General features: G+C 69.2%; 53 protein-coding genes and 2 pseudogenes (2 of these 55 only partly in view). 27 read left to right on the top strand and 28 right to left on the bottom strand.

Features of this window, described 5'->3' with window-relative positions; all coding sequences use genetic code 11:
• The 4 genes in view from FOH10_RS04020 to FOH10_RS04005 are tightly spaced (at most 10 nt apart) and all read right to left on the bottom strand, a layout consistent with a single transcriptional unit that may run on beyond the window.
• On the bottom strand, positions 1-1,667 hold the 5' portion of the coding sequence (locus FOH10_RS04020; RefSeq protein ID WP_143979667.1) for an N-acyl-D-amino-acid deacylase family protein. It extends 91 nt beyond the left edge of the window; the window shows 1,667 of its 1,758 coding nt (coding positions 1-1,667); it begins with the start codon at positions 1,665-1,667; its stop codon lies off the left edge, out of view.
• Positions 1,668-1,672: 5 nt separating this feature from the next.
• A complete protein-coding gene (gene casG / locus FOH10_RS04015) occupies positions 1,673-3,328 on the bottom strand; it encodes a steroid-24-oyl-CoA synthetase (RefSeq protein WP_143979666.1) in 1,656 nt (551 codons plus the stop codon).
• Positions 3,325-4,485 (bottom strand): serine hydrolase domain-containing protein, encoded by a 1,161-nt coding sequence (locus FOH10_RS04010; RefSeq protein ID WP_143979665.1) that lies wholly within the window; start codon positions 4,483-4,485, stop codon positions 3,325-3,327. The genes casG and FOH10_RS04010 overlap by 4 nt, the downstream gene beginning before the upstream one ends.
• A gap of 10 nt (positions 4,486-4,495) precedes the next feature.
• Positions 4,496-5,863 (bottom strand): flavin-containing monooxygenase, encoded by a 1,368-nt coding sequence (locus tag FOH10_RS04005; protein WP_143979664.1) that lies wholly within the window; start codon positions 5,861-5,863, stop codon positions 4,496-4,498.
• 116 nt (positions 5,864-5,979) lie between these two features.
• On the opposite strand from FOH10_RS04005, the gene FOH10_RS04000 reads away from it, so the two are divergent.
• Complete coding sequence (locus tag FOH10_RS04000) at positions 5,980-6,618, top strand: TetR/AcrR family transcriptional regulator (RefSeq protein ID WP_143979663.1); 639 nt, start codon at positions 5,980-5,982, stop codon at positions 6,616-6,618.
• Between the two features lie 20 nt (positions 6,619-6,638).
• Here FOH10_RS04000 and FOH10_RS03995 read toward each other — a convergent pair whose 3' ends face one another.
• From FOH10_RS03995 to FOH10_RS03955, 8 genes and pseudogenes are all read right to left on the bottom strand, one after another.
• Positions 6,639-7,037, bottom strand: a complete 399-nt coding sequence (locus tag FOH10_RS03995; RefSeq protein ID WP_143979662.1) for a nuclear transport factor 2 family protein — start codon at positions 7,035-7,037, stop codon at positions 6,639-6,641.
• A 339-nt stretch (positions 7,038-7,376) separates the two neighbouring features.
• Positions 7,377-7,589: a hypothetical protein gene (locus tag FOH10_RS03990; RefSeq protein ID WP_039816576.1), complete on the bottom strand. Its 213-nt coding sequence runs from the start codon at positions 7,587-7,589 to the stop codon at positions 7,377-7,379.
• 82 nt (positions 7,590-7,671) lie between these two features.
• Positions 7,672-8,319 carry a sirohydrochlorin chelatase gene (locus FOH10_RS03985; RefSeq protein ID WP_143983847.1) on the bottom strand — a complete coding sequence of 216 codons (648 nt, stop codon included), beginning with the start codon at positions 8,317-8,319 and terminating at the stop codon, positions 7,672-7,674.
• A gap of 770 nt (positions 8,320-9,089) precedes the next feature.
• Positions 9,090-10,235: pseudogene (locus FOH10_RS03975) on the bottom strand (uroporphyrinogen-III synthase); the annotation flags it as partial.
• On the bottom strand, positions 10,232-10,630 hold the full coding sequence (gene nirD / locus FOH10_RS03970; RefSeq protein WP_143979661.1) for a nitrite reductase small subunit NirD: 399 nt from the start codon (positions 10,628-10,630) through the stop codon (positions 10,232-10,234). The gene nirD and the pseudogene FOH10_RS03975, both read right to left, overlap by 4 nt.
• A 65-nt stretch (positions 10,631-10,695) precedes the next feature.
• The gene (gene nirB / locus FOH10_RS03965; protein WP_143979660.1) at positions 10,696-13,239 is read right to left on the bottom strand and encodes a nitrite reductase large subunit NirB; all 2,544 of its coding nucleotides are present in this window, start codon (positions 13,237-13,239) and stop codon (positions 10,696-10,698) included.
• 32 nt (positions 13,240-13,271) lie between these two features.
• Positions 13,272-14,741: a nitrate/nitrite transporter gene (locus FOH10_RS03960; RefSeq protein ID WP_143979659.1), complete on the bottom strand. Its 1,470-nt coding sequence runs from the start codon at positions 14,739-14,741 to the stop codon at positions 13,272-13,274.
• A gap of 256 nt (positions 14,742-14,997) precedes the next feature.
• Positions 14,998-16,260 carry a CynX/NimT family MFS transporter gene (locus tag FOH10_RS03955; RefSeq protein WP_411157763.1) on the bottom strand — a complete coding sequence of 421 codons (1,263 nt, stop codon included), beginning with the start codon at positions 16,258-16,260 and terminating at the stop codon, positions 14,998-15,000.
• Between the two features lie 65 nt (positions 16,261-16,325).
• On the opposite strand from FOH10_RS03955, the gene FOH10_RS03950 reads away from it, so the two are divergent.
• Together FOH10_RS03950 and FOH10_RS03945 are read left to right on the top strand one after the other, a co-directional pair.
• Positions 16,326-16,997 carry a FadR/GntR family transcriptional regulator gene (locus FOH10_RS03950; protein WP_143979657.1) on the top strand — a complete coding sequence of 224 codons (672 nt, stop codon included), beginning with the start codon at positions 16,326-16,328 and terminating at the stop codon, positions 16,995-16,997.
• Positions 16,998-17,184: 187 nt separating this feature from the next.
• The gene (locus FOH10_RS03945; protein ID WP_143979656.1) at positions 17,185-18,666 is read left to right on the top strand and encodes an MFS transporter; all 1,482 of its coding nucleotides are present in this window, start codon (positions 17,185-17,187) and stop codon (positions 18,664-18,666) included.
• Positions 18,667-18,893: 227 nt separating this feature from the next.
• Here the strand turns inward: FOH10_RS03945 and FOH10_RS03940 are convergent, their stop codons facing one another.
• Positions 18,894-19,745 carry a TIGR02569 family protein gene (locus FOH10_RS03940; RefSeq protein WP_039816634.1) on the bottom strand — a complete coding sequence of 284 codons (852 nt, stop codon included), beginning with the start codon at positions 19,743-19,745 and terminating at the stop codon, positions 18,894-18,896.
• Positions 19,746-19,981: 236 nt separating this feature from the next.
• Between FOH10_RS03940 and FOH10_RS03935 the strand changes: the two genes are divergently transcribed.
• Both FOH10_RS03935 and FOH10_RS03930 read left to right on the top strand, forming a co-directional pair.
• Complete coding sequence (locus FOH10_RS03935) at positions 19,982-20,233, top strand: hypothetical protein (RefSeq protein WP_244961588.1); 252 nt, start codon at positions 19,982-19,984, stop codon at positions 20,231-20,233.
• Positions 20,234-20,370: 137 nt separating this feature from the next.
• On the top strand, positions 20,371-20,922 hold the full coding sequence (locus tag FOH10_RS03930) for a histone deacetylase (RefSeq protein ID WP_186000707.1): 552 nt from the start codon (positions 20,371-20,373) through the stop codon (positions 20,920-20,922).
• A 43-nt stretch (positions 20,923-20,965) separates the two neighbouring features.
• On the opposite strand, the gene moeZ is transcribed toward FOH10_RS03930, so the two are convergent.
• On the bottom strand, positions 20,966-22,150 hold the full coding sequence (gene moeZ / locus FOH10_RS03925) for an adenylyltransferase/sulfurtransferase MoeZ (RefSeq protein WP_039816586.1): 1,185 nt from the start codon (positions 22,148-22,150) through the stop codon (positions 20,966-20,968).
• 107 nt (positions 22,151-22,257) lie between these two features.
• Positions 22,258-23,403 (bottom strand): DUF3152 domain-containing protein, encoded by a 1,146-nt coding sequence (locus tag FOH10_RS03920; protein WP_411157764.1) that lies wholly within the window; start codon positions 23,401-23,403, stop codon positions 22,258-22,260.
• A 255-nt stretch (positions 23,404-23,658) separates the two neighbouring features.
• On the opposite strand from FOH10_RS03920, the gene fasR reads away from it, so the two are divergent.
• Positions 23,659-24,324 carry an HTH-type transcriptional activator FasR gene (gene fasR, locus FOH10_RS03915; RefSeq protein WP_029931623.1) on the top strand — a complete coding sequence of 222 codons (666 nt, stop codon included), beginning with the start codon at positions 23,659-23,661 and terminating at the stop codon, positions 24,322-24,324.
• A 69-nt stretch (positions 24,325-24,393) separates the two neighbouring features.
• Here fasR and FOH10_RS03910 read toward each other — a convergent pair whose 3' ends face one another.
• Both FOH10_RS03910 and FOH10_RS03905 read right to left on the bottom strand, forming a co-directional pair.
• Positions 24,394-24,621: a DUF3107 domain-containing protein gene (locus FOH10_RS03910; RefSeq protein WP_029931622.1), complete on the bottom strand. Its 228-nt coding sequence runs from the start codon at positions 24,619-24,621 to the stop codon at positions 24,394-24,396.
• Between the two features lie 141 nt (positions 24,622-24,762).
• Positions 24,763-25,665 carry a glycosyltransferase family 2 protein gene (locus tag FOH10_RS03905; protein ID WP_186000706.1) on the bottom strand — a complete coding sequence of 301 codons (903 nt, stop codon included), beginning with the start codon at positions 25,663-25,665 and terminating at the stop codon, positions 24,763-24,765.
• 166 nt (positions 25,666-25,831) lie between these two features.
• Here FOH10_RS03905 and FOH10_RS03900 point away from each other — a divergent pair, with 166 nt between their 5' ends.
• Positions 25,832-26,698, top strand: coding sequence for a glycosyltransferase family 2 protein (locus tag FOH10_RS03900; RefSeq protein ID WP_244961586.1), 867 nt, complete (start codon positions 25,832-25,834; stop codon positions 26,696-26,698).
• Between the two features lie 13 nt (positions 26,699-26,711).
• Here the strand turns inward: FOH10_RS03900 and FOH10_RS03895 are convergent, their stop codons facing one another.
• Both FOH10_RS03895 and FOH10_RS03890 read right to left on the bottom strand, forming a co-directional pair.
• Positions 26,712-27,407, bottom strand: a complete 696-nt coding sequence (locus FOH10_RS03895; protein ID WP_143979653.1) for a ferritin-like fold-containing protein — start codon at positions 27,405-27,407, stop codon at positions 26,712-26,714.
• A 25-nt stretch (positions 27,408-27,432) separates the two neighbouring features.
• Positions 27,433-28,467: an alpha/beta fold hydrolase gene (locus FOH10_RS03890; protein ID WP_244961584.1), complete on the bottom strand. Its 1,035-nt coding sequence runs from the start codon at positions 28,465-28,467 to the stop codon at positions 27,433-27,435.
• Positions 28,468-28,897: 430 nt separating this feature from the next.
• Between FOH10_RS03890 and FOH10_RS03885 the strand changes: the two are divergent.
• The 6 genes and pseudogenes from FOH10_RS03885 to FOH10_RS35415 all read left to right on the top strand — a co-directional run.
• Positions 28,898-30,520: pseudogene (locus FOH10_RS03885) on the top strand (DEAD/DEAH box helicase); the annotation flags it as partial.
• Between the two features lie 1,740 nt (positions 30,521-32,260).
• A complete protein-coding gene (locus FOH10_RS03880; protein ID WP_143979651.1) occupies positions 32,261-33,490 on the top strand; it encodes an Rv3212 family protein in 1,230 nt (409 codons plus the stop codon).
• Between the two features lie 60 nt (positions 33,491-33,550).
• A complete protein-coding gene (locus FOH10_RS03875) occupies positions 33,551-34,153 on the top strand; it encodes an acid phosphatase (protein WP_143979650.1) in 603 nt (200 codons plus the stop codon).
• Between the two features lie 10 nt (positions 34,154-34,163).
• Positions 34,164-34,637 carry a GNAT family N-acetyltransferase gene (locus tag FOH10_RS03870; RefSeq protein WP_039816648.1) on the top strand — a complete coding sequence of 158 codons (474 nt, stop codon included), beginning with the start codon at positions 34,164-34,166 and terminating at the stop codon, positions 34,635-34,637.
• Between the two features lie 93 nt (positions 34,638-34,730).
• Positions 34,731-35,075: a YciI family protein gene (locus tag FOH10_RS03865; RefSeq protein ID WP_143979649.1), complete on the top strand. Its 345-nt coding sequence runs from the start codon at positions 34,731-34,733 to the stop codon at positions 35,073-35,075.
• A 206-nt stretch (positions 35,076-35,281) separates the two neighbouring features.
• The gene (locus FOH10_RS35415; RefSeq protein WP_244961582.1) at positions 35,282-36,850 is read left to right on the top strand and encodes a sigma-70 family RNA polymerase sigma factor; all 1,569 of its coding nucleotides are present in this window, start codon (positions 35,282-35,284) and stop codon (positions 36,848-36,850) included.
• Here FOH10_RS35415 and FOH10_RS03850 read toward each other — a convergent pair.
• Both FOH10_RS03850 and FOH10_RS03845 read right to left on the bottom strand, forming a co-directional pair.
• Positions 36,847-37,371 (bottom strand): DinB family protein, encoded by a 525-nt coding sequence (locus FOH10_RS03850; protein WP_143979648.1) that lies wholly within the window; start codon positions 37,369-37,371, stop codon positions 36,847-36,849. The genes FOH10_RS35415 and FOH10_RS03850 overlap by 4 nt on opposite strands.
• A gap of 128 nt (positions 37,372-37,499) precedes the next feature.
• The gene (locus FOH10_RS03845) at positions 37,500-37,931 is read right to left on the bottom strand and encodes a hypothetical protein (protein WP_244961580.1); all 432 of its coding nucleotides are present in this window, start codon (positions 37,929-37,931) and stop codon (positions 37,500-37,502) included.
• 83 nt (positions 37,932-38,014) lie between these two features.
• Between FOH10_RS03845 and FOH10_RS03840 the strand changes: the two genes are divergently transcribed.
• The gene (locus FOH10_RS03840; RefSeq protein ID WP_143979647.1) at positions 38,015-38,956 is read left to right on the top strand and encodes a diacylglycerol/lipid kinase family protein; all 942 of its coding nucleotides are present in this window, start codon (positions 38,015-38,017) and stop codon (positions 38,954-38,956) included.
• A gap of 258 nt (positions 38,957-39,214) precedes the next feature.
• Positions 39,215-39,469, top strand: a complete 255-nt coding sequence (locus tag FOH10_RS03835) for a WhiB family transcriptional regulator (RefSeq protein ID WP_011211115.1) — start codon at positions 39,215-39,217, stop codon at positions 39,467-39,469.
• A 180-nt stretch (positions 39,470-39,649) separates the two neighbouring features.
• Here FOH10_RS03835 and FOH10_RS03830 read toward each other — a convergent pair whose 3' ends face one another.
• The gene (locus FOH10_RS03830) at positions 39,650-41,164 is read right to left on the bottom strand and encodes a sensor histidine kinase (protein WP_143979646.1); all 1,515 of its coding nucleotides are present in this window, start codon (positions 41,162-41,164) and stop codon (positions 39,650-39,652) included.
• Between the two features lie 81 nt (positions 41,165-41,245).
• Complete coding sequence (locus FOH10_RS03825) at positions 41,246-41,461, bottom strand: biotin/lipoyl-binding carrier protein (protein ID WP_029931608.1); 216 nt, start codon at positions 41,459-41,461, stop codon at positions 41,246-41,248.
• Positions 41,462-41,563: 102 nt separating this feature from the next.
• Between FOH10_RS03825 and FOH10_RS36210 the strand changes: the two genes are divergently transcribed.
• Positions 41,564-41,638, top strand: a complete 75-nt coding sequence (locus tag FOH10_RS36210; protein ID WP_115061593.1) for a 50S ribosomal protein bL37 — start codon at positions 41,564-41,566, stop codon at positions 41,636-41,638.
• 92 nt (positions 41,639-41,730) lie between these two features.
• Here FOH10_RS36210 and rsrA read toward each other — a convergent pair whose 3' ends face one another.
• A complete protein-coding gene (gene rsrA / locus FOH10_RS03815) occupies positions 41,731-42,000 on the bottom strand; it encodes a mycothiol system anti-sigma-R factor (protein WP_039816717.1) in 270 nt (89 codons plus the stop codon).
• 8 nt (positions 42,001-42,008) lie between these two features.
• On the bottom strand, positions 42,009-42,734 hold the full coding sequence (locus FOH10_RS03810) for a sigma-70 family RNA polymerase sigma factor (protein ID WP_043601801.1): 726 nt from the start codon (positions 42,732-42,734) through the stop codon (positions 42,009-42,011).
• 292 nt (positions 42,735-43,026) lie between these two features.
• Between FOH10_RS03810 and ybaK the strand changes: the two genes are divergently transcribed.
• The 4 genes from ybaK (at position 43,027) to FOH10_RS03790 (ending at position 46,326) form a co-directional block, all read left to right on the top strand.
• A complete protein-coding gene (ybaK, locus tag FOH10_RS03805) occupies positions 43,027-43,518 on the top strand; it encodes a Cys-tRNA(Pro) deacylase (protein WP_143979645.1) in 492 nt (163 codons plus the stop codon).
• 120 nt (positions 43,519-43,638) lie between these two features.
• Entirely contained in the window at positions 43,639-44,178 is a 540-nt protein-coding gene (locus tag FOH10_RS03800; protein WP_143979644.1) for a MarR family winged helix-turn-helix transcriptional regulator, read from the top strand.
• Positions 44,175-45,896: an MDR family MFS transporter gene (locus FOH10_RS03795; protein WP_143979643.1), complete on the top strand. Its 1,722-nt coding sequence runs from the start codon at positions 44,175-44,177 to the stop codon at positions 45,894-45,896. The genes FOH10_RS03800 and FOH10_RS03795 overlap by 4 nt, the downstream gene beginning before the upstream one ends.
• A 118-nt stretch (positions 45,897-46,014) precedes the next feature.
• Positions 46,015-46,326, top strand: coding sequence for a hypothetical protein (locus FOH10_RS03790; protein ID WP_143979642.1), 312 nt, complete (start codon positions 46,015-46,017; stop codon positions 46,324-46,326).
• Between the two features lie 89 nt (positions 46,327-46,415).
• Here the strand turns inward: FOH10_RS03790 and FOH10_RS03785 are convergent, their stop codons facing one another.
• Positions 46,416-47,177: an SOS response-associated peptidase gene (locus FOH10_RS03785; protein WP_143979641.1), complete on the bottom strand. Its 762-nt coding sequence runs from the start codon at positions 47,175-47,177 to the stop codon at positions 46,416-46,418.
• Between the two features lie 146 nt (positions 47,178-47,323).
• On the opposite strand from FOH10_RS03785, the gene FOH10_RS03780 reads away from it, so the two are divergent.
• The 3 genes from FOH10_RS03780 (at position 47,324) to rsgA (ending at position 51,215) form a co-directional block, all read left to right on the top strand.
• Positions 47,324-48,832: an aldehyde dehydrogenase family protein gene (locus FOH10_RS03780; protein ID WP_143979640.1), complete on the top strand. Its 1,509-nt coding sequence runs from the start codon at positions 47,324-47,326 to the stop codon at positions 48,830-48,832.
• Between the two features lie 98 nt (positions 48,833-48,930).
• Positions 48,931-50,214, top strand: coding sequence for a 3-phosphoshikimate 1-carboxyvinyltransferase (aroA, locus tag FOH10_RS03775; protein ID WP_143979639.1), 1,284 nt, complete (start codon positions 48,931-48,933; stop codon positions 50,212-50,214).
• Positions 50,211-51,215 (top strand): ribosome small subunit-dependent GTPase A, encoded by a 1,005-nt coding sequence (rsgA, locus tag FOH10_RS03770; protein ID WP_029931598.1) that lies wholly within the window; start codon positions 50,211-50,213, stop codon positions 51,213-51,215. The genes aroA and rsgA overlap by 4 nt, the downstream gene beginning before the upstream one ends.
• Position 51,216: 1 nt before the next feature.
• On the opposite strand, the gene FOH10_RS03765 is transcribed toward rsgA, so the two are convergent.
• Positions 51,217-51,849, bottom strand: coding sequence for a TetR/AcrR family transcriptional regulator (locus tag FOH10_RS03765; protein ID WP_039816667.1), 633 nt, complete (start codon positions 51,847-51,849; stop codon positions 51,217-51,219).
• 63 nt (positions 51,850-51,912) lie between these two features.
• Between FOH10_RS03765 and FOH10_RS03760 the strand changes: the two genes are divergently transcribed.
• From FOH10_RS03760 to helR, 4 genes are all read left to right on the top strand, one after another.
• Positions 51,913-53,454, top strand: a complete 1,542-nt coding sequence (locus FOH10_RS03760) for a sulfatase family protein (protein ID WP_143979638.1) — start codon at positions 51,913-51,915, stop codon at positions 53,452-53,454.
• Positions 53,455-53,487: 33 nt separating this feature from the next.
• Positions 53,488-54,306 (top strand): metalloregulator ArsR/SmtB family transcription factor, encoded by an 819-nt coding sequence (locus FOH10_RS03755; RefSeq protein WP_143979637.1) that lies wholly within the window; start codon positions 53,488-53,490, stop codon positions 54,304-54,306.
• Complete coding sequence (locus FOH10_RS03750) at positions 54,303-54,899, top strand: dihydrofolate reductase family protein (RefSeq protein WP_143979636.1); 597 nt, start codon at positions 54,303-54,305, stop codon at positions 54,897-54,899. Before FOH10_RS03755 ends, FOH10_RS03750 begins: the two co-directional genes overlap by 4 nt.
• Positions 54,900-55,041: 142 nt before the next feature.
• A complete protein-coding gene (gene helR / locus FOH10_RS03745) occupies positions 55,042-57,240 on the top strand; it encodes an RNA polymerase recycling motor ATPase HelR (protein ID WP_186000705.1) in 2,199 nt (732 codons plus the stop codon).
• 133 nt (positions 57,241-57,373) lie between these two features.
• Here helR and FOH10_RS03740 read toward each other — a convergent pair whose 3' ends face one another.
• Positions 57,374-57,671: the end of a LysR family transcriptional regulator gene (locus FOH10_RS03740; protein ID WP_143979635.1), read on the bottom strand. Its footprint extends 632 nt past the window's final position; the window shows 298 of its 930 coding nt (coding positions 633-930); its start codon lies beyond the right edge, outside the window; the stop codon is at positions 57,374-57,376.

Genomic DNA, 57,671 nt, shown 5'->3' with positions numbered 1-57,671 from the left:
TACCGTCCGTTCACCAGGACCGCCGCGACGGTGTCGTCATTGCGGTTCACCATGCGCGACAGGCCGTCGTACTCCGGGACCGCCTGCTCGGCGTACTCCTCGAGACCGGCGTCCAGCCGTTCGGGATCGACGACGAGGACATCGGCGCGGTCACCCACCCGCAGATGACCGGCGTCCAGGTCGTACCAGTCCGCGAGTTCGCCGGTCACCCGGTGCACCGCCTGCTCGACGGTCATGAACGGCCGCCCGGCCCGCTCGTGGTCGCGCACCCGCCGCAACAGCCGCAGCCCGAAGTTGTAGAAGGCCATATTCCGCAGGTGCGCGCCCGCGTCCGAGAATCCCAGCTGCACACCGGGATCGGCGGCCAGCCGGTTCAGCACCTCGGGTCGATGATTGGAGATGGTGGTGCGCCAGCGCACCTTGGAGCCGTACTCCACCAGCAGATCCAGGAAGGCGTCCACCGGGTGCACGCCACCGCGCTCGACGCCCACCTGGCCGAAGGTCTTCCCGATCACACTGTCGTCGGGGCATTCGGTGATCTCGGCGTCGAAGAAGTCGCGGTGCCACACCCGCGGCCCCCACTTCTTCTCGTAGTCCGCGCGGAACCAGCGCCGATACTCCTCCTGCGCGAACAACTCCTGCCGCCGCTCCAGCTGATCGGACAGGTGCAGCGCCGCGGCACCGGAACCGAACTCCTCGAACACCGGCAGATCGATGCCGTCGGAGTACACCTCGAACGGCACCGGCAGATGCTGCCAGCGGAAGTCGCCGCCGAGTGCGTTGAGCACCCGCGCGATCCACGGGAAGATGTGCACCACACCGGGAATGGCCTTGATATCGGCCGCCGACAGCAGACTGACCTTGAGGCGGGGCCGGAGAATACCGAGGGTGCTCACCGCCATGGCCACCAGGCTCCGGGGCCGCGCCACATCCGGTCCGCCCTGCAGCGCCCGCCCGCGGCGGCGCAGAATCGCGTTGAGCCGCCGCCGTTCCCGGGTGGTGGCGTAGGTGGAGGGCAGTGTGCGGGAGCGGCAGACCTCGCCGTCGAGTTTGTCGAACAGCAGCTGCTGCGAGGACATTCCGATGAAGCCCGCGTCCAGGGCCTCGGTGAGTCGATGCTCCATGGCGCGCAGTTCCGCCTCGGTGGGCCGCACATCGGGCCGGGTGGCCCGGTCCAGCCCCATGAGCGCGACCCGGATGTCGGAATGTCCGATGAAGGCCGCGAGATTCGGGCCCAGCGGCAGCGCTTCGAGGGCCGCCACATAGCCGTGCGCGCTGTTCCAGGTCTTGGCCCCGTCGACGGCGGCGACCACGTGCCGCCGCGGAATGGCCTCCACTCGGCCGAACAGATCACCGGCCTGCGAGCCGTTCACGTGAATGGTGGACAGCGAGCAGGAGCCGAGCAGAATCGTGGTCACCCCGTGCCGCACCGATTCCGACAGCGACGGATCGAGCAGCACCTCCACGTCGTAGTGGGTGTGGATGTCGATCATGCCGGGCATGACCCAGTGGCCGGTGGCGTCGATGACGGCACCGCAACCGGTTTCGTCGAGCGGTTCGGCGCTGACGGCGGCGACGCGGCCGTCCCGGATGCCCAGATGCCGGATGGCCGAGGGCGCGCCGGTGCCGTCGAACCAGCGCCCGCCCTTGATGACGGTGTCGAACACGGAACTCACCCCACTGTCACATCGCGACGCAGCACCTTGCCGGTCACATTGCGCGGCAACGGATCCGAGCTGATCCGCCACACCGCCGGAACTTTGAAGTAGGCGAGGCGCCGCGCTACGAACTCGCGCAGCTCCTCCTCGGTGACGGCGACCGGATCGGCGACCACCACCACGGCGGCGACCTGCTCACCCAGATCGTCGTGCGGCAGTCCGACCACCACGGATTCCAGCACCGCCGGATGTTCGTCGATGACATTCTCGATCTCGGTCGGGTAGACGTTCTCCCCGCCGCGCAGAATGAGATCCGAACGCCGACCGGCCATCTGGAGTCTGCCCTCGCTGAGGAATCCGAAGTCGCCGGTGCGCAGCCAGCGGTGTTCGTCGATGGCAGCGGCGGTGGCGGCCTCGTCGTTCCAGTAGCCGAGCATGACGTAGGGGCTGCGCACGCAGATCTCGCCCGACTCCCCGTCCGGCAGCACCGTGCCGTCGGGGTCGCGGATCTCCACCGAGACGCCCACGATGGGGCGGCCCACCGTCTCCGGATGCGCGGCCAGTTCCACCGGATTGGCCACGGTGGCGGCGGTGCCGCTCTCGGTACAGCCGTAGCTGGTGGTCAGCGCGACCTGCGCGACCGGCAGCCGCTCCCGCAGCCGCGCCTGCAGGGCCGGTGAGGAGGGGGCCGTATTGAGCGAGAAGGCCGTGAGCGAGGACAAGTCGTAGCGCGACAGATCGTGGTGCAGCATGCGGCTGGCCATGGTGGGCACCGCCGCCCAGTGCGTGACGCGCTGGGACTCGATCAGCTGGCACAGCCGGTCGACGTCGTACGCGCCCTGGTAGATGACCACGGTGTCACCGGTGACGATGCGCGGCACCGCGAGGTTGTGCAGGCAGGCGATGTGGAACAGCGGCGAGGTCATGAGGTAGCGGCGACCGCGCGGCGCGGGGTCGTAGTCGCGGCCCAGGAAGCCGTCCAGCATGCCGTCGGTGAAGCGGTGATAGTTGCTGATGGCCACCAGGTTCCGGTGCGTGTGCACCACGCCCTTGGGGCGGCCGGTGGTGCCGCTGGTGTAGAGGATGACCGCCGGATCGTCTTCCGCCACGGCGGTTCTCGGGAACTCGCCGCGGTATTCGTCCACCAGCCCGGGCAGATCGCGCTCCATGGTGAGCACCGGAATGCGGGTTCCGGTCTCGGCCAGCAGTTCCGCGCGTTTGGCGTCGGCGATCACCACCACCGGCTGTGTGTGCTCGAGCCCGTAGGCGATCTCGCGCGGGGCCCACCACGCGTTGTAGCCGACCGGGATCGCACCCAGGCACTGGGCGGCCCAGAAGGTGAGCACCCAGTCCGGATCGTTGGCGGCGAGAATGCCGATGCGGTCGCCCTTGCCGATGCCGTACCGCTGTGCCAGGGCGGCGGCCAGCGCACCGGCCGCCTCGGCGTGCTCGGCGAAGGTCACGGTGCGTTCGGCGGTGACCAGATAGTCGCGATCGCCGTGGGCGCGTGAGCCTTCCAGCAGTTCCAGCAACGACCGAGCCCGGTCCGCGAGCAGCGGGACGGGTGCGCCCAGCACCTCTTCGACGGTCAGCTCGAACGGTCCGCCCGGCCCGGTCAGCTTGGCGGCCACCTGGGCGGCGAGTGCCTGGAGATCGACGGCATTCGTCATGAGTCACGTCCTCGACTGTCGTTCACGGCCGCGTACACGGCTCTCAGATAGGCGTCGCAGCGCTCCGACCCGATCAGGCCGGTCGCCATGCGGTTCATGGCGTAGGCGACGGTGATGCGGTGGTCGAGGTCGTTGACGACCATGGCCCCGCCCAGACCTCCCCACCAGCACACCCGGCCCTCCGGAACGAAGGGCGCGGTCTGCGGTTGCGGCAGACCGTAGCCGATGCCGAAGCGCAGCGGCAGCAGAATCGCCTGATCCACGCCGTCGGACTGCTGCCGGAAGATGAGGTCGATAGTGCTGGGCGACAGGAACTTCCGGCCGCCGAGTACGCCGCCGGTGCTCACGATGGACTGCACGCGGGCGATGGAACGGGCATTGCCGTGCCCGCCCACGCCGCCGATCTCGGCCTGCCGCCAGGCCGGGGTGGCGACCGCGTCGAAATCCAGCAGCGGTTGGAACAGTGTCTTGTAGAGCACGCTGTCCCGTGGCAGCTGGGACTGGTCGAACTGCATCCAGTCCGGCGGTATCAGGGTGGCGATTCGGTCGAAATGCTCCGGGGCCGTGCCGATGTGGAAGTCGGCCCCGAGCGGTCCGGCGAGCTCCTCCGCGAAGAAGCGGCCCAGGGTGCGGCCGTCGATACGGCGGATGAGCGCGTCCACCAGGTGCCCGTAGTTGAGGGCGTGATAGCCGGAGGCGGTGCCCGGTTCCCACCACGGCGGCTGTGCGGCCAGCCGCTGCTGCGACGCCGCCACATCGTAGATATCGGTGAGTTCGATGGGCGCTTCCCAGCCGGACACCCCGGAGGTGTGCGACAGCAGGTGGCGCACCTCGATATCCGCCTTGCCCGCGGCGGCGAACTCCGGCCAGTAGTGCGCCACCTTCCGGTCCACGTCCAGCTCACCGCGATCGACCAGGAGCAGGGCGCACAGCGCGGTCATGGTCTTGGTTATGGAGAAGGTGTTGACCAGGGTGTCCGCACCCCAGCGGCGGGTTCGCCCGGGGTCTGCCCAGCCGCCCCACAGGTCCACCACCGGCGCACCGTCCACCGTGACGCACAGGGAGGCGCCCAATTCCGCGCCGGATTCCACCTGTTCGGTGAAAGCCGCTCGCACACTCTCGAATTCGTCCACACAGAAACCGGCGACAGTGCCCATTTCCGTCCTCCTAGACCCGGATCGCGGCGCGCGCCGGTACCGGCAGCGCGTATCCCGAGGCGGCGGCGCGCCTGGCCCCCCGCTCCATTTCCTTCATCAGATCGCGCACGTACGGCTCGAATTCGATCTGGATCGTGTGCCGTGGTGAGTCGTAGTAGCGCCCGGTGCGGCGGGCCTCGGCCGCCTCGATATCGGCCCGCATCTCGGCTTGCGAGGGCAGGTGGTAGTTGCCGGTGAGATAGGCGGCCACCAGCTTGGACTGCTGTTCGGCGAAATTCACCAGGGTGGGCAGCGGCTGCGCCAGGCCGAGGTAGAAGAGATTGTCGACGCCGGGCTTGATCATCTGCCGGAACAGCGGGAAGACGTTGCGTGCGTCGGGTTTCAGCGCCGGATCGGCGAAGAACGGGAAGGAGATGTGATACCCGGTGGCGCATACGATCACATCCACCTCCGCCACGCTGCCGTCGGCGAAGTGCACGCGCGGGCCGTCCAGACGGGTGATGGCCGGTTTGAAGACGATGTCGCCGCAACCCGCCCGGTGCAGGAATTCCTCACTGGCCGACGGATGCGCCTCGAACGGCAGGTGATCCGGCTCGGGCAGCCCGTAGTTCCGCATATGGCCGCGGTTCTTGACGACGAAGCGCTGCTTGAGCTTCAGGCCCAGCTTGGGCGGCATCCACGCCGGCATAGACGACTTGTCACCGACCTTGCCGTTCACGTACTTCGGCAGCACCCAGACGCCGCGGCGGGCGGAGAGGTAGAACTCCGAGGCGATGAAGCGCTGCGACAGTTCGGTGGCGATGTCCAGGCCGGAATTGCCCATGCCCACCACCACGATGCGCTTGCCGCGCATGTCGATGGGGTCGAACGGGTCGTTGTAGGCGTGCGAATGCATGAGGACGCCGTCGAATTCGCCCGGGTAGTCGGGCATGCGGGGATCCCAGTGGTGGCCGTTGCAGACCACCACCGCGTCGTAGACCTCGGTGCGGCCGGTGTCGGTGGTGACGGTCCACAGTCCGTCCGCGTCGCGGCGCGCGTCGATCACCTTGGTGTTGAAGATGATTCGGTCGCGCAGCCCGAAATGGTCCACGTAGTCCCGGAAATACCGGTGCAGCTGCGAATGGTGCGGGAAATCCGGCCATTCCGCCGGGGCCGGGTAGTCCTCGAAGGCCAGCCGGAACTTCGAGGTGTCGATGTGCAGGCTCTGATAGCACGCCGACATGCCGTTGGGGTTCTTGAAGTACCAGTTGCCGCCCACCTCGTCGGAGGCTTCGTAGCAGTCGAAGGGGATGCCGTACTCCGCGAGCCGCTTGGCGGCGGTGATTCCGGACGGGCCCGCGCCGATCACACAGACCCGGGGCAATGCGCGTGTATCCAATTCACTCTCCCTGTTCGGCCGCGGATCACACCGTCGGGCCGGACGTGATGTGCCACACACGCTAACACTCGCTTGACAGAGTGTCTAGTGAGTGAACGTACGTCTATCATGGGGGCGTGACCCGGACCGATGAGCACACCCCCGCACCCGCGCGGCGCACCTCGCTGCGCGACGAACAGAAGCGACTCACCCGCAACCGACTGATCGAGGCGGCCACCCAGCTCTTCGTCACCCAGGGCTACGCCCAGGTCCGGGTGGACGACATCGCCGCCGCCGTCGGCTGTAGCCGCGCCACCTTCTACCTGCACTTCACCGGCAAACCCGACGTGCTGCGCGCCATCGCCGAACAGGGCACGCTGCCCAGCGTCCAGCACTTCTACGAGGACCTGGACCATGTGCTCGACAGCGGTTCGCGCGCCGAATTCGCGGCCTGGATGCGACGGGCCATCGCCTGGTTCCAGGAATACAAGGACCTACTGCCCGCCTGGGACGAGGCGACCGCACTGGAACCCGAATTCCGGGAGATCGCCCGCGCGGGCATCCTCGCCCTGCCGAATGTGATGACGTCGTATCTGTCCCGCTGGCCCGAGGCGCAGCAGGACGAGGCGCGGCTGCGCATCGAACTGCTGGTGGCGCAGTTGGAGCGGTTCTTCACCCGCTGGGCCATGCAGGGCACCATCGACGTCACCGCCGAACAGGCGGCCGAGGTGCTGACCGATATCTGGTTCCCGGCACTGCGCACGCCGGAGGCGTGAACCGCGCCGCGTCGTATGCGCTATACCGCGCCGGTGCGCGCCCGCTCCAGTTCCCAGAACGCCCGCAGCGCAGTGATTTTCCCATCCGCGTCGACCCGGTAGGTGACGACGGCGTCCACCTCCACGACGATGTCGGCGCGAGTGCTGCGAATGGTGGTCACGAATGCCGCCTCGTCGCCGCACGCGAAGGAGTCGGTATGCCGGAACTCGATCGCACTGCGCGCGATGGCTTTGTCCCAGAACGCCGCGATGGCGTCCCGGCCGCGATGCCCCTCCCCCACCGGATCGTACGGCGACACCCCGATCGGATCCTCCACCCGGGCATCGGCCGCGAACAGCGCGAGCCACTCGTCCCGGCGATGCCCGCACACCGCGGACTGGGAGGCGAGACCGGCACGGCGGGCGGGATGTTCGGCCATACCGTCATCCTCGCCGCTCCCGGCGAGCACTCAACGCCGCGACTCCGGCTGCCGGACAATCGCGTCCATTCAGTGGGGACGCCCCTCGACACGGCGGCGACACCGGACGCGACCGCGAGCGTGCGGCGGCGACACCGAACGCGACCACGAGCGTGCGGCGGCGGGCGACAGTGCAGACAGTGCGCGAGCACCGTTGTTCCGGACGAGAGTCGGGAGCGGACCAGCACGTGCACCGATGTGGATCCCGCGCGTGTGGCTGGGTCGCGCGCTCCGCGTCGACAGCATCGCCGCGGTGTTCGCGGCCGATCGCTACTTCGGGTAAGCGCCCGGTCCGTCCGCTCAGCGCGGGGTGGGCCGGGTGGCCGGGCCGTCGAGGATCTCGCGGCATTCGGCGGCGGTGTGGCCGGATTGCAGGCAGTTGGCCCAGTCGATCTGGTCCTGTACCCAGGGGTTGGGTTGCGGGGCGGGGCCGGGCTGCTGCGCGGCGGTGGTGGGTGTCAGGGCGGCGGCGGTGGCCACGAGGAGAACTGCGGTGGCCGCGAACCTCTTCATGGCTGTCCCCTCCCGGTGCGCACGATCGTGTTCGCACTCCAGGATGCCAGGAATATGCCGGATTTGCTGGTGGATCGCCGGATCAGGCCACGCGGGCGGCGGTGAGGGTGCGGGCCGCGGTGCGGTAGCGGTCGGCGATGAGGCGGACCACGGCCGGGTGGACGCCGATCGGGTCGGCCACGCCGTCCGCGCCGCACTCGTGCAGGCGCTGGTGGAACAGGCCGTGGGCCAGCAGGTAGGAGGCGATGAAGACGCGGCGCGCACCGGACTCGCGGACCTGTGCGACCACCTCCGGCACCCGCGGCGCGCCCGTGGCGATGTAGGCCGTGCGGACCGGGCTGCCGATCTGCTCCGCGAGCAGCCCCGCGGCGCGCCGCACATCCTGGCGGGCGCGGGCGTCCGACGAACCGGCGGCCGCGAAGACCACCGCGTCACCCGGCCGCCACCCCGCCGCCCGCAGCCGCATGCGCATGATCGCCGCCAGCGCCGGATCCGGACCCATCGCGTGGGTGACCGCGACCGCGTCATGCGCACTCGCGGCCACCTCTCGCGGCACATCCTGATACACGTGGTATCCCGACGCCAGGAACGCCGGAACCACCACGGCGGGAACCGAATCCAGATCCCGCAACACCTCGGCCGGAGACGGCCCGAGCACATCCACGAACGCCGTCCGCACCCGCGGCACCTTGCCGCCGAGACGAGCCCACAGCGCTCGCTGCGACGGCATCCCACTCAGCGCGTGCTGAGCACGGGAATCGACGCCGACGGGAGCCGCGGCATCGTGCAGCGCACCGCTCCCGCACTCCGCGCTCCACTCGGGAAGCACTGAGCCAGCATCGGAAGCCAGTGCGGCGGTCGGTGTTTCGGTCAGCGGTGCCGGTGCTGCCCCGAAAACGGCACCGGCACCGGTCTCGGGGGTCGCGCCGAGTTCGCGCGCCACGGCCTCCGCCAGGGAGGCGATCATCTGGACGCCCTTGGTGCTGCGGGTGCCGTGGGCCACCAGCACCAGGGCCGGGGTGGTCACCACGCCCCCAGACTGGGTGCGGGGCGGGTGGGTCGGACCGGCACACCGGAACCCGTGACCGGCGGATTCCCTTGGGTCGGTGCGGCACTCGCCGAGCGCGCGGGCAAGCCGGGTCGCGTCGCCGCGGCCGAGACGTCCGCCGAGCGCGAGGAAGCCGGGGGGACTGGCGAATCCGCGGCCCGCACCGGGCGGGCCGCCGCCTGGGCGTCCACCGGACGAGCCTGGGGCTCCGCGCCGCGAGCCGAGCGGGACGGAGCGGGTGCGACAGCAGAATCCGCGACACGGACGGGGCGGGCCGAGGCCGGGGCGGCGGGGAATTCCGTGCGGGCGGTGACGGAGTGGGCCTGGCGGAAGGTGGCCGATGCGGAGGATTGGTCCGGCCCCGGGGCACGGGGCGGGAAGACCGGGCGCGCACCGGGGTTCGTGCCGCGGCCCGGGTAGGGCTGGCGGGGGGCCGGGGTGGCCGGGCGCGGGTTGTCGTAGCTCTCGGTGGGGTCCAAGGCCAGGCGGTAGCCGCGTTTCACCACGGTCTGAATGGCTTTCGGGGTGCCCAGGCCCGCGCGCAGGCGGGCGATGGCGGTCTCCACGGCGTGGGTGTCCTCACCGCCGCCGGGCAGGGCCGCGAGCAGGTCCTCGCGGGAGACGACGCGTCCGGGCTGGCGGGCCAGCGCGCGCATGAGCGCCATCGGGGCGGGGGCGAGCTGGCGCACCTGGCCGTCCACCACCACGCAGCCGCCGCGCACGCTCAGATTGTGGCCACCGGCCTGAATTCGATTGGCGCGCCGGGGAAGTTCCTCGGCCACATGCCGGGCCAGCGCACCCAGGCGGGCTCGACCGGGCATGGAGGTGGGCACGCCCAGCTCCTCCAGCGGCGCGGCCGTGATCGGTCCGACACAGGCGGCCAGCACCCGCCCGCGCAGGGCGTGCAGCACCGCCTCGAGCAGTCCGGTCTCCTTGGCGCGCATCAGTAGCGACGCCACGGCGGGCGCACTGGTGAAGGTCACGCAGTCCAGGCCGGAGGTGACGATGGCCTCGATGAGCCGGTCCATCGGGGTGCGGTCCTCCGGCGGAATCCACCGGTAGACGGGCACCGGCACCACATCGGCCCCGGCCATGCGCAGCACCTCGCAGAAGTCCGGCACCGGCTCCCATTCGGTGGTCGCACCGTGCAACTGCACCGCGATGCGCACCCCCTCGACGCCCTGGGCGAGCAGGTGATCCAGCACCTCGGCCGAGGACTCCGACGCCGGCGACCACTCCTCCCGCAGCTCCGCGGCGCGAATCGCGCCCTTGGCCTTGGGTCCGCGCGCCAGCATGCGGGTGGCCGAGAGCGTCTCGCGCAGTTCCTCGGCCAGACCCCAGCCCTCGGCGGCCTCCATCCAGCCCCGGAAGCCGATGCCGGTGGTCGCCACCGCGATCTGCGGCGGCTCCGCCACCAGCTGGCGCGTCACCCGCTCCAGTTCGGTGTCGTCCGACAGCGGAATGATTCGAATCGCCGGTGCGGTAACGATATTCGCGCCCCGGCGCTGGAGCAGGGTGGCGAGTTCCTCGGACCGTCGCGCGGCGGTGATGCCGATGGTGAACCCGGCCAGCGGGGTAGGTGAATCGAGCTCGGTCATGCGGTACCACCGGGAATGTCCAGCGGCTCGTTCGACACCGCGACCACACCGTCGGCCACCCGCACCGCGTACACCGGCAGCGAGACCGACTCGTCGTCCAGGCAGCGCCCGTCGATCAGCGAGAACGCCTGCTTGAGCAGCGGCGACGCCACCACCGGCACGCCACCGCGGTCACCGACGATGCCGCGGGACATGACGGCCGCGCGGCCGAAGGGGTCGATATTGCCCACCGCGTACAGCGAGCCGTCGGGCAGTAGGAACAGGGCCGCCTGTCGGCCACCCTTCAACAGAACCGCCACGCCGCGGCCGGGGATGAGGTAGTCCAGTCGGCACGCCTGCGTCCAACCGGCAATGGTGGTGGTGACTGCTGAGCTGGGTGTGTCGATCACGGTCATCGGTAACTCTCCTCCGAACGCCTTACCCATTGGTACCGGCGTCCTGTTTCCATGCGGTTAAGCAGTCATTTCCCCGACGTGGCGGTCGAAGATTCCGGCGAGATCTCCGGCATACCCAGCAGGACGGGCACCTTCCGCTCGCCGCTGTCGTCGAAGGAGATGGTCGGATCGGCCTGGTCCGGGGCGTTGACGAAGGACACGAAGCGCGACAGCTTCTCCTCGTCGTCGAGCACCGCGGCCCACTCGTCGCGGTATCCGGCGACGTGGGAGGTCATGGCGGCCTCCAGGTCGTCGGCGATGCCCAGGCTGTCCTCGCAGATGACCTGCTTCAGGTAGTCGATGCCACCCTCCAGGGCCTCCTGCCACGGCGCGGTGCGCTGCAACCGGTCCGCGGTGCGGATGTAGAACATGAGGTAGCGGTCGATGTACTTGATCAGGGTCTCGTCGTCGAGATCGCCCGCCAGCAGCACCGCGTGCTTGGGCGTGAGACCGCCGTTGCCGCCCACGTACAGGTTCCAGCCGTGCTCGGTGGCGATGACGCCGACATCCTTGCCGCGCGCCTCCGCGCACTCGCGGGCGCAGCCGGAGACGGCCAGCTTCAGCTTGTGCGGGGAGCGCAGGCCGCGATACCGCTTCTCCAGCAGCACCGCCATGCCCACCGAATCCTGCTGACCGTAGCGGCACCAGGTGGAACCGACACAGGACTTCACGGTGCGCAGCGACTTGCCGTAGGCGTGGCCGGACTCCATACCCGCGTCGACCAGCCGCTTCCAGATCAGCGGCAGCTGCTCCACGCGCGCGCCGAACAGGTCGATGCGCTGGCCGCCGGTGACCTTGACATACAGGCCGAATTCCTTGGCCACCTCGCCGATCGTGATGAGCTGCTCGGCGGTCACCTCACCGCCGGGCATGCGCGGCACCACCGAGTAGGTGCCGTTCTTCTGGAGATTGGCCAGGAAGTGGTCGTTGGTGTCCTGCAGCGCGGCCTGCTCGCCGTCGAGAATGTGATCGCTCGAGGTGGACGCCAGGATGGAGGCGACGGTCGGCTTGCAGATATCGCAGCCGGTGCCGGTGCCGTGCTTGGCGATCAGCTCCGAGAACTTGCGGATACCGGTGGACTGCACGATGTGGAACAGCTCCGCGCGCGACTGCGTGAAGTGCTCGCACAGCGACTTCGACACCTCCACGCCCGACTGCTCCAGCAGCTTCTTGAGCATGGGAACGCAACCGCCGCACGAGGTTCCGGCATTGGTGCAGCTCTTGATGGCGGGCACGTCGCAGGCGCCCTCGGCGATCGCGCCGCAGATCGAGCCCTTGGACACGTTGTTGCAGGAGCAGATCTGGGCGTCGTCGGGCAGCGCGTCCGCGCCCAATTCGGCACCGGCCGGGGAGATCAGCGCGGCCGGATCGGCGGGCAGCGGGCTGCCGACCAGCGGGCGCAGCGCCGCGTACGCCGACGCGTCACCGACCAGGATGCCGCCGAGCAGGGTCTTGGCGTCGTCGGAGACGACGAGCTTGGCGTAGGTGCCCTTGGCCGCGTCGTGCAGCACCACCGACAGCGCGCCCTCGGTGGTGCCGAAGGCGTCACCGAAGCTGGCCACGTCCACGCCGAGCAGCTTCAACTTGGTGGACAGGTCGGCGCCCGGGAACTCGCCCGCACCGCCGAGCAGCCGGTCCGCCACGATCTCGGCGGTGGTGTAGCCGGGAGCCACCAGGCCGTAGCAGACACCCTCCACGGCGGCGACCTCGCCGACGGCGTAGATGTGCGGATCGGAGGTGCGCAGACCCAGGTCGGTGATCACGCCACCGCGCGGGCCGACCTCCAGCCCGGCGTCGCGGGCGATCTGATCGCGGGGCCGGATACCGGCGGAGAACACCACCAGGGAGGCGTCGATGACGGACTCGTCCGACAGCGTGACCTTCAGACCCGCACCGTCTTCCGCCTCCGCGATGGAGGCGGTGCCGACACCGGTGTGCACGTGCAGGCCGAGATCGGTGACCAGGCGCTCCAGGATCGCGCCGCCGCCCTCGTCCACCTGCACCGGCATCAGCCGGGGGGCGAACTCGACCACGTGCGGGGTCATGCCCATCAGCCGCAACGCGTTCGCGGCCTCCAGACCGAGCAGACCGCCGCCGACCACCACGCCGACCGCACCCGGACCGGCGGCCTCGGCCGCGGCGCGGATGCCGTCCAGATCCTCGATGGTGCGGTAGACGAAGCACTCCGGACGATCGTGGCCCGGCACCGGCGGCACGAAGGCGTAGGAACCGGTCGCGAGCACCAGCGCGTCGTAGGCGATCACGTCGCCGGTGGAGGTGACCACCTTGCGGGCATCGCGGTCGATGGTGTCGGCGCGCACCCCCAGGCGCAAATCGACCAGCACGTCACCGTCGTAGGTGTTGCCGGGTAGCGCGAGTCCCTCCGCCTGCCAGCTGCCCACGTAGGAGGACAAACCGACGCGGTCGTAGGCGGGCAGCGCTTCCTCGCTGAGCACGACGACCTGCCAGGTCCCGGCCTCGTCGCGGGAGCGCAGGGCCTCCACGAAGCGGTGTCCGACCATGCCGTGGCCGACGACCACCGCGGTCTTGCGTTCGACTGTGTGCGTCATGACAGTCTGTCCTTTCGGTGGGTGGTTTCCGGTCAGGCTCGCGCCGACGTGGACGTGGAAGAGGTGGTGGCGGATTCGGATTCGGCTTTCAGCACCAGCGCCTCGGCCTCGGCGACCACATCGCCGCCGCGGCCGGAGGTCGGACGGCGCAGGAAGACGGCCCAGCAGACCGCCGCGCACACCACGTAGAAGACCATGAACGCCCAGAACGCGGTGGTGGCGGAGTTGGTGGCCGCGTACGACGAGCGCAGCGCCAGGTTGATGCCGACGCCGCCGAGCGTGCCGATCGCGCCGACGAAGCCGATGAGCGCGCCCGAGGTGTTCTGCGCCCACTGCGTGCGGGACTTCGCGTCACCGGGCAGGCTGCGCGACTTCGCCTCGAACACCGACGGGATGATCTTGGTGACCGCACCGTTGGCCAGACCCGAGATGATGAACAGCGCCACGAAGCCGAAGATCATGGCCCCGAGCACGCCGCCGGACAGGCCGCCCGCGCCGTCTCCGATGGCACTGGAACTCGCCACCACCACGGTCGCGGCCGTCATCGCGCCGAACATGTACAGGGTGACCCGGCTGCCGCCGATGCGGTCGGCCCATTTGCCGCCGTAGGGGCGGGCCAGCGAACCCAGCAGCGGACCGACGAAGGCGATGGACGCGGCATGCAGCGCGGCCTGCGCGGGAGTGGACCCGCCCGCCTTGAAGTTGATCTGGAGCACCTGCGCGAAGGCGAAGCTGTAGCCGATGAACGAGCCGAAGGTGCCGATGTAGAGGAAGGCGATGGCCCACGACTGCGGCACCTTGAGCGCCGTGATCATGAAGGACATGTCGGCCTTCTGATTCTTCACGTTGTCCATGTAGAGCGCGGCGCCCAGCGCCGCCACCACGACCGCGATCAGATACACCGCGCAGACCACCGAGGCATTGCCGTAGGCGTTGCCCAGGGTCGCGATGACCGCCAGACCGATCACCTGGATCACCGGCACACCGATATTGCCGCCGCCCGCGTTCATACCCAGCGCCCAGCCCTTGAGCCGCTGCGGGTAGAAGACGTTGATATTCGACATCGACGACGAGAAGTTGCCGCCGCCCAGGCCCGCGAACGCCGCCACGATCAGGAACGTGGTGTACGAGGTGCCGGGCTGGTTGATGAAGTACAGGGTCAGCAGCAGCGGCACCAGCAGCGCCAGCGCGCTGAAGATGGTCCAGTTGCGTCCGCCGAACTTCGCGGTGGCGACGGTGTACGGAATGCGCATGATGCCGCCCACCAGCGTGGGGACCGCACCGAGGAAGAACTTGCCGGCGGTGTCGATGCCGAACTGCTCGGTCGGCATGAACAACACCATGACCGACCAGATCGACCACACCGAGAACCCGATGTGCTCGGCGAAGACCGACCAGATCAGATTGCGCTTGGCGATGTCCTTGCCGCCTGCCTCCCAAGCGGCGACGTCCTCGGCATCCCAGTGCTCGATGTCGTGATTGCGCGTCAACGTGCGGAACAAGGGGCCTCCTGAAATCTGGATAGGCCCCAAGGTAGGAAACCGGTATTGCGCGAATGCTGCGCCAAATGACCGGAGAATCAACGGTTGCTCACGATTCTCCGGAATCGGCCGTGAGAACTACCGCTATGTTTCGTCCATGTGACACAACGGTTTCCGCGTGTCACAGAACACAGAAATCCCGAATGGCCGACCGTGAGGTGAGATGGCCGTCACCAGCATCTCCGATACCTCACGAGTCGGCAACTCGAACGGTGAATCAATTCCAGCTGTCTTCGAGCATGCGCGGCTTGCAGGCGTGCCACGCACCGGCCAGCATGACGAACACCGCGACCGACAGCATGGCGAACGGAATCTTCCAGCCCCCGGTCGCCGAATGCAGCAGGCCGAAGACGACCGGGCCGACGCATGCCACGGTGTAGCCGACGCCCTGGGTGAACCCCGACAGCGAGGCCGAACCGGTGGCGGTGCGGGTGCGCATATTGATCAGGGTCAGCGCCATCGGGAAGGTCGACGGGCCCAGGCCCAGCAGCAGCACCCACACCAGGGTGGCGGTCATGGGCGCGATCAGCAGACCGGCGAAACCGACGAAATAGCACAGCGCGCAGGCGACGGCGACCGGGAAGGGATTCGCCACCCGGCCCACCACCAGCGGCGCGCCCAGCGCCGCCACCAGGCCGATGAGGGCGAAGACGCCCACCATGCTGCCGCCGTAGGCCAGGCTGGCCCCGGCGTCGTGCAGGATCGTCGGCAGCCAGGTGAACACCGAATAGGTGATCAGCGAGGTCATGCCGAACATGAACGCCATCCCCCAGGCCACCGGTGAGCGCCACACCTTGCCGTCGGGTTGCGCGGTGGTCGGCAGCGCGGTGACATCGGCCTTGGCGTGGCCGCGCCGGTCACGCAGCACCCCCAGCCAGGGCAGCGCGGCGGCGAAGCCGAGCAGCGCCCACAGGCCCAGCGAGATGCGCCAGCCGTGCGCCTCGGCCACCGGGACCGCGACCAGCGCCGGAATCACCGTGCCCAGCTGCACCATGACGATGTAGACCGAGGACAGCAGCGCCAGCCGATCCGGGAAGTAGCGCTTGACCAGCGGCGGAATCACCACATTGCCGATGCCCATCCCGGTCAGCGCCAGCGCGGAGAAGGCCAGCAGCTCCCAGGTCTGCGGCACCAGCGCGCGAATGGCCGAGCCGACGCCGGTCATGAGCATGGCGATGAGCGCGGTGCTCTCCAGGCCGAAGCGGCGCACCAGCACCGGGGTCAGCAGTCCGGCGACGGCGAACATGGCGGTCGGGATCATGCCGAAGACGCCGATGATCGCCGTCGAATAGCCGATGTCCTCCCCGATCTGGGTGGCCAGCGGCGTGAAGGCGGTGACGGCGACCCGCAGCGTGAGCGCCGACATGACAATGGCCGCCAGCACGAGCAAGCGCCCCTCGGTGAGGTGGCGCTTGGCGATGCGGTCGATTGTCGGTCGGTCTCTGACCTCGAGGGTCGTCTCATCCAGGGTCGCAGTCACCGAGAAATCATAGGATGACCCGATGATGTGATGCAACGAATGTGAGGCACGGTACGCTGTCATGCGTGCAACCAGTCCGGCGCACGAGCCTCATCGCCCAGGTGACCGAGCAGCTTCGTGCCGAAATCCGTTCCGGCCGTTGGCCCGTCGGCTCCCGCATCCCCACCGAACCGGAGCTCACCGAGCTCACCGGAACCGGCCGCAATACCGTGCGCGAGGCCGTCCAGGCGCTCGTGCACGCGGGCATGCTGGAGCGCCGCCAAGGCTCCGGGACCTATGTCATCTCCACCTCGAACCTCGGTGCGACGCTCAACCAGTACTTCGCCGACGCCCAGGAACGCGACATCCTCGAGCTACGCCGCGCCCTGGACACCACCGCGGCCGCGCTGGCCGCCCGACGCCGCGACGAGGCCGATATCGCCGACCTGCGGCGACTGCTGGAGGAACGCCGGCTGTCCTGGGACGACGACAATCCCGTCGCCATCGAGGCCGATCTACAGCTGCACCGCGCCATCGTCGCGGCCAGCCACAATGCCGTATACCTGGAGTTCTACGATTCCCTGCTCCCGGTCATCGAGGCCGGAATCCGCTCCCGGACAGCCAAATCCGGCGGCTCCTTCGAGGCCGAGCACGTCGAACTGGTGGAGGCCGTGATCGCGGGCGATCCGGACCGCGCCGCCGCGGCGGCGGACTGCTTCCTGTCGTCCCTGCTCGCCGAGATCCCCGACGCCAGGTAACCGAGACGTCACCACCGCGATGTGCGAGAAGTGAGCCGGAATTACTCCGGTTGTCATCGAAAGCGACGTCGTTGTAACGGGTGGTTCGTACGGTGGATGCGACCGCGAGGAACCTTTCCGGACCGATTTCTTCCAGGTATCCGGAGTTCCCGATGAGGGCTGGTCACATCTCGAGAGGAATGCGTCCATGACATCCACAGCCGCGCCGGAAACGCCGGAAAAGACCACTTTCCAGTATCAGAAGCGAGGCCGTTGGCTCGATCATTGGGAGCCGGACAACGAGCAATTCTGGGAGAACGGCGGAAAACGGACCGCCTGGAAGAATTTGACCTTCTCGGTGCTGTCCGAACATCTCGGATTCAACGTCTGGGTTATCTGGACAATCGTCGTCACCAATATGGGTAACGCGGGCTTCGCATTCATGCAGGGCCTCGGTGACAAGAACCCGCAGGCCGTCTCCAACGCCCTGCTGCTCACCTCCGCGCCCGTGCTGATCGGCGCCGCGCTGCGGGTGCCCTACACCTTCGCGATCCCCAAGTTCGGCGGCCGGGCCTTCACCGCGTTCAGCGCGGGCATGCTGTTGATCCCCACCCTGGGGCTGGCCTTCTTCATCAACCGGCCCGACACCCCGATGGCGGTCTTCCTGATCCTGGCCGCGCTGGCCGGTTTCGGCGGCGGCAACTTCTCCTCGTCGATGGCGAACATCTCCTTCTTCTTCCCCGAGGGCAAGAAGGGCACCGCGCTCGGCATCAACGCCGCGGGCGGCAACCTCGGCGTCGCCGTGACCCAGCTCGCGCTGCCGCTGCTCATCACCCTCGGCACCACCATCCTGGCCAAGGACCCGGCCGGATACCGTCTCGGCCTCACCCTGGCCGCACTGTTCTGGGTGCCCTTCATCGCCCTGGCCGTCTTCTCGGCGCTGCGCTACATGGACAGCATCACCGCCGCCAAGCCGGACGGGCAGTCCTACCGGCTGGCCATGACCAATAAGCAGACCTGGGTGATGGCCTTCCTCTACATCGGCACCTTCGGTTCCTTCATCGGCTTCTCCTTCGCCTTCCCCACCCTGATCAAGGCCAACTTCCCCGAGCTGAAGGATGTCGGCATCCTGGTCGCGCTCGGCAACCTCGCCTTCCTGGGCGCACTGGTCGGCTCGTTCACGCGGCCGTTCGGCGGCTGGCTCTCCGACCGCATCGGCGGCGGCGCCAAGATCACCCTGTGGGTGTTCGTCAGCATGGCGGTGGGTATCGCCTGCATCATGGCCTCGCTGGAACTGCACAGCTTCCCGCTGTACCTGCTGTCGTTCCTGGCGCTGTTCGTGCTGACCGGCATCGGCAACGGCTCCACCTACCGGATGATCCCGATGATCTTCAGCGCCGAGACCAAGAAGCGGGCCGAAGAGCTCGGCATGAGCGCCGAGGAGATGACGGCCTCGGCCAAGCGGCAGGCCGGAGCCGCGATCGGTGTGATCGGCGCGGTGGGCGCGTTCGGCGGCTTCCTGCTCCAGCAGGCGCTGCGCCTGGCGAACACCAACTTCGGCAGCATGGCGCCCGCCTTCTGGGGTTACGCGGTGGCGTTCCTGGTGATGGCCGGCGTGACCTGGTGGTACTACCTGCGCACCTCGTTCGCGGTCCAGCAGGCTCCCTCCCTGGCCTACGCGAGCGTGTAATCGCCTGTCCCAGCGTGTGATACGAAGTGCGTCCGTATCACATATCCGGGCGCGGTGGCGGCCGTCGCCTCCCCCTCGTGGCCGCCCCCGCCCCGTGATTCGCCAACGCCCGCCCCGTCGAACCCTCGACGGGGCGGGCGTTGCGGTGTGTGCCGAAACATTGGCGGCGAACGATCCTCGCCGACACCGCCGGGTATCCGACTCCGACCACTCATCCCCGAATCGGCTCAGAGCAGCAGGCGGATCATGTCGGCGGTGCGGTTCAGGCCCGGGAAGGCTTCCGGGGTGGAGCGTGGGTGCAGGGCGTGCACCGCAAGGCGGAACATGACCGCGCGGACCAGCATCTGCGGCCATTCGGGCAGACTCGACCAGCGTTCCAGCAGGCCGTCGTCCGCGCCGCCCCAGGACAGCGCGTCCACCACGATGACGGCGGCCGCCCAGGACGGGGGTCGCCAGTAGGGCGTGATGTCGGTCAGGCCCGGCGCGAAGGAACCGGAGAACAGCACGGTGCCGAACAGGTCGCCGTGCACCAGCTGCGGCGCCGCGGTCACCGGCTTGCGGAGGGTGGCCAGCTGGCCGATCAACTCCAGGCTGCGCTCCCCGTCCGGGGAGGTGGCGGGCAGCATGCCGCCGATCTTCAGGCTGCGCAGCGGCACCGCCTCCCAGGCGGCGCGGTCGGCGGCCACGAAGACGTCCACGTCCACCCAGGGCGCGATCGGGGGCTGCGCCAGGAAACGCGGGCGCTCCAATTGCGCGGTCGCCTGATGTAGTCGCAGCGAGACCGACACCACCTCGTCGTGCCGCGGTTCGGGCACCCCGTCCAGGAAGGTGTCCGCACGCCATCCGGAGACGACGTAGCGGCCGTCGGTGGCGCGCACCGGCCGCGCCAGGCGCAGCCCGTCCACCCGCAGCCCCTCCCGCACCTTCGCGCTCCAGGCCGCCCGCGCGTGATCGGTCACCGGACTCAGCACCACATCCGCGCAGCGCCAGCCGCCGTCCCAGGTCCCCAGCGGAACCGGCATCACCTCGCGCAGCCCGAAGGTGGCGCGCACATGCTCGGGAGGTTCCACAGCAGTCATGGTCACGCGCGTACCGTACCCGCGCAATGGAACCGAAAATCGGAGCCACACCGGACACACCGCCCGGTCGGAACCGGCACGCAATCGCACTGTGACCCACATCGGGGATCGTTTCGCGCGGCCCCGCACTCGGAGAATCCGGTCGGCCGCCTGCGGGATCTGGTTGACTGGTTTCATGAAGCGAGCCCGCCCTGACAAGAGAGAGCCGCCCACACGCCATCCCACGCCGTGAACTCGTGGTCATCGTCTCCGATGGCTCGGTGATCAATTCTGCGTACCGATGGCTGCAGGGCGTTCCCGTCTCGGAAGCCGATCCGGGCCATGTACTCGCTACTGCCACCTCACACGGGTGGGCCGATGTCTTGGAACAGAAGCGCCTGTATCGCCCCTGGCTGACAGATTGTGTCGGTGTCCTGACCGCCGAGGAGCTGGCCGCACTCGACAGCCGCAAGGGCATCGCGTTCCGCCTGATCGGACCGGGGCGCTGAACGCGGACGACACGCTGGTCTGGTACGCCGCCTACGGGTCGAATCTGCTGGCGGCGCGGTTCCGCTTCTATCTCGAGGGCGGGACGCCGGACGGCACCACCCGGGTCTACTCCGGTTTTCGGAATCGGCGGCCGCCGGTGCGCAGCGCACCGCTGACGCTGCCCGGGTGCGTGTACTTCAGCGGTGAGTCGCGGGTGTGGGGCGGCGGGATGGCGTTCTACGCGCCCGAGCGCTGCGCGGGCTGGCCCGGGCAGGCCGCCGCACGCGGTTATCTGCTCACGGCGGGCCAGTTCGCGGATCTGGTCGAGCAGGAGATGCACCGATCCGCGCGCGCGGAGCTGGATCTGACGCGGGTGCTGCGCGACGGCCGCGACACCCTCGGCCCCGGCCGCTACGAAACCCTGGTCCGCGTCGGCGACCTCGACGGCCACCCGATCCTCACCTGCACGGCCCCCTGGGCCCCGACCGCGATCGAGTTGCGCCCGCCCAGCGCGCGCTACCTGAGTCTGATCGCGACCGGCCTGCACGAAACCCACGGCTGGTCCCACCACCGCGTCCGCGCGTACACCGCCGACCTGCCGGGCATCCGGGACCACTGGAACCACACGGACCTGGACGCGGTGATCACGACCGCCCTGGGAATCGCCACTCGGCGGACAGCCGCCCTGCGGGCGCCCGGCCCGGACTGATCGCCGCAGGGGTCTGCGGGGTTCGGCGGGCCGGGCGGGCGGGTCAGTACACCGGGAGGGAGGTGTCGACCTGGTTGGCCCAGGCGACGATGCCGCCCTGGAGGTGGGTGGCGTCGGAGAAGCCCGCGTTCTTCAGGGCGGCGAGGGCTTCGGCGGAGCGGATGCCGGTCTTGCAGTAGAGGGTGATGGGGGTGTTCTGCGGGAGTTCGGCGAGGGCCTCGCCGGAGAGGATGCGGTCCTTGGGGACGAGGGTCGCGCCCTCGATGCGGACGATGTCCCACTCCACCGGCTCGCGGACGTCGACGACGGCGACGGGCTTGCCCGCGTCCAGCATGTCCTTGAGTTCGCGGGCGGTGACGGTGGAACCGATCGCCGCCGCCTGGCCCTCCTCGGACACCACACCGCAGAAGGCGTCGTAGTCGATGAGCTCGGTGATCGGCTGCCGGTCCGGGTCGCGCCGCAGCTTGATGGTCCGGTAGGTCATATCCAGTGCGTCGTAGACCATCAGGCGGCCCAGCAGCGGATCGCCCATACCGGTCAGCAGCTTGATGGCCTCGGTGACCATGATCGACCCGATGGAGGCGCACAGCACGCCCAGCACACCGCCCTCGGCGCAGGAGGGCACCATGCCCGGCGGCGGCGCTTCCGGGTACAGGTCGCGGTAGTTGATGCCGCGCCCGTCCGGTGCGTCCTCCCAGAAGACCGAGACCTGGCCCTCGAAGCGGTAGATCGAACCCCACACGTAGGGCTTCCCGGCCAGCACGGCGGCATCGTTGACCAGGTAGCGGGTGGCGAAGTTGTCGGTGCCGTCCACGATCAGGTCGTAGTCGCGGAACAGTTCGATCGCGTTCTCGGGTTCGAGGCGGATCTTGTGCAGATTCACCGTGATGCCCGAGTTGATCTCCAGAATGGAGTCACGCGCCGAATCGGCCTTGGACCGGCCGATATCGGACTCACCGTGGATGATCTGCCGTTGCAGGTTGGAGGCATCGACCTCGTCGAACTCCACGATGCCGAGGGTGCCCACACCCGCGGCGGCGAGGTACAGCAGCGCTGGGGAGCCGAGCCCGCCCGCACCGATCACCAGCACCTTGGCGTTCTTCAAGCGTTTCTGCCCGTCCACGCCCAGATCCGGGATGATCAGGTGGCGGCTGTAGCGGGCGACCTCGTCCCGGGTCAGCTCCGCGGCCGGCTCGACGAGCGGCGGCAGGGACTTGGTGGATGACACGTCCTGGACTCCTCGAATCGAATTCACCGATCACGCCTGCCGCGACACGGCAGCACACCGTAGTGCAACACGGCGGACCGGGGCGTTCTTCCCCAGCCTAGGCGGCGCTACCCGCGCGGATACGGCCAGGGGTTGAAGCGGCACTTCTTGCCGTCCATGGGCACCACCCCGTGCGGATCGAGCGCGGCGATCTCGTTGTTCTTGGTGCCGAAGGTCTGCTGCATCATCACCGGGGCCAGGCCGCCGTCGGACTCACACGGCTGATGCTCGTGGTAGCCGATGGCGTGGCCGACCTCGTGGTTGACCAGGTACTGCCGATACGAGCCGATATCGCCCTCGTAGGACAGCGCGCCGCGCACCCAGCGCACCTCCGACAGCACCACCCGGCCCAGATCGGAGTTGTAACAGGAGGAATCGATGGGGATCTCGAATCCGCATGCGGTGCGGGTGGTTTCGCGGGAGGTGAGCGATATCCGGAAATCCGGTTCGCCGGAATCGACGCGGCGGAAGCCGAACCGTGGATCGTGGGTCCAGCTCTTGGGATTGGCGAGGGTGGCCTCCACCATCGCGGCCACCGATGCGTCGCCGCCGATTCCGGAGGTGTCCATTCCGTCCTCGATGTCGACGGTGTAGGTGAATACCCGTTCGGTGCCGGTGCCGACCTGCTGTGTGGTTCCCGGCACCACATGCCAGGTGCCCGCGCCGGTCACCGCATAGGGGCCGCCGTCGGGCAATGCGCCGGTGGGCAGGTCGGCGGCGAATTTGCCGTCACCTTTGGGTGGTGCGCCGTAAATTCCCGTTTCTTCTGAGCGCTCGCTCAATCGCCCGAAACCGGGCGCCGACCCGGCACTCTGTCCGCCGCCGCGCACCGCGTCCCAGACCACCAGAATCGTGACGAACAACAGCACCGGCAAGGCGTAGGCGCGCCAGCCGTAGGTGGAGACGAATCGTCCCAGCGCGCTCTGTTTCTTGGTCTCACGCTGCGGTCGGGAGCGATTGCGGGTGTCCTCGGGCGGCGCGGTCGGATCCCAGCGGGCCCGCAGCGGCTGATGTGGATGCGGGAGCTGCGGCCCCGCACCGTCGTCGGTGCGCGCGGCGACGCTGCCCTCGCCCGTATAGAGCCCCAGCGGGTCATAAACCGGCCCGGTCGGTTTGCCTTTGCGTTTCGAGCCGCCGAGAGCGCGCGGCGCGGCAGTTCCCAGGGGGCGGCGTGAATCGCGCCCGCCGGAATATCTGCCCCCATGGTCGGTCACGCACTCCAGCGTCTCACAGTGACGCAACCCGGCCGGACGGGCCGCGCGGCCCCCGGTGACGCTGCGATATATCTCACCCGAACATTGCGGCGGATCTCACAAAGCGGTAGTCGTTCTTACATACTGTGACGCGCGACAACATCCAGCACACCAAAAATCGGAACCAGGATCGCCCGCGGTGTCCCGTGCGAGTATCGTTCGATGGATACCCGGCGCACATCCTCCACGTCCGGGAATCAACTGGGAGATCGGATAATGACAGACCTCGTGGACCGGATGACTGCGCGCCGCAGTTCGTCCGAGGCCATGGCGCCGAGTAAGCGCGGAACCCGCCTGCCCCGTGACGCCCGCCGCGCTCAGCTACTCGCCGCCGCCAGTGAGGTCTTCGTGCTGCGCGGCTATCACGCCGCGGGCATGGATGAGATCTCGCAATGCGCGGGCGTCAGCAAACCCGTGCTGTACCAGCACTTCTCATCCAAGCTGGAGCTGTATCTGGCGGTCCTGCAGAACTATGTGGACGCCCTGGTGTCGAGCGTGCGGCAGGCGCTGCGCTCCACCACCGACAACAAGCAGCGGGTGAAGGCGGCCGTCCAGGCGTACTTCGACTTCGTCGACCACGAGACGCAGGGCTTCCGCCTGGTCTTCGAATCCGACCTCACCAGCGAACCGCAGGTGCAGCGGCGGGTCGAACAGGCCACCGAGGCCTGTGTGGACGCGGTGTTCGACCTGGTCGCCCACGATTCCGGCCTGGACCCCTACCGCGCCCGCGTGCTGGCGGTCGGCCTGGTCGGCGCGAGCCAGTTCAGCGCCCGCTACTGGCTGGAGGCGGACCGGCCCATTCCCAAGGAGGAAGCGGTCGACACCACCGTCGCGCTCTGCTGGGGCGGCCTCAAGCACATCCCCCTGCACCCCATCGACTGAACGATCTCCCCCGACGAAAACGAGTGCCCCGTTGAGCGATTCAACGGGGCATTCGGCGTTTCAGGGTTCTCACACGGCGGCGAAGCCGACGCGGCCGCTGGTGGAGGTGCCGATCTCGACGTAGGCGACCTTCGCGGCCTGGATCAGGTACTTGCGGCCCTTCTCGTCGACCAGCGCGACCACGCCGCCGTCGCCCTGCAGCGCACCGGTCACCAGCGCCTCGACCTCTTCGGGGGTCTGCGAGCTGGCGATCACCAGTTCACGCGGGCTATCCGAAATACCGATCTTGACCTCCACGGCCAACCTCCGAACGTAGTGTCCTGTGCTGTCTCCGACCAGGCTAATGCAGGGCGCGGCGGGTCCGTCAGCGACCGCCCTGCGCTGACAGCGAACAGTGCGCGCCACCGCGACCGGCCCCGCTCGGGACCGGATTCCCGCTCAGCCGGTATAGGTCCGGTAGCGCAGATTCGCGCGCAGCCGACCGACCAGACCGGCGGTGTGCATGATCCACAGCCCGGGCGGGACCAGACGGCGGGTGAACGGGTTCAGCGGATGGCACAGCACCGCCACCACGAGCGAGGTCAGGGCGGCGCGCATCGGAATCCGCGGACAGCCGAGGGGCCGGTGCTTGACGCACACCTCGGCGTAGCCGTATCCGTAGCCGACACACTGTCGCCACGCGGCCCGCCACTCCGTGCGCAGGCGGTAGGCGATCAGCGCGTCCGGCGCGTGCCCGAACGACAGCCCGGCCTGCTGCACCCGCCACGAGATGTCGACATCGTCGCCACCGGTGATCAGAGCCTCGTCGTACCCGCCGATCTTCTCGAAGGCCGTGCGCCAGTAGGCCGTATTGTTCCCGTTCGCGAACGGCAGCCAGTGGGTGGCGAAGCCCTCGGCGGGTGCGGGCACCGGCCGCCAGGTGGCGGACGCGCGGTCGTTGAGCGTATCCGACTCGATCGCCCCGCCCACCGCGTCGTACTCCGCGGCGGCCCGGACCAGCGCGCCGAGCCAATGGGGGTATACACGGTCGTCCTGGTCGATGAACACCAGGAAGTCGCCCGCGGCGACCGCCGCCGCGTTGTTGCGGGCGAACGGCGCACCCGGGGTGGCGGAGCTGTCGATATAGCGCACCGTGAGCCGTTCGCGCACCGGATGATTCGCGATGTGCGCGCGCAGGCCGTCGGTGGACCCGTTATCACTGATCAGCACCTCGAACGGGCCGGAGTAGTCCTGCTCCGCCAGCCCGTTCAACTGTTCGTCGAGATCGGGCAGTCCGTTGTGGACCGGGATGATGATCGACACCAACTCTGGTGTGCGCGCGGTCGGTGGTGCATCGTTCATGAAATCCGCTCTCAGCGCTTCGGTCGCAGGTGTGCACCACTCAACGGCGATGCGACGCAATAATATTCGTCGAACGCGAGGTCCGCCGGATTTCCCATTCCTGGGGATGCGGGATGGGGCGAAGACTGCGAGGATCGAGCGCTCAGTCGACACCTGGGATAGCGAAATGGACAGTCCGATGCCCCATCCCACTCCCCGACAGACGCTGTCGGTGGTCATTCCGGCGCTCAACGAGGCCACCTCGATCGCCCGGACGCTCGAACGCCTGCTGCCCCAGGCGGATATCGACGAGATCATCGTCGTCGACAACGGCAGCGACGACGCCACCGCCGATATCGTGCACCGAATCGCCGAACACCACCCGAAACTCGCACTCGTGCACGAGCCGACCCGAGGCATCGCGGCGGCGCGCAACTGCGGCTTCGACAAGGCCCGCGGCGACGTGATCGCCCGCACCGACGCGGATACGCTGGTGGACCCGGATTGGGCCCGGACGATCCTCGATTTCCTCGCCGAACATCCCGAGACCGCCGCCATCACCGGGCTGTGCACCTACCACGATTCGCCGATCGGATTCCTGCTGCGGTCGGGGCAGTGGCTGCTGTTGCGGCTCGGCGTGCTGGGTGGACAGGTGGGGAATCTGTACGGGCCGAATATGGCGATCCGACGGGACGCCTGGCACCAGGTCCGCGACGACACGCGCGTGCGCGTCGATGTGGTCGACGATCTGGATCTGGCGCTGTGCCTGGCGAAACGGGGGCTGCGCATCGACCAGCCGACCCGGCTGCGGGCACGGACCTCCGCGCGCCGCAGACGCACCGGTCCCCTGCGCTGGTGGCGATATCAGCAACTCGGCCTGCACACCATCTCCGAGCACGGGTTCATCGTGCGCCCGCTGCACCGATTCATGATCGTCACGGCGTGGCTGGGGCACACCGTGCAATGGCCGATCTACCGCTGGTGGGACTTCCGGCGACGGCGGTTCAGCCTGCGGCCCGGGTCGGAGCGGATCTCCCCGGTCGGCTCGCGCTGACCGCCGTTCGCGCTCAGCCCAATCCGAGTACGGTCATGCGCTCGGCGTGACTGTTCTGCATGCGCTCGAAGAGGGTGGCGATGCCGTTCAGGTCGCCGGTGGCGGTGAGCACTAGATCGGTGAGCTCGTCGCGCTGGGCCATGACGTACTGGGCCTGCGTGATGGCCTCACCGAGCAGGCGACGGCCCCAGAGAGTGAGCCGGTCGCGCTCGGACCGGTTCTGGGCCACCGCGGTGCGGACCTCCTCCACCACGAACTCGGAATGGCTGGTCTCGGCGAGCACGTCGCGGACCACCTCGGAGACCTCGGGAGCCAGCGCGTCGGCGATCTCGGTGTAGAAGTCGGCGGCGATGCCGTCACCCACGTAGAACTTGACCATCGACTCCAGCCAGGTGGAGGGGTCGGTGGAGGCGTGATACGCGTCCAGGGCGCGCACGAACGGGGCCATGGCGTCGAAGACGTCCACCCCACGCGCCGCGAGGGCCTGCTCGAGCGTTTTGAAGTGGTCCATCTCCGCGCCCGCCATCTTGGCGACGGCCACCTTGCCGCGCAGGGTCGGCGACAGTTTGGCCTCCTCGGCCAAACGGTAGAACGCGGAGATCTCGCCGTAGGCGAGCACCGCGAACAGGTCGATCACCCCCGGATCGTCCGCGGCGACCTTACCCGAAACCTCCGAAACACCCAGCGCGGCAGACGTGTCAGCTCCCATGCTCTACACCCTAGCTTCCGGCGCGTCAGGGCAGGTCGCGGAGGAACTTGTCGAGGTAGGTCCACGTGGTGTCGCGGGCGAGCAGGATGCCGAGGTGGCTGCCGGGGGCCGTCTCGTAGCGCACCTCCGGCGAGCCGGTCAGGGTTTCGGTGCCGTGCCGCACGGCGGCGGCCGCGGTGATGGCGTCGTCGGGGCCGCCGACCAACAGCACCGGGACCGTGACATCGGCCAGCTCGATCCGGCGCTCACCCAGTCGCACCACGCCCTTGCCGATGTCGTTCGCCATCATGAAGCGCTTCCACAGCTGGTTGTAGAAGCGCGCCGGGTAGCCGGGCAGGGCGTTCTGGAAACGGTCGATGGTCTCCATGCGCGCCAGGGTGGCGGTGTCGGTGAGATTGCGGGCGATGAACCAGGGGCGCTTCACCTCGCGCTCCCACGCGGTGACGCGGTAGGCGATGCGGGTCAGCGGGGCGGGCACACCCCCGGCCAGGTGCACCGCGGCCACGGCGGCGCGGTCACCGGTCACCTTGACGAGCTGGCGCAGCTGCGGCATGCCGACCATGTGGTCGTAGCTCAGCGGTGCGCCGACGGCGGTGACGGACCGGATCGGCAGGGTCGGGTCCGCGGCGGTCGTCAGCAGTTCCAGCACCCCGCCGATGGACCAGCCCACCAGGTCCACCGGTCGACCGCCCCGATCGGCCGAGACCCGGCGGATCGCCTCGGGCAGGATGTCGTCGATCCAGGTCTCGAAACCCATGTCGCGGTCGGCGTATCCGATATCGCCGTAGTCGACCAGGTAGGGCGCGCGGCCGGAGTCGAGCAGGAAGCGCACCAGGCTCTGGTCCGGGCGCAGATCGAAGCAGAAGGCGGGCGCGGCCAGCGGCGGCACCAGCAGTACGGCCGGGGCGTCGGCGGCGGCGCCGTCGTAGCGGTGCAGCAGGCGGTGCGGCCGATCGTCGAGCACCGTCGCCGGGGTGGGCTCGGGGGCTTCGATGCCGGCGCCGAAGGTCAGGGCCCACGCATTGCGCGCGGCGGTGGTCACGGTGTCTGCCAAACTCACCCGCTCAACTTCGCACATGCCGGTACAGCGTGTATCACCTATGTGATGAACTCAACTGCCGAACGACCCTAATCCACCCGATCGAAGATCGAATTATGCTGCGCCGCAGCACCTGCCACCAGGAATATGCGGACCTGGCGCACCGGTTGAAGCCGATAGGAACCATGCGGATACGGCAATAACCCGCGCAATTGCGGTGGCGGAAAAAGAGTGGGCGACCGTATCACGCTACAATCTCCCCGGACAACGGAAATTTTCGCCCGACTCCGGTTTGCCCGCACGCGTGAACCGCACGGGCAGGGGTCGCCGAAGTCCGAGAAAATGTGCGCGCACCGGATCCACGTCATCCCGAGCGCCGCGCCAGGTAGATGCCAGCAATCGGTCACCAACGACCGGCCTTGGGGTATCCCGCAGCGGCCGATGACAGCGAATGGATCAGTGGTCGTCGCGGGCCGCCCGGGCCCGCCCCACACCCTCGTGCGCGCGAGACGCGATATACGAGGAAGGCACGAACCTGAGCAAGATCACCGTAGAGCAGGAACCCGGCGTCGCCGACACCCTGCTGACAGCCGAACTGGACGACACCCACACCGCCCCGACTTTCGCGGAATTGGGCGTGCGCACCGAAATCGTCCGCGCCCTCGACGAGATCGGCATCCAGCGGACATTCGCCATTCAAGAACTCACCCTGCCGCTGGCACTGGCCGGTGAGGACCTCATCGGTCAGGCCCGCACCGGTATGGGCAAGACCTTCGGTTTCGGCGTGCCGCTGCTGCATCGCATCGCCACCACCGATTCCGGCACCACCCCCCTGGACGGCACCCCCCGCGCCCTCATCATCGTGCCGACGCGCGAACTGTGCATCCAGGTCACCCAGGATCTGGAGAACGCCTCCAAGTACCTGCGCAATCAGAAAGGCCCGCTGAAGGTCACCTCGATCTACGGCGGCCGCCCCTACGAATCGCAGATCGCGGCGCTGCGCGAAGGCGTCGACGTGGTCGTCGGCACCCCGGGCCGCCTGCAGGACCTCGCCGAACAGCAGCATCTGGTGCTCGGCAAGGTGGGCGTGCTGGTGCTGGACGAAGCCGACGAAATGCTCGACCTGGGCTTCCTGCCCGATATCGAGCGAATTCTGAACATGGTGCCGCAGCAGCGGCAGACCATGCTGTTCTCGGCCACCATGCCCGGGCCGATCATCACCCTGGCCCGCACCTTCCTGAACCGGCCCACCCATATCCGGGCCGAGGAAGCCAACGCCACCACCATCACCGAGCGCATCTCGCAGTTCGTCTACCGCGCGCACGCGCTGGACAAGAGCGAACTGGTCTCGCGCATCCTCCAAGCCGAGTCCCGCGGGGCCACCATGGTGTTCGCCCGCACCAAGCGCACCGCGCAGAAGGTGGCCGACGATCTGGCCGAACGCGGCTTCGCGGTCGGCGCGGTGCACGGCGACCTGAACCAGGTGCAGCGCGAGAAGGCGTTGAAGAAGTTCCGCGAGGGCAAGATCGACGTGCTGGTCGCCACCGATGTGGCGGCGCGCGGCATCGATATCGACGATGTCACCCACGTGGTGAACTACCAGTGCCCGGAGGATGAGAAGACCTACGTGCACCGGATCGGCCGCACCGGCCGCGCGGGCCGCCACGGCGTCGCCATCACCCTGGTGGACTGGGATGAGCTGAACCGCTGGAGCGCCATCGATTCCGCGCTCCGGCTCGGCATTCCCGAACCGGTGGAGACCTATTCGCGCTCCCCGCACCTCTACACCGACCTCGGCATCCCCGAGGGCGTCACCGGTGTGATCCGCAAGCGCAAGCCCGAACGCGACGAGGACGCCGTGGTGGTGGAGCGCGAGGCGCGCGCCCCGCGCAAGCGCAACCGCCGCCGCACCCGGGGCGGGCAGCCGGTGGACGATGCGGCGACCACCGGTTCCGACGCGACCACCGGATCCAGCGCCGACGGCGCGGGCGATGCGGAGGGCGACAAGCCCGGGCGTCGCCGTCGTCGCCGCCGGGGACGCGGCGGGTCCGACGAGGCCGCCGGTTCCGCGCGGAACACCGACGACGCGGCGAATGCCGATGCCGCCGAAGCGGTTTCGAGCGACAACGGATCGTCCGCGACCGAGTCCGACGAGGCGCGAGCGGACCGTCCCGGCCGTCGTCGCCGCCGTCGCCGCGGCGGTGCCGACCGCACCGACCGGGCCACCGGCACGGATACCGCCGACGCCTCCGCCCCGGTGAGCGCCGAAGGGGCGGCCGATCACCGCGCCGACGACGCGGCCCAGGGTTCCGAGAACGCCGACTCCACGGTGCTCGCGGACGAGCCTCGTACCGCCCCGCACGGGAACACGGACACGGCCGCGCCGAACGACGCGGCGACGGATGCCTCCAAGCCCACCGCGGCCGAGGAAGGCGTCGCTCCGAAGCGCTCCCGTACGCGGCGCGCCAAGAGCACGGCCGCCGAATCGAGCGCGACCAACGGCGCAGCCGTCACCGACGCCGCGAACACGGCCGCTGACGCCAGCGCCCGTGACGCCGAGAGTGCCTCGGCCGCAGCGGCTTCCGCTGCCGACAGCCAGAGCGGCACGGTCATGCCGAGCGCTGACTCGACGGTCGCCCCGAACGCTGACCCGACGGTCGCCTCGAACGCTGACTCGACAGTCGGGCCGAAGGCTGACGCAACGGTGACGAGGCCCAAGCGCACCCGTACCCGGCGCACCGCAGTCGATACCACCGGGGCCGATACCACCGGGGCCGGCGCGGACGCGGCTGTCCCGGCGGCCGAGGCAGTGGCCACAGCCGGTGCCGATGCGGCGGCTGACATCGCCGAGGCTTCGGTTCGCCAAGCGGATTCCGCCGCAAAGGAATCGACCGCGACTTCGGCGGAGGGCGACACCGCGACGGCAGCTCCGAAGCGCACTCGCCGCAAGGCCACGGCCGCAGCGGGCGCACCGACCCGGAACACTGCCGCCACCGCGGAAACGGATGCAGGCGCACCCGCCGAGGCGGGCGCGGCGGCTGGAGCCGCTGCCGCGCAGGCCGGCGAGGCCGTGACGGCGAGCGATTCCGATACCGCGGCACCGCAGCGGACCCGTACCCGGCGGACCAAGGCCGCAACCGAAACCGGCACGGCCGCAACCGAACCGAGTTCGAATGGCACCGGCACGGAGGCTGAGTCGGAAGCCGGGACGCGCAAGCGCACCCGCCGCAAGTCCGCGGCCGACGCAAACGCCACGACGGCCGACGACACGACCGGCACGGTGGCTCCGAAGCGCGCACGGGCTCGTCGGACCAAGGCCGCAGCCGAGGCCGATTCCAGCGCAACCGAATCGAACCGGAACGTCGAGAACGGATCGGACGCGGCGGGCACCGGTGCTGCGGGCGCAGTGGGCACCGCGACGACGGGTGCGGCGGATGCGGCGGGCACGGGTGCAGCGGACGCGGCTGCACCGAAGCGCACCCGCACGCGACGGACCAAGGCCGCAGCCGAAGACGAAGCCGCCGCAACCACATCGAGCCGAAGCGCCGACGACGCGGCGGACGCGACGACCGACGCGGCGCCGAAGCGCACCCGCGCCCGCCGTGCCAAGGCGGATACCGCCGCGGCCGAGGCGGGTGCCACCGCGGGAGACACCACGTCCAACGGGTCGGCGGCGGCCGGGATCGCGGAGGGGGCCGCGCCCGCGCAGCGGCGGCGTCGGCGGAAGGCGGAGGAGGGTGAGGTCGTGACGGCCGAGGCCGACACCGCTGTCGCCGCGACGGCCTAGTCGGGCGGATCGGATAGTCTCGCAGACGTGCTCGCACCAGAGCGGCGGACGCGCGCCGATATCGTCATCGCCGCCGCGATCGCCGCTCTGGTGGCGATCGCGGCGGTCGTGGTGTGGTGGACCAGCGACGCGCGGAGTACCGAATCGGTCACCGCGGACCGCACTCTCACCGCCCCGCCCACCCCGGATCGTCTCCCCTCCGACCTGCGCGAACTCTGGCGCGCCCCGGACGGGGCGGCACAGCGCGCGCTGACGGTCGGCGGTGTCGCGGTGACCGCCGACGGCAGCACCGTGACCGGCCGCGATCCGCGCACCGGCGAACAGGTGTGGATGTACCGCCGCGACCTGCCCCTGTGCGGGGTGGAGTCGCAGTTCGGCATGGTCGTGGCCACCTACCGTGACGATCGCGGGTGCAGCCAGACCACCCAGCTCTACGGTGAGACCGGGGCACGGCAGACCGCCCGCTCCAGCTATATGGACGATCGCGTCGAACTCACGGTGGACGGCACCCATGTGCTGGCGCTCGGCCCGCGCCGGTTGGAGATGTGGCGCTCGGATCTGGTGCGCACCCTCGAATACGGGTATGTCGACGCCCCGGTCAACCCGAACACGCAGCCCCGCAGCGGATGCCGATTCCTTTCCGCCGCTTCGAGTTCCAAGAATCTGGCGGTGCTGGAACGCTGCCCGGACGAGGACGCCGACCGGCTCACCGTGCAGAACTCGGCCCCCAAGGACGCCACGGTGCCGGATGTGCACAGCTCCCACGTGCTCACCGCGCCCGGCGGCGCGGACGAGAACGCCCGGGTGCTCGCGGTCTCCGACAGCCGGGTCGCGCTCTACCTACCCCGAAGCGGTTCCAGCGAACCACGATTGGCGCTGTACGACATCTCCGGCAACCCGGTCGCCAATTATCCGCTCCCGGCGGATTTCACCGACGGGGCGCGCACGGCCCGGATCGGCTCGACCGTCTACGCATTCACCGGCAACAGCCTGATCGCCTTGAACTCCACCACGCTCGCACCGAGCTGGATTCTGGAAAGCGTGCTCGGCACCCCGGCGCTCATGTCGGGCCGCCTGCTGGTCCCGGTCGCCGACGGCCTCGCCGCCGTGGCCCCCGACACCGGTGCGACGAGTTCGCTGATTACCGTGCGGCGCAGCGACTATCACGGCGAACCGATCTCGGTGGCGGTGGTGGGGCCGACCGTGCTGGAGCGGCGCGGCGGACAGCTGTACGCCCTCGGCGGGGACGCCCCGTAACGCACCACGGGCGCGCCCGCGTCCCCCGCGCCCGAAGGGTCGTCAGGCATGATCGATTTCATGGCCGACAACGAACACCGCCTGGTCCTGCTGCGACACGGCGAGACCGAATGGTCACGGGCCCGCAAGCACACCGGCCGCACCGACCTGCCGCTGACCGCCGCCGGCGAAGCACAGGCGCGCACGGCCGCCAAGATCCTGGAAGGGCTGGCGCTGCGCGACCCCCTGGTGATCAGCAGTCCCCGGCAGCGGGCCGTGCACACCGCCGAACTGGCCGGATTCCCCGCCGACCGCGTCGACGACGACCTGGCCGAATGGGATTACGGCGACTACGAGGGCATCACCACGCCGCAGATCCGGGAGCACGATCCGGATTGGACCATCTGGACCGGTACCGTTCCCGGCGGTGAGACGGCCGCGCAGGTGAGCGCGCGCGCCGACCGCGTGCTGGACCGGGTGGGGCCGGAGCTGCGCGACCACGATGTGGTGCTGGTCGGCCACGGCCACTTCTCGCGCGCCCTCATCGCCCGCTGGTTGGACCTCGAGGTGCGGGAGGGCCGCCGGTTCTTCATGTCCACCGCCGGGGTGAGCGTGCTGGGCCACGATCACGACGCGCGTACGCTGCGGGCGCACAATCTGATCGCACATCTGGACGACCTGTGAAAGGGCATCGATGATCCGCCGCGCCACGCCCGCCGATATCCCCGCCCTCGTGGAACTGGTGTACGACCTGGCCGAATACGAGAAGGCGCGCGAGGAGTGCCACCTCACCGCCGAGCAACTGCGCACCGCGCTGTTCGGCCCATCGCCCGCGCTGTTCGCTCATGTGGCCGAGGGACCGGAGGGCGTGGTCGGCTGCGCCATCTGGTTCCTGAACTTCTCCACCTGGCGGGGTGTGCACGGCATCTACCTGGAGGACCTGTACGTCAAGCCGGAGGCGCGCGGGCGCGGGCTGGGCCGGGCGCTACTGGTGGCGCTCGCGCGGGAGGCCGCCGCGCAGGGGTACGGGCGGGTGGACTGGTCGGTATTGACCTGGAATACACCGTCCATCGAGTTCTACGAATCGCTGGGCGCGGTCGGCCAGAAGGAGTGGATCGGCTACCGGCTCGAGGGCGACGCGCTGACCGCGCTGGCCGCCGAATCCTGAGAAATTCGCACCGGCTCGTCGATTTCGGTTGCCCGCGCGCGTCGAAGAGGTGGATGGTCCGAACAGCGGACCGCACGACGCAGGAGGGACACCATGCCGAAGTACGTGGCACTCATCTTCGACGACGCCCGTTGGGAGAATCCGGAGCCCGGCATGTTGGAGCCGGTACTCCAGCAGCACTACGAATTCGAGAAACGCAACAGGGAGGCCGTGCTGGGCGGTGAGGCGCTGGCCTGGCACACCACCGCCACCAGCATCCGCCCCGACGGCAGCGGCGGCTTCCTGGTCACCGACGGTCCCTTCGTGGAGACCAAGGAGAACCTGGGCGGCTTCTACCTGCTCGAGGCCGCCGACCTGGACGCCGCCATCGAGATCGCCAAGCAGATCCCCATGCCGCCCGACTGCGGCGTGGAGGTCCGCCCGGTCCTCGACTACTGACCATGACACCCGTCGACGCCGGGCCACCGGCCAGCGGCAGCGATCGTCACCGGCCCGGTCCACCCGGCGGTGACGACCGCGCGGCGGTGCGCGGCGAGCCCGCGAACACGGGTGGTCGTCCGGGCGCGGAGGGCGCGCGAGGCAGCTCTCACACCGCGAATCCCGGTGACGGTGCGCGGACTGGACGAGCCCGTGGCCCGGTGTGCATGGACACGGCCGTGACGGCGGCGGTGGCGGATGCGCATCGGCGCGAGTGGGCGTTCGTGCTCGCGGCGACCGTGCGCGTCACCCGGGATCTGGATCTGGCCGAGGAGTGCGTGCAGGACGCGTACGCGCAGGCGCTGACACGGTGGGCGGTCGACGGGGTACCCGCGAAACCGGGCGGTTGGCTGACCACCACCGCCCGGAACCGGGCGCTCGACCTGCTGCGCCGCCAATCCACACTGCGGCGACGGCTACCGCTGCTGGTGTCCGACGAGACCGGTGCGGACCCGGCCGAGGCGGCGCTGGTCGCGGCCGAGATCCCCGACGACCGGCTGCGCCTCATCTGCACCTGCTGCCATCCGGCGCTGTCGATCGAGGCGCAGGTGGCGCTGACACTGCGGCTGGTGTGCGGGCTCACCACCGCCGAGGTGGCGCGGGCCTTCCTGGTCGGCGAATCGACCATGGCGGCCCGGATCACCCGGGCCAAGAAGAAGATCGCGGCGGCGCGCATCCCCTACCGAGTGCCCGCACCCGCCGAACTACCCGAACGCATCGACGCCGTGCTGACGGTCGTGCACCTGCTGTTCACCACCGGCCACACCGCACCGTCCGGGGACGCCCTGATCCGCCACGACCTCGCCGACCGCGCCACCGACCTGACCCGCATGCTCCGCCTGCTGCTGCCCGACAACGCCGAGGTGGCGGGCCTGCTCGCCCTCATCCTGCTCACCGACGCCCGCCGCGACACCCGGGTGGACGCATCCGGGGCCATGGTGCCGCTGGCCGACCAGGACCGCACCCGATGGGACCGCACCCGCATCGCCGAGGGCCTGGCCCTGGTCCGCGCGGCACTGTCGAGCTCGCCCCACGGGACCGGTCCCCGAACCCGCAACTCCCCCGACGACACCCACCCTGAGCCCGGACCACCGCCCGCACCCTCCGACAGACCACGACCGGACAGCGCCACCCACCCCGACCACGCAGAATCCCCCGCCGAACCGCACCCCGCACCCTCCGACAGGCCACAACCGTTCGACACCACCCACCCCGACCACGCGGATCCCCCCGCCGAACCGCATCCCACACCATCCGAACACGCGGAACCCACGGTCAGGTCGCATCCCACACCACCCGGCGATTCGGCGACCACGGGCGGTAGCTCGCGCAATCACGCCGGGCTTCCTCCGACAGCGCCCGGCCGGTACGCGCTACAGGCCGCCATCGCCGCCGTGCACGCCGAATCCCCCAGCTACGCGGACACCGACTGGCACGACCTCCTCGGCCTCTACGACATTTTGATCCAATGCTGGCCCTCCCCCGTGGTGGCGCTCAACCGTGCCGTCGCGCTCGGCATGGCCGAGGGCCCCGCGGCGGGACTCGCCGCCCTCGAACCCCTCACCGCGGAACCGCAATTGGCCGCTTACCCGTACCTGCCCGCGGCCCGCGCCCACTTCCTGGCCGAACTCGGCCGCACCGACGCGGCCCGCCTGGCCTACGAGGAGGCCATCCTGCTCGCCGACAACGCCCCGCAGCGCGGGTATCTCGCGGCCGAGCTGGCGCGGCTGCGCTAGGTCCCGGCGGCCGCGCGCAGCAGCCGCAGTTGTCCGATCTCGGCCGCGTTCTTCATGAGTTCGGCATTCACCCAGGCGATGGTGTGCGCCAACGTCTTCTCCGGGTCGTCGGCCCAGGGGAACCGCGCCGGGGCGTCCAGGTCGGCCGCATCGGCCCGGTCCAGCAGCTCCGCCCAGTCGGAGCGCAATCCGCGCAACCACTCCACCGCCGCCGCCGGACCCGGCCAGGTGATCTCGCTGCGCTCGCGCGGTGTCCGCCCGTGCGCATGATCCAGCGCCGTCGACCACCACCAGCCGATATGCCAGGTGAGCCAGGCGATGGTGGGCACCGGAATCGGGTCGGGTTCGGTATCGGCCCAGTCCGGAATCCATTCCCCGGCGGCATCGCGCCGCACGGTCCAGCACAGCGGTGCGGGCTCCCAGCAATGGTCGTCGGGCCGCAGCCGCTGGAGGTGGTAGTCGAACAGCTCCCAGGTCAGGTCGAACTGCCAGCACAGCAGATCACGTCGTGATTCGGACATCGGGCGAGCATCGCAGAGCGACGGCCGTAGGACACGTGTTTATTCAGGACCACCCGCGCACTACTGGACGGACGACCAAGAGCCGTCTGTGTGGCGATCAGGGGCCATTGCGGCCCATGCCGGAGCGGCTACCTCGACAGGTCGTACCCGGCCGCCATCCAGCGCGTGGAGGCCGGGGCGAACAGGGCCACCAGGGCGGCGAGGGTGACCAGTGCCAGGGGGGCGCCGAGTTCGGGGCGGTCGGAGGTGAACATGTAGTAGGCGACGCCGAGCAGCAGTAGCTGGGTGAGGACGGCGATGGCGCGGCCCCAGCGTTTGCCGCGCAGCAGGCCGACACCGGCCGCGAACACCGCACCGCCGACGATCGCGGCATACGCGGCGGTCAGGTAGCTGTTGCCGGAGTTCTGCGCCGAGCCGTTGATGCCCGCCACCACCAGCGCGACCATGGCCACCAGGCCCGATGCGCCCTCCAGGGTCACCAGCGCGCCCGCCACGCGCACCGTCATCGGCACGACGTCGGTCGCGCCCGCGTTCTCCGCACCGGAGTTCTGCTCAGCCACCCGCCCAGCCTAACGACCGGGATCGACCCGGCACGAGGCATGCGGGCGGTTCGCACATCGGTTCGCTCAGTAGGCTCCTCAGGGTGCGGACGCTGTTGATCGTGAACCCCAATGCCACCTCCACGACCCCCGAGACACGCGATCTGCTCGCCCACGCACTGGAGAGCCGCACCCAGCTGACCGTGGTGCACACCGAACACCGGGGGCATGCGGCGGAGTTGGCGCAGTGGGCCGCCGATATCGAGATGGACCTCATCGTGGTGCACGGCGGCGACGGCACGGTCAACGAGACGATCAACGGATTCCTGCCGTTGCCGGGAGCCGCGAACCAGCGCGAGCGGTTGCCGCGTTTGGGGATCATTCCGGGCGGTTCCGCGAATGTCTTCGCCCGCGCCCTGGGGATCGATCCGGATCCGGTGCGTGCCACCAACCAGTTGATCGATCTGCTCAGCGTGGACAAGGATCGTCGCATCGGTCTCGGCGTCGCCGACGACCGCTGGTTCATTTTCAGCGCCGGTGTCGGACTCGACGCCGATGTCTGCGAGGCCATTGATGCCAAGCGCGCCAACGGACATGCCGCGACCCCGAGCCGCTATCTGCGAACCACCGTCAAACAGTTCTTCAAGGCCAAGCGACGCGATCCCATGGTGCGCGTGGCGATTCCAGGTCACGAACCGGTCACGGAAGTGCATTACGCATTCGTGACCAATGCGAGCCCATGGACCTACCTCGACAACACGCCGGTGCGAACCAACCCGGGCACCTCCTTCGAAACCGGTCTCGGGGTGTTTGCCATGCGCACCATGGGCCTGCTGCCCACCCTCCGCATCGCTCGACAGTTGCTGGCCCCCAATGGAAACCCCAAGGGGGACAAATTGTTTCGCGTGGACGACAGCCCGTCGGTGCGCGTCGAAGCGAGCGAGCCGATCGGTTTGCAAATCGATGGTGACTTCATCGGCCGACGCAACATGGTGAATTTCACAGCCGTACCCGATGTACTGGAAGTCGTCGCGCCGCAGCCGTAGTCGACCCGACACACCTGAGAAACATCGCCGTTGGGCTGCGAAAACCCGAACGAGCGAGTACAAATGATCAGGCAGACCCTCGATGTAGGGGTCTTACAGCGTGAGCTTCCCCACGGTGCACCACACATCTCTTGACATCTACGGTGTTCGTGAAAGCATTCACAAGCAACCGTGCGGAAACATTCGAGTCGCACAAGTGAACGGACCACAAACCCGAAGGGCAGCGTCATGCGCATGCCCTAGCAAAGGAGCAGAGGAATGGACTGGCGCCACAAGGCCATCTGTCGCGACGAGGACCCCGAGCTGTTTTTCCCGGTGGGTAACAGTGGTCCTGCGCTCGCGCAGATCGCCGATGCGAAGCTGGTCTGCGCGCGCTGCCCCGTTACCGCCGACTGCCTCTCCTGGGCTCTCAAGTCCGGGCAGGATGCCGGTGTCTGGGGCGGTATGAGCGAAGACGAGCGTCGCGCTCTGAAGCGTCGCAACGCGCGTACGCGCACCCGCACCGTCGTCTGATTCGGACGACCGGCGTCACCGCCGCAGCCCCCACGACGGCATAGACGCATTTCGGCCCGGCACCCTTCGGAGGTGCCGGGCTTCATTGTGCCCACGACGCATTTCCAGCATTTTCGATTCGGTGAGCGGAAATACCGCCGGAGAAACACCGAAAATATGCGTATCCGTTTATGGGCGCGCTCAGCGGGCGGAGCGGCGGCCGAGGGGGACGCGCAGTACCGCGTCGGTGCCGACATCCTTACCCGGATGCAGGCCGATGGAGCCGCCCAGTTCGGCCGTGACCAGTGTGCGGACGATTTGCAGACCCAACCGGTCGGAGCCCTCGAGGCTGAATCCGTCCGGCAGGCCGCGGCCGTCGTCGCTGATGATCACGTCCAGCCAGCGCGCCGAACGCTCGGAGCGAATCGTGACGACACCGTCCTCCCCGGCGTCGAAGGCGTGCTCGATGGCATTCTGCACCAGCTCGGTCAGCACCATGACCAGCGGTGTCGCCCGTTCCGCGGAGAACACGCCGAGCGATCCGGCGCGGCGCACCTTGATCCGCGCGGTGTGCACGGTGGCCACATCGGCCATGATCGGCAACAGCCGATCCACCACCTCGTCGAGATCGACCTCTTCGTCCACCGACATGGACAGCATCTCGTGCACCGACGCGATGGAGGTGACCCGCCGCACCGACTCGGTGAGCGCCAGCCGCGCCTCCTCGTTCTCGGTGCGGCGCGCCTGTAGTCGCAGCAGCGCCGCCACGGTCTGCAGATTGTTCTTGACCCGGTGATGGATCTCGCGAATGGTGGCGTCCTTGGACAGCAGCGCCCGATCGCGCCGCTTCACCTCGGTGACATCGCGCACCAGCACCGCCGCCCCGGCCAGCTCCCCGTGCGGGCGCAGCACCAGCGTGCGCAGCAGTACGGTCGCGCCGCGCGCCTCGACTTCCATTCTGCGCCCGGCCTTTCCGGCCAGCGCCGCCTGGATGTCGCCCACCACCTCCTGCGCGTCGAAGGGGTCGGTGATGAGCGAGCGGGTGGTGAGCGCCAGATCCTGGCCGACCAGATCGTTCTGCAAACCCATGCGGTGATAGGCCGAGAGCGCGTTGGGGCTGGCGTAGACGACGGTGCCCTCGGTGTCGAGCCGGATGAAGCCGTCGCCCGCGCGGGGGCTGGAGTGCGAGCCGGTGCGGTCCTCGAGCGTGGGGAAGGTGCCGTCGTTGACCATCTGGCACAGGTCGTCGGCGCACGACATGTACGCCACCTCGAGATTGGAGCGCATCTTGCGGCGCTGCACATCGGTGTCGCGACCGAGCACGGCGATCACATCGTCGCCGACCCGCACCGGAATGGCCTCGCGGACGGCGTGCACCGGATGCGGGTGGTAGACGCCGGCGGCCTCGCTGTCGACGTCGACGCGCACGATATCGCCGCTGATCAGCGCGTCGAACACCTGGTGATGGTCATCGTGGGCGGCCAGACCGCCGACCAGGTCCTCCGGGTGCACGGTGGGTGCGGTGGTCGGGCGGCACTGGGCGACGCACACCACATCCGCGCCGTCGGAGACCGGCCCGGCACCGACCCAGAGCGTCAGGTCCGCGAACGACAGGTCGGCCAGCAACTGCCAGTCACCCACCACCCGCTGGAGATGATCGACGGCCGCACCCGGCAGATCCGTGTGCTCGGCCAGCAGCTCGCTCAGTGTCGACAATTTCAGCCACGCTCCTTCACCCGCGTCGGGTGTATGTTCCCACGCGGGCCCCGGGAAGGGATTGTCCGGGAAGGGGTTCGCTCAGGCGATGGTCGCGATGAGGTCGCCTTTCTGCAGCACCTGGCCGACCGTCACATCGATGGAGGCGACGGTGCCGTCGGACTCCACCACGACGGGGATCTCCATCTTCATGGACTCGAGCATGATGACCGGGTCGTTGACCTTCACCTTGTCGCCGACCGAGACCAGGATCTCCTGAACGGTCGACACCATCTCCGCGAGGACTTCCTCAGCCATGACACCCCTTGTCTCCGGTTGGCCTGTGATACCGCGGTACCGCTGCCGGTACAGCCAACCACACGTGAAAGAATGGCCTTCAATCAGAAGGGAGACTAACCGATGGGTAAGCGTGGACGTAAGAAGCGCAGCCGCCGCAAGAACGGCGCCAACCACGGCAAGCGGCCGAACGCCTGAGCCGGTAGGCTTGCGTTGAAAAGCATTGAGCGGCACAGTTTTCCAGCAGAGGAAAACGTGCCGCTCAGCTCTTTCCGGGGCCCGCGGGCGTGCTATTCGCCCGATTCGACCCGGCGGGTCTCCACCTGGGTGTAGGTCGTCCGGATCTCCATGGTGAGGCGCTGGCGCAGGGTGTCGGGGGCCTTGTCGCCGCCGCACTTGCGGTTGAGCAGGCTCTTGAGCTTCTCCTCCAGGCCGTACTGTTCGATGCACGGGGAGCAGTGGTCCATATGGTGCTGGAGACGATCGCGGGTGGCCTGATCGCATTCACCGTCCAGGATCAGCCACACATCGGCGAGTACCGCCGAGCAGTCCAGGTCCATATCGTCGCTCACTGGGTTACCTCCTGACGCGCGCTACCCGATCGGTTGAATCCCCGCTCCCGCGCCACATCGGCGAGCAGACCCTTGAGCTGCTTGCGGCCGCGGTGCAGACGGGACATCACGGTGCCGATCGGGGTACCCATGATCTCGGCGATTTCCTTGTAGGGGAAGCCCTCTACGTCCGCGTAGTACACCGCCATCCGGAATTCCTCCGGAAGCTCCTGTAGAGCCCGCTTGATGTCGTCGTCCGGCAGCGCCTCGAGCGCCTCCATCTCGGCCGAGCGCAGGCCCGTCGAGGTGTGCTCGGCGGTGGCGGCCAACTGCCAGTCGGTGATCTCGTCGGTCGGATACTGCGCGGGCTGGCGCTGCTTCTTCCGATACGAGTTGATGTAGGTGTTGGTGAGGATGCGGTACAGCCAGGCACGCAGGTTGGTGCCCTCCTTGAAGGAGCGGAAACCCTGGTACGCCTTGGCGAAGGTCTCCTGCACCAGATCCTCGGCGTCGGCCGGATTGCGGGTCATGCGCAGGGCCGCGCCGTAGAGCTGGTCGAGCAGCGGGAGCGCGTCGCGCTCGAAGCGCGCGGCCAGATCGGCGTCACTGGCGGTGCTGCGGACCGCGCCGGATTCCTCGTCGTTGTCGTCGGCGACCGCTGGGTCGTCGATGCCCTCGTTCATGGCCGTATCGTCATCGCCTGGGCGATCGACAGCCATTTCGTCGTCGCTCGTCACGCTCATCCCTTCGATCGCCGTAGCTTGTGAATCTACCGCGAGCGGGGTGAGCACCGCGAAACCGGCATCGGTCGCGGGGCGGGGAATGCGGATGAGCGGCACGGTCCCGGTCGAGCGGGCCTGCGCCGTCCGCGGGCGGGTGTCCACCAGAACGGTCACCTGGGCATCTCCTTCGCACACTCCGCCGACCGGGTGGTATCGGTCGCGCATGGCGTGCAACATGCCGGGTGGTCGCCGTGTTCCCGGGTGCGGAAAACCGGTGTCGCCGCCGGGGCGCGGCGTTCTAGGCTGATCGGCTATGGCCGCCGCTTCCACTCCCGCGATCCGCGCCCTGGTGCAGGCGCAGGTCGAGCACCGGGTGCACTCCTACCCCCACGATCCGCGCAGCGATTCCTACGGTGCGGAGGCGGTGGCGGCACTGGCCGAGGGGGTGGGCGTGCGCGCCGAGCAGATCTTCAAGACCCTGGTGATCGAGGTGGGCGCGGGTCTGGCGGTGGCGGTGCTGCCCGTGCCGAACACGCTGTCGCTGAAGGCGGCGGCCGCGGCGCTGGGCGGTGGTAAGGCGACCATGGCCGACAGGGCCAGGGCCGAGCGCACCACCGGCTATGTACTGGGCGGCATCTCGCCGCTGGGGCAGAAGAAGCGGCTGCCGACGGTGCTCGACGAGTCGGCGCTGCAGTGGGATCGGGTGCTGTGCAGCGCCGGTAAGCGCGGGCTGGAGATCGAGGTCGCACCGGAGGATCTGGTGCGCCTGACGGGAGCGGTCACCGCGTCCGTCACCGCGGGCTGACTCCCCTTCGAATCCACGCCCGCGCCGGGCGGGAATGGATCTTCCCACATATTTGCTTTCTACAACTAGTTGTCTGATACAAATAGTTGTACAGCCCAAGCAAAGGAGGTGTGCCGAAATATGCCCGCATCCCCGGCTCCCGGCGTGGACGCGCCGTCAGCCGATATCCCCGAGGCGCTCATCGACGATGTCGCCCGGCAGCTCATCCGCCTGCACCGCCTGCGCGAGCGCACCAATGCGCAGATCGCCGTCGCCAGCGACGGCGAGGTGGAACCGGCCGCCTTCGCCATCCTGTTCCAGCTGATCTGCCAGGGACCGATGCGTTCGGGCGCACTGGCCGAAACGCTCTACTCCGACGCCTCCACCGTCAGCCGGCAGGTCACCAATCTGGTGAAGCGCGGTTTCCTGGAACGCCGCGCCGATCCCGCCGACGGGCGCGTCAGCGTCCTGTCCGTCACCGACGCCGGACGCGCGGTCGCGGCCGAGATCCGCGCCCGGCGCAATCAGTCGCTGCGACTCATGCTGGCCGACTGGACCAGCGCGGACCGCGAGACCTTCGCCGCGCTGCTGCGGCGCTTCGTGGACGACTACGAAACCACCCGCAGCGCCCTGCTCACCAGCCTTTTCCCGACTTCCCAAGCGGCAGAGAGACATTCGTGACAGCCACCACCGACACACCGAACTCCGCGGGTTTCACCCACAGACAGATCCTCACCATCCTCAGCGGGCTCATGCTCGGCATGCTGCTGGGTGCGCTGGACCAGACCATCGTCTCCACCTCCATCCGCACCATCGCCGATGACCTGCAGGGGTATTCGCTCCAGGCGTGGGTGACCACCGCCTACCTGATCACCGCCACGCTGGCCACCCCGCTCTACGGCAAGCTCTCGGACATGTACGGGCGCAAGCCCTTCTACCTGGCCGCCATCACGCTGTTCATCGCGGGCTCGCTCATGTGCACCCTGGCCCAGTCGATGTACCAGCTCGCGGCGGCGCGGGCATTCCAGGGCCTGGGCGCGGGCGGGCTGATGTCGCTGGCGCTCACCATCCTCGGCGATATCGTCAGCCCCCGGGAACGCGCCCGCTACCAGGGCTACTTCCTGGCCGTCTTCGGCACCTCCAGCGTGGTAGGGCCGGTGCTGGGCGGCCTCATCTCCGGGCAGAACGAGATTCTCGGCATCACCGGCTGGCGCTGGGTGTTCCTGGTGAACGTGCCGATCGGCCTGGTGGCGCTGGCCGTGGTGTCGCGGGTGCTGCGACTGCCCAAGGTGGAACGGTCCAAGGTGCCGGTCGACTGGTTCGGCGTGCTCATGCTCGCCATCGGCATCGTGCCGCTGCTGGTGGTGGCCGAGCAGGGCCGCGAATGGGGTTGGAGCAGCGGGGGTTCCCTGGCCTGCTACCTCATCGGCGCACTCGGCATCCTGGGCTTCATCGCGGTGGAGGCCCGGCAGGGCGATGCCGCGCTGATTCCGCTGCGCACCTTCAAGAACTCCACCTTCGCATTGGGTGTGGTGATCTCGTTCGTGGTCGGTATGGCCATGTTCGGCGGCATCACGCTGCTGCCGCAGTACCTCCAGGTGGTGCAGGGCTCCAGTCCGACGCTGGCGGGCATGCAGATGCTGCCGCTGGTGCTGGGCATGATGACGGCCTCGATCATCTCCGGGCAGCTCATCTCGCGCACCGGGCGCTACCGCTGGTTCCCGCCCATCGGCGCGGTGCTGGTGACGCTGGGCATGTTCCTGCTGCACCTCGTGTCCGCCGATACCGAGCTGTGGGTGGTCATGGTCTTCATGGCGATCACCGGTCTGGGCCTGGGCAATCTCATGCAGCCGCTGATGCTGGCACTGCAGAACGCGCTGCCGCCGAAGGATATGGGCGTCTCCACCGCGGCGGCGACCTTCTTCCGGCAGATCGGCGGCACGCTCGGGGTGGCGGTCTTCCTGTCCATTCTGTTCTCGCAGCTCACCCCGAACATCTCCGATGAGCTGCGGGCGGCGTCGGCGCGGCCGGAATTCCAGGCCGCGGTGGTGGCCGGTGCGCGCAGCGACAATCCGGCCGACCGGGCGCTGGCCACCGGGCTGGCCCGGCAGGATCACTCGGCGGCGGGTGAGGTCATGCAGGACAGCTCGATCATCCAGCAGCTGGATCCGACTCTGGCCGCACCGTTCAAGGCCGGGTTCGCCGATGCCATGGACACCGTGTTCCTGGTGGCCGCCGGGGTGTCGGTGATCGCGCTGCTGCTGGTGGCGTTCTGGAAGGAGGTGCCGCTGCGCACGGCGGGCGGCATCCAGGCGCGCACCGAGGCCGAACGGGCCGAGGCGGAGGTCACGGCGGCGGCGAAGACCATCGCCTCATCGGCGGCCGAGGCCGGGACGTAATACGACGCGTCCGGCGCGGATCCTCGGGTTCGCGCCGGATGTGTGCGTTACTTGAGGACGCGCTCGCAGTTCCGCAGTTCACCGACAACAGTCGTTCGACCCGAGGATGTGATGCGGTATGTCCCTCCGTCAGCGTGTACGCACCGTCGGGATCGCCGTCTGTGGCGCGGCGGTCCTCGTCGTGGGTCCCGGATTGGCGACCGCCGCCACCGCGCACGCGGCGCCCGGGCTGGTGCTGACCGCCCCGGCGAATCCGAACTACCCGCTCGGCAGCGATCCCGGCCCGTCCGGGGAGCCGAAGAAGGACAAGAACATCGAGAAGGCCGAGAACCTGGGCGGCGGCTTGGCCACCAAGGTCATCGACACCATCGCGGGCGTGGCCAAATGCGGCATCTCCTTCGCGCTGGACTCGGTCAAGTGCAAGGTCTGAATGGCCGTAAAGTCTGAATCGCCGTATCGAGCATCGTGCCCGCCGCGCCCCGCGGCGGGCACAGTTGACTGCGCCGGGTTCCGGGCCCGCTAGAGCAGGCTGGTGTGCCCGGCCTGCTCGTCCACCCGGCCCAGCAGTTCCGGGCCGTTGTTCTTCACGCTGTTCACCAGCATGGGTACCGGCCGCGCGATGATGTCCGCGATGTCTTGCGGGGTGGGCGTTTCCAGGAGTTCCGCGGGGGCCGGATGGTCCGGGTCCAGCCAGGCGTCCCAGTGCGCGCGCGGCATGGGCAGCGGCATGCGGTCGTGGATCTCGGTGAGGTCGCCGACCGCGTCGGTGGTCAGGATGGTGCAGGAGAGCAGTGGTTCGGAATCCCGCGCCTCGCGATCGCGCCAAACCGACCACAGACCCGCCATGTAGAGCCGCTCACCGTCGGCACGCGACATGAAGAAGGGCCGCTTCACGGCCTTGCCCTGCTCGTCCACGTCGGTGACCCACTCGTACCAGCCGTCCATGGGCACCAGACAGCGCCGCTTCTTCACCGCGTCGCGGAACGAGGCGGTGGTGGCGGCCTTGTCGGCGCGGGCGTTGAACAGCGGCTTGCCCTTGGCGGGCACGCCCGGCTCGGCGGCCTTGGTCCACGGCGGGATCAGGCCCCAGCGCATCATCCGGACGCGTAGTCGGGCGGCTTCCTCCGGATGCTCGCGGTCGTGCCGCTCCACCACCGTGACCACCTGATTCGTGGGGGCCACGTTGTAGTTGGGGGTCCCGGTGTCGTCGGTTTCGTCGATGGCGTCGAGCTCGACGGCCAGCGACGCCGGATTCGTCGTAGTCGCGTACCTACCGCACATGTGGACCATGCTGCCATCCGGCACCGACAGATGACGGGCATCGGCGTACCGTGGATGTGGCACACGTAACTGATGGCAATTGACTTCAGTTGGCGGGTGTGAGACGTTCTCCCCATCACATTCTCACCAAGGGATCGCCGCACATCATGTCTACTACCGAAACCGCCGTCACCGAGCGGGACGAATCACTGACATCCGTCAACCCGGCCACCGGCGAAACGCTGGCCACGTACCGGATCGACGATGAAGACGCCGTGCGGGCGGCGGTCGCCAAGGCCCGTACCGCCGCTGCCACCTGGGGCGCGCTCACCTACGACGAGCGCAAGAAGTACCTGCTGCGTTGGACCAGCAAACTGGTCGAGAAGTCCGATGCGCTGTGCGAACTCATCCACGCGGAGAACGGCAAGCCGCGCGACGACGCCTTCCTCGAACTCATGCTGGCGCTCGAGCACATCTCCTGGGCGGCCAAGAACGCCGAGAAGGTGCTCAAGGCCAAGAAGGTCTCCCCCGGCGCGCTCATGGCGAACTTCTCCGCGCATCTGGAGCAGCGTCCGCTCGGCGTGATCGGCGTCATCGGTCCGTGGAACTACCCGATCTACACCCCGAACGGCTCCATCGCGTACGCGCTGGCGGCCGGAAACACGGTGGTGTTCAAGCCGAGTGAGTTCTCCACCGGTATCGGCAACTTCTTCACCGCCGCCTTCGCCGAGGCCAATCCGGAACTGCCGGACGGGGTGTTCACCACGGTCAACGGCTACGGCGCGACCGGTGCGGCGCTGGTGCGGGCCGGGGTCGACAAGATCGCCTTCACCGGTTCCACCGCCACCGGCAAGAAGATCATGGCCGCGGCGGCCGAGACACTGACCCCGGTGCTGCTGGAGTGCGGCGGCAAGGACGCGGTGATCGTGGCCGCCGACGCCGACATCAAGGCCGCCGCCGACGCCGTGGCCTGGGGCGCGACCGCCAACAGCGGCCAGACCTGCGCCGGTGTCGAGCGCGTGTACGTGGACTCCTCGATCGCCGACGAGTTCGTCGCCGAGGTGAAGCGCATTCTCACCGAGATCAAGCCCGGCTCCGACGACAAGGCGTCCTACGGGCCGATGACCATGCCCGCGCAGATCGATATCGTGCGCCGCCATATCGAGGACGCGTTGAAGAACGGCGGCAAGGCGGTGCTGGGCGGGCCGGAATCGGTCCAGGGCCCCTACATCGCGCCGGTCGTCATCGTGGACGCCGACGAATCCTCCGATGCCGTCTGCGAGGAGACCTTCGGCCCGACCGTCACCATCAAGACGGTCAACGGCGTCGACGAGGCCATCAAGCTCGCCAACAACAACAAGTACGGCCTGGGCTCGGCGGTCTACTCCAAGAAGCAGGGCCTCGAGATCGCCCGCCGCCTGTCCGTGGGCTGCACCTCGGTGAACTCGGTGCTCGGCTTCGCCGCCATCGCCGCCCTGCCCTTCGGCGGCGTCGGCGACTCCGGCATCGGCCGCATCCACGGCGCACCCGGCATGCTGGAATTCACCCGCCCGCACTCCATCGCGGTGCAGCGCTTCACCATCCCCGGCATGGCCCTGCTCTCCTACAGCCGCACCGACCGCACCATGAAACTCCTCCGCAAACTGGTCCCCTTCCTCCACGGCCGCCACAAGTAGCGCCGACCGCTGCCGACCGGTCGCTCGATGTCGGCCCCCGCTGGGCCGACATCGAGACGCGGAGCGGCGGATACGCCGCGGGATGCGAAGATGTGGGGGTGACTTTCTGGCCCGCGCCCCATGTCGACGTCCCCGTACAAGCGACCGTGACCCTGCCCGGATCGAAATCCATCACCAACCGTGCCCTGATCCTCGCCGCGCTGGCGGATCGGCCGTCCACCATCACCGGCGCGCTGCGCAGCCGGGACACCAACCTCATGATCGGCGCGCTGCGGGCCTTGGGCGTGGGAATCGAGGGGGATGGTGACACGCTGACGGTGACGCCCGCCGCCGAGCTCGGGTCCGCGACGGTGGACTGCGGGCTGGCGGGGACGATCATGCGGTTCCTGCCGCCGGTGGCGGCGCTGGCGCGTGGGGACGTGGCCTTCGACGGGGACGAGCAGGCGCGGGTGCGGCCGCTGGGGACGATTCTCGACGCGCTGCGCACGCTGGGCGTCGACATCGACGGCAGCGCACTGCCTTTCGTGGTGCACGGCACCGGAACGCTGCGCGGCGGGCCGGTCACCATCGACGCCTCGGGGTCCTCGCAGTTCGTCTCCGGGCTGCTGCTGTCCGCGGCCCGGTTCGAGCAGGGCATCACGGTGCATCACCGGGGCGCGCCGCTGCCGTCCATGCCGCATATCGAGATGACCGTGCAGATGCTGCGGCAGGCCGATGTGCGGGTGGCCGCGCCCGAGGATCCGCGCCGGCCGCAGACCTGGACGGTGTCGCCCGGTCCCATTCGCGCGGTGGACTGGGAGGTGGAGCCGGATCTGTCCAATGCCACCCCGTTCCTGGCGGCGGCGGCCGTGACCGGCGGCGAGGTGAGCATTCCGCACTGGCCGCGGCTGACCACGCAGGCGGGTGACGTGATCCGCGAGATCCTGGTGCGGATGGGCGCGGAGGCCCGCTTCTACGACAGCACCCTGATCGTGCACGGCCCGGATCGGCTGGCGGGCATCGACATCGATCTGCACGATGTCGGCGAGCTGACCCCGACCGTGGCGGCGCTGGCCGCGCTGGCGGATTCGCCGTCGCGGCTGCGCGGCATCGCGCATCTGCGTGGACACGAAACCGATCGGCTGGCGGCGCTGTCCACCGAGATCAACCGGCTCGGCGGCAAGGTCACCGAGACCGAGGACGGCCTGATCATCGATCCCACCCCGCTCTCCGGCGGCGTCTGGCATTCCTACGCCGATCACCGGATGGCCACGGCCGGAGCGATTCTCGGCCTCGCCGTGCCCGGTATCGAGATCGAGGACATCGGCACCACCGCCAAGACCCTGCCGAACTTCGTGACCCTCTGGGAGGGCATGCTGGCCGACTCGGGAGTGGTCCGCTGAGGCGGCGCGAGTACGACGAATCCGATGTCCGGGTGCGCCCGGGCAAGGGTTCCCGTCCCCGCACCAAGACTCGGCCCCGGCATCTGGATGCCGCACCGGCCATGGTCGTATCGGTCGACCGCGGCCGGTGGGGCTGCGTGCTCGACGGTGATCCGGAGCGGCTCATCGTGGCCATGCGCGCCCGCGAGCTCGGGCGCACCCCGATCGTGGTGGGCGATCAGGTGGATGTGGTCGGCGATCTCTCCGGCAAGCCGGATACCCTCGCCCGCATCGTCCGCGTGGCCGACCGTTCGACGGTATTGCGCCGCACCGCCGATGACACCGATCCGTTCGAACGGGTGGTGGTGGCCAATGCCGAACAGCTGTTCATCGTGGTGGCGCTGGCCGATCCGCCGCCCCGCACCGGCTTCGTCGAGCGCGCCATGGTGGCCGCGTATGTCGGTGGGCTGCAACCGATTCTGTGCCTGACCAAACACGATCTGGTGGCGGAGTCCGAATTCGCGGCCGCCTTCGAGGATTTGGATCTCACCATCATCTACGGTGGGATCGAGGATCCGCTCGACCCGGTGCGAGAGCTGTTGCACGACAAGCTCACCGCCTTCATCGGCCACTCCGGCGTGGGTAAGTCGACGCTGGTGAATCGCCTCGTCCCGGACGCGGATCGAGCCACCGGCACGGTGTCCGGCGTGGGCAAGGGACGCCACACCTCCACCCAGTCGGTGGCGCTGCCGCTGCCGGACGGCGGGTGGGTCGTCGACACTCCCGGCCTGCGCTCCTTCGGCCTGGCGCACATCACCCCGGACGACGTCATCAAGGCGTTCTCCGACCTCTCCGAGGCCATCGAGGACTGTCCGCGCGGCTGCACCCATCTGGGCCCGCCCGCCGATCCCGAATGCGCCCTGGATCAGCTGCCCGGCACCCAGCGCCGGGTGGCCGCCATCCGGCTGCTGCTCACCGCGCTCAACTCCAACGATCCCTGGTTCCGCGGCCAGTCCGGCTGAATCAGTCTGGGGCCGTGTCGATTCCGGCGAGCAGCCAGCGCAGCGCCTGGGCGAAGGTCTCGTCGGATACCGAGGCGGGGTCGAGACGCCGCTGCTGCACGAGCCCACGGAACAGGGCGAACACGATGGTGGCGAGCATATCGGCGGGTACCCGGTCCTGGAGGCCGCGCTCGGCGAGTTCGCCGGTCAGCAGGGCGGTCAGGCCATCGAGCGGGCGACGCAGCTGGGCGGCGAGGGCGTCCATGGCGTCCGGATTGCGGATGGCGTAGAGCCAGAATTCGGCCTGCAGGGGTGCCCAGTCGCGGTCTTTGTCGGCCACGGCGACCAGCAGTTGGCCCAGGGCGGCGAGCGGATTCGCGTCGTCACCGTCGGCGAGCAGTCGCGCGGCCTGTTGGACGCGGCCCCCGGCGCGACTGGAGAGCAGTTCGGTGAAGAGTTTGTCCTTGCTGCCGAAGTTCGAATAGACCGCGCCGATCGAATAGCCCGCCGTCTCGGCGATCTCCTCCACGGACGCTCCGGCGAAACCCTTGCGCGCGAACACCTGTTCCGCCGCGTCGAGCAGGAGTTCTCGGGTGCGGGCCTTGGCGTCCGCGCGGCTCAGGCGCTTCCGTGCTACGTTGGCGTCGTCATTCACATAGTGAACGCTATTCGAGTAGCAGCGACTATTCAAGCAGACTATTCAAGCAAGGGATGCGCCATGTCCGCACACAGCTCCGAACCACCCATGACCACCACCCGGCTGGATCGCCGCCGCATGCTCGCCATGCTGGCCGCCGCCCCCGCCGCGGTGCCGATACTGCGGGGCGCGCTCGCACCCGCGGCGCAGGCGGCACCGCCGGACCGGCCCAACATCCTGGTGGTCATGACCGATCAGGAGCGAGCGGATGTGGTTCTGCCCCAGGGGTTCACGCTGCCCGCCAGTGACCGGCTGACAGCCCGGGGCGTGCGATTCGCCATGCACCACACCCCCACCGCTCCGTGCTCGCCCGCACGCTCGGCCGTCTTCACCGGCCTGCACGCCCCGGCGAGCGGCGTCAAAGACAATGTGCAGGGCAGTGAGGATCTGCTGGGTGCCGTGCTCGGCGCGGTGCAGACCTGGAATCCCGATCTCGACACCGCCATCCCCACCCTCGGCACCCTGCTCCGAGATGCCGGCTACCACACCGCGTACATCGGCAAATGGCATCTCTCCGGCTCCGTGGGACCGGAGCCGACGGCCTTGTCCGCGTACGGATTCGACGAGGCCATCGAAATCCTGGACGGCGGCGGCCCGAACGCGGGCCTGCACGAGGATCCGGTGGTCGTCGCCCATGCCACCGACTGGCTGCACCGGCACGGCGGCGACAGCAAGCCGTGGCTGTGCGTGGTGAGCATGGTGAATCCGCACGACATGATGTTCTGCCCACGCTTCTACCGCCTCGAGGACGTGCCGGATCACGGCGCGGAGGTGCCGCCGAACTTCGAATCCGACCTCTCCACCAAACCGCGCGTCCAGAGCACCTGGCGCGGCCTCAACGACCTGGTGGGCGGGGTGATGCCGACCGAGGTGGACTCCCCCGCCGCCCGGCAGCAGTGGCGGCGGTGGGGCAACTGGTACCTCGAATTGCTGCGCCGCACCGACGAATTGACCGGTCGGGTGCTCGACGCCCTGGAGCGCGGCGGGGCCGCCGCCGATACCGTGGTGGTACGGGTGGCCGACCACGGCGAACTCGGCGGCGCGCACGGGCTGCGCCAGAAGGGCGCGATGATCTACCGCGAGAACAACCGCGTGCCACTGGTCATCGCCGACCCGCGCCGCCCCGCCACGCACGGCAGTAGCACGCAGGCACTCTCCTCCCATGTCGATCTGGTGCCGACCCTGGCGGCGCTGGCCGGAATCGGCAGCGCGGCAACGGGACCCGGCCGTGACCTGACTCCGCTGCTGACCGACCCTTCGGGCACCGTGCGCGACGCGCTGCTGCTCACCTCGGACGCGAAATCCAGTGGCGGACAACCGCCCGACAGCCGGTACTGCCTGCGGGGCACGGTCACGCCCCGCTACAGCTTCGCCCGCTACTCCACACCCGACCGAATCGACGGCCCCCGCACCGCCTTCGAGTACGAGCTCTACGACCGCGTGGCGGATCCGCTGGAGCTGCGCAATCTGGCGCACGGCGGCGGCGCGTCGGCACTGGTCGACGAATTGAACGAACTCGTGGACGCCCTCATCGCCCAGGAACTGCACAAAGATATTCCTTGACAAGAATATTCTCCTGAGTGAATACTTCTGGTCATGGATCAGATCGCATCGGCACTCGGGGACGCGGCTCGCTGGCGCATGGTCGAACTCCTCGCCGAGCGGCCACGATCCGTCGGTGAGCTGGCTCAGTTGACCGGTCTGCGGCAGCCGCAGACCACCAAACACCTGCAAACCCTCGCCCGGGCGGGCCTCGTCACGGTGTTCCCGCTCGGGCAGCGGCGTGTCTACGCCCTCGACACACCGCCGCTGCGCGGGCTGGCACAGCGCCTACTGGACCTGGCCGACACCGCGGCGGCACACGCCGACGACCGCGCGGCGCTGGCCCACTACCGCACCGCGATCGACACGGAAACCCGTGCCGCGCAGCGGGATCGGTGGGCCGACGGGCGCGACTTCGACTTCGAACGCACCCTCGACGCGCCCCGCGACCTGGTCTGGCGGTACTGGACCGACGCCGACCTGCTCGGCTCCTGGTGGGCACCGCCGTCACTGACCGTCGCCGAATGCGTGCTCGAGCCGAGGCCGGGCGGGCGCACCGTCCTCGACTACCGCGACGCCGAGGGGCGGCACTACCGCTCCACGGGTCGGGTGGCGGCGGCCAACGCGCCCGAACACCTCGTCTTCGAGCTGTCCGTCCTGGACGACACCGGTTCGATCTCCTTCACCGGCCACTACGACCTGACCCTCACCGAGGTCGCGGACGGCACCCGCCTGCGACTCCATCTCAGCCTCACCGATACGGCCGTCGCGGCCGCCCCCTACATCGCCGGTATCGAGACCGGCTGGAACCAGGTGCTCGGCACGCTCGCCGACACCATTGCCACCCGACTCGCGAAGGAAGTACAGCCATGAGCACCACCCGTATCGTGACCGCCAACATCAGCCTCACCCTCGACGGGCGCTACAGCGGCCCCGGCGGACCGGGCGACCTGAGCGCGATCATCCCCTATGCGGGCACCGACGTCGCCCGCGATCAGATGTCACGCATGTGCGAGAACGCCACCACGGCGGTGCTCGGCCGCGGCAATGCCGAAGGCTTCCTGGGCTACTGGCCCTCGGTCGCCGCCGACGAGAACGCCGATCCGCGCGACCGCGGCTACGCGAAGTGGCTGGTCGACGCGGACAAGGTCGTCCTCTCCAGCACGCTGCGCGAAGCGCCGTGGGAACGCACCCGGGTGATGAACGCCCCGACCGCCGACGTCATCACGGAATTGAAGACGGAAGGCACCGGCGAGATTCTCGTCAACACCAGTCCGAGCGTGATCAAGCCGCTGCTCGCCGCGAATCTGCTCGATCGGCTCTACCTGGTGATCTGCCCGGAGATCGCCGGGGGCGGGCAGCGGCTGTTCGACGACGGCCTGCCGTCGTCGAAGTGGAAGCTGACATTCCAGGAGACCGGCGAATCGGGTGTGATGGCGGTGATCTACGACCGCGTGGCGGAGTAGAGAACTCCTTTCCACTTTCAACTTATAGCGGGCCCCGGGGCTTGCGGCAAGGCCCCGGGGATGGCGCACAATCGCTGGCCGTGGCCGGAACCTGCGGAAATGTTCCGCTCGGGTACATCGGGCCACGGGGAAGTGAGGGCGTGTGTCTGTGCAGGAGTTCGGGGCCGAGCTGCGGTCCGAGCAGGAGTACGTGGCCGGGCTGTACGCACGCCTCGACGCCGAGCGGGCGCGGGTGCGGGGCCGCTACGGCGCGGCGCTGCGGTCGCACGCCGGTGCGGCCGTGGACCGGGATGTCGAGGTGCGCGCGCTGGCCCGGGAGGCGAAGCGGCTGGACGTGGCCGACAACGGGCTGTGCTTCGGCCGGATGGACGCGCTGTCGGGCGAGAGCACCTATGTCGGCCGGATCGGCATCTACGACGAGGACGACGGATTCGAGCCGCTGCTGCTGGATTGGCGGGCACCGGCGGCGCGAGCGTTCTACGTGGCCACCGCCGCGCATCCGGAGAACATGCGCCGCCGTCGCCGATTCCACACGCGCGGACGGCGGGTGCTCGACTTCACCGATGACGTCTTCGGCCGTCCCGGTGGGGATGCGCGCGGCGATGCCGCGCTGCTGGCGGCGGTGAACGCGCCGCGCGGTGCGGGCATGCGCGATATCGTCGCCACCATCCAGGCCGAGCAGGACGAGATCATCCGGCTCGACCATCCGGGCGTGCTGGTGATCGAGGGCGGCCCGGGGACCGGCAAGACCGTGGTGGCGCTGCACCGGGTGGCGTATCTGCTGTACACGCAGCGGCAGCAGCTGGAACGCCACGGGGTGCTGGTGGTCGGCCCCAATCCGGCGTTCCTGAATCACATCGACCGGGTGCTGCCGTCGCTGGGCGAATCGAGTGTGGTGTTCATGACGCCCGGCGACTTCGTGCCCGGACTGCACGTCACCGCCGAGGACGCGCCGGAGGTCGCCCGGCGCAAGGGCGCGCTGCGCATGCTCGACGTGCTCGCGGCGGCGGTCGCGGATCGGCAGCGGCTGCCCGAGGAGCCGATGCCCATCCGGCTCGCCGATGTCACGGTGCGGATCGGGCGCGATATCGCGGAGTGGGCCCGCGACGAGGCGCGCGCGAGCGGACTGCCGCACAACGAGGCGCGGGCGGTATTCCTGGACGTGCTCACCTGGGCGCTCACCGAACGGGCGCTCGGACGGATCGGCGACGGCTGGCTGACCCGCGACGATCGCGAGGCGTGGGAGCAGATGCGCGGCGACCTGCGCGCGGAGCTGGCGCGCGACGAGCGCTTCGGTGCGGCGGTGGACGAGCTGTGGCCGACGCTCACCCCGCAGCAGCTGCTGGCGCAGCTGTACACCTCCCCCGAGCGGCTGCGGGCGGCGGGCGCGGACCCGACGCTGTGGCGCGCCGACGGGGAGGCGTGGACCGTGTCGGATGTCCCGCTGCTCGACGAGCTGGTCGATCTGCTGGGCCACGACCGCTCCGCCGAGCAGGCCGCCGCCGAGCGGGAACGCCGGGCGCAGACCGAATACGCCGCGGGCGTCCTGGATCTCATGGTCGGGCGCGAGGACATGATGGACGACGAGGACCATCTGTTCGCCCAGGACCTGCTCTACGCCGAGGACCTGGCCGAGCGCTTTCTCGAGCGCGACACCCGCGAACTCGCCGAACGTGCTGCCGCGGACCGGGATTGGACCTACCGGCACATCGTGGTCGACGAGGCGCAGGAGTTGTCCGAGCTGGACTGGCGGGTGCTCATGCGGCGGTGCCCGAGCCGGTCGTTCACGGTCGTCGGCGATCTCGCCCAGCGCCGGTCGGCGGCCGGAGCGAGATCCTGGGGCGCGATGCTGGAACCGTATGTGCCCGGCCGCTGGGCGTACCGGTCGCTGTCGGTGAACTACCGCACCCCGGCGGAGATCATGACGGTGGCCGCCGCCGTACTCGCCGAGTTCGCCCCGGACATCCGGCCGCCGGAGTCGGTCCGCGCCTGCGGGGTGCGGCCCTGGTCCCGGCGGGTCACCGCGGACGAACTGCCTACCGCCATCGCGGAATTCACGCGTGCCGAGGCCGACCGGGAAGGCACCAGCGTGGTGATCGGCCCGCCCGGAACACCCGGCGCGGTACCGGCGTCGGAAACCAAGGGCCTGGAATTCGACGCCGTACTGGTGGTGGAACCCGAACGCATCCTGGCCGACGGCCCGCGCGGCGCGGCCGAACTCTACGTCGCCCTCACCCGCGCGACCCAGCGCCTGGCCATCCTGCACCGTGGGTCCCTCCCGCGCGCCCTGGACGGTCTGACCGCGACCGAGGCACCCGTCCCCACGGCGCGTCCGGCCTGATCCGTCCGGCCGGATTCGACCACCCGGTTCGCGGATCGACCGCGCGGTGGCACTCTGCGAGTGTCGGGGAAAGATACCGGATGATGGCGGTAGGCGGCGGCCGCGGTGACGAGCGCGGCGGACACGCTGGCGGTCAGGGCGCAGGCGGGGCGGGTCGATCCGCTGCGGTATCCGCCGGTGCCGTGGCGGCCAGCGCCTGCGAAAAAGCTTGCAGGCGCGCGGTTTCGCGGTCGCGGTGCCAGATCAGGCCGAGCCGGGACGGGGGCAGACCGGTGACCGGGACGAACCGCACGGGGCGGCGGCCGTGGTATTCGGCGGTGGAATCGCACAGCAGCAGCGCGCCGCGACCGGCCGACACCAGGGCCAGGCCCTCCTCCAGGGTGCCCACCGCCGGGCCCGGCGGTATCGGACGGCCGGTCGGCGTGGTGGCC

Origin of the sequence: Nocardia otitidiscaviarum, from assembly GCF_007362295.1 — a bacterium.
Taxonomy (GTDB): Bacteria; Actinomycetota; Actinomycetes; order Mycobacteriales; family Mycobacteriaceae; genus Nocardia; species Nocardia otitidiscaviarum.
This window is presented reverse-complemented; position numbering and strand designations above follow the sequence as displayed.

Excerpts from the sequence above, each read along its gene's own strand:
- casG (WP_143979666.1), bottom strand. The coding sequence starts at position 3,328 with ATGACGAATGCCGTCGATCTCCAGGCACTCGCCGCCCAGGTGGCCGCC.
- FOH10_RS04010 (WP_143979665.1), bottom strand. The coding sequence starts at position 4,485 with ATGGGCACTGTCGCCGGTTTCTGTGTGGACGAATTCGAGAGTGTGCGA.
- FOH10_RS03995 (WP_143979662.1), bottom strand. The coding sequence starts at position 7,037 with ATGGCCGAACATCCCGCCCGCCGTGCCGGTCTCGCCTCCCAGTCCGCG.
- FOH10_RS03990 (WP_039816576.1), bottom strand. The coding sequence starts at position 7,589 with ATGAAGAGGTTCGCGGCCACCGCAGTTCTCCTCGTGGCCACCGCCGCC.
- FOH10_RS03985 (WP_143983847.1), bottom strand. The coding sequence starts at position 8,319 with ATGCCGTCGCAGCGAGCGCTGTGGGCTCGTCTCGGCGGCAAGGTGCCG.
- nirD (WP_143979661.1), bottom strand. The coding sequence starts at position 10,630 with ATGACCGTGATCGACACACCCAGCTCAGCAGTCACCACCACCATTGCC.
- nirB (WP_143979660.1), bottom strand. The coding sequence starts at position 13,239 with ATGACGCACACAGTCGAACGCAAGACCGCGGTGGTCGTCGGCCACGGC.
- FOH10_RS03945 (WP_143979656.1), top strand. The coding sequence starts at position 17,185 with ATGACATCCACAGCCGCGCCGGAAACGCCGGAAAAGACCACTTTCCAG.
- FOH10_RS03940 (WP_039816634.1), bottom strand. The coding sequence starts at position 19,745 with ATGACTGCTGTGGAACCTCCCGAGCATGTGCGCGCCACCTTCGGGCTG.
- fasR (WP_029931623.1), top strand. The coding sequence starts at position 23,659 with ATGACAGACCTCGTGGACCGGATGACTGCGCGCCGCAGTTCGTCCGAG.
- FOH10_RS03905 (WP_186000706.1), bottom strand. The coding sequence starts at position 25,665 with ATGAACGATGCACCACCGACCGCGCGCACACCAGAGTTGGTGTCGATC.
- FOH10_RS03900 (WP_244961586.1), top strand. The coding sequence starts at position 25,832 with ATGGACAGTCCGATGCCCCATCCCACTCCCCGACAGACGCTGTCGGTG.
- FOH10_RS03895 (WP_143979653.1), bottom strand. The coding sequence starts at position 27,407 with ATGGGAGCTGACACGTCTGCCGCGCTGGGTGTTTCGGAGGTTTCGGGT.
- FOH10_RS03875 (WP_143979650.1), top strand. The coding sequence starts at position 33,551 with ATGGCCGACAACGAACACCGCCTGGTCCTGCTGCGACACGGCGAGACC.
- FOH10_RS03870 (WP_039816648.1), top strand. The coding sequence starts at position 34,164 with ATGATCCGCCGCGCCACGCCCGCCGATATCCCCGCCCTCGTGGAACTG.
- FOH10_RS03865 (WP_143979649.1), top strand. The coding sequence starts at position 34,731 with ATGCCGAAGTACGTGGCACTCATCTTCGACGACGCCCGTTGGGAGAAT.
- FOH10_RS35415 (WP_244961582.1), top strand. The coding sequence starts at position 35,282 with ATGGACACGGCCGTGACGGCGGCGGTGGCGGATGCGCATCGGCGCGAG.
- FOH10_RS03850 (WP_143979648.1), bottom strand. The coding sequence starts at position 37,371 with ATGTCCGAATCACGACGTGATCTGCTGTGCTGGCAGTTCGACCTGACC.
- FOH10_RS03835 (WP_011211115.1), top strand. The coding sequence starts at position 39,215 with ATGGACTGGCGCCACAAGGCCATCTGTCGCGACGAGGACCCCGAGCTG.
- FOH10_RS03825 (WP_029931608.1), bottom strand. The coding sequence starts at position 41,461 with ATGGCTGAGGAAGTCCTCGCGGAGATGGTGTCGACCGTTCAGGAGATC.
- rsrA (WP_039816717.1), bottom strand. The coding sequence starts at position 42,000 with ATGGACCTGGACTGCTCGGCGGTACTCGCCGATGTGTGGCTGATCCTG.
- FOH10_RS03810 (WP_043601801.1), bottom strand. The coding sequence starts at position 42,734 with ATGAGCGTGACGAGCGACGACGAAATGGCTGTCGATCGCCCAGGCGAT.
- ybaK (WP_143979645.1), top strand. The coding sequence starts at position 43,027 with ATGGCCGCCGCTTCCACTCCCGCGATCCGCGCCCTGGTGCAGGCGCAG.
- FOH10_RS03800 (WP_143979644.1), top strand. The coding sequence starts at position 43,639 with ATGCCCGCATCCCCGGCTCCCGGCGTGGACGCGCCGTCAGCCGATATC.
- FOH10_RS03790 (WP_143979642.1), top strand. The coding sequence starts at position 46,015 with ATGTCCCTCCGTCAGCGTGTACGCACCGTCGGGATCGCCGTCTGTGGC.
- FOH10_RS03785 (WP_143979641.1), bottom strand. The coding sequence starts at position 47,177 with ATGTGCGGTAGGTACGCGACTACGACGAATCCGGCGTCGCTGGCCGTC.
- FOH10_RS03780 (WP_143979640.1), top strand. The coding sequence starts at position 47,324 with ATGTCTACTACCGAAACCGCCGTCACCGAGCGGGACGAATCACTGACA.
- FOH10_RS03760 (WP_143979638.1), top strand. The coding sequence starts at position 51,913 with ATGTCCGCACACAGCTCCGAACCACCCATGACCACCACCCGGCTGGAT.
- FOH10_RS03755 (WP_143979637.1), top strand. The coding sequence starts at position 53,488 with ATGGATCAGATCGCATCGGCACTCGGGGACGCGGCTCGCTGGCGCATG.
- FOH10_RS03750 (WP_143979636.1), top strand. The coding sequence starts at position 54,303 with ATGAGCACCACCCGTATCGTGACCGCCAACATCAGCCTCACCCTCGAC.